This window comes from Streptomyces sp. NPDC021356, assembly GCF_040641015.1.
GTDB lineage: Bacteria > Actinomycetota > Actinomycetes > Streptomycetales > Streptomycetaceae > Streptomyces.
In genome coordinates this window covers 246,354-300,134 of the sequence record NZ_JBFACU010000007.1, presented here as the reverse complement: position 1 = coordinate 300,134, position 53,781 = coordinate 246,354, and the positions used below count along the sequence as shown (strand labels likewise).

Below are 53,781 nucleotides of genomic sequence, written 5' to 3'. Positions count from 1 at the left end.
CGCCGGCGAGCGGGTCCTCACCGCGCTTCGGCTTGCCCTTGGACCAGGACCGGTCGTCGTGCTTCGGCCGGTGCACCAGGCCGAGTTCGAGGCCGCCGCCGGCCGGCGAGCGGCGCCACAGGACGCAGCCCGCCGCCAGGACGACGGTGTCCTCGGGGACGTCGCCGGGCGCCACCGCCCTCTCAGCCGGCGGCCACGGTCTGTCTGAGCCAGCACTGCTGGAAGGCGAACCGGGCCGCCTCCACCTCGTGCCGCTGGTCGGCGTGGAGCACGCCGAGCGCGTACGCCGTCGCCGGGGCGATGCGCGGGGTGCGGGCCGCCGAGGACGCCGCGGCCGCCGCCTCCGAGGCGTCGCGGTGCCGGTCGAGCGCCCGGCCGGCCTCCGGCAGCCGTGCGTCGGCGGGGGCCCGGGTGGTGTCCGGGGCGCCGAGCAGGGCCTCCTGGGCGTAGCGGTGCAGGCGCAGCAGCAGGCGCACCTGGTGCCAGGGGGCGTCCTGCGGGTGCGGGGCCGGGTCCGGGGACAGGCCGTGGACCAGGGCCGCCGCGTTGTAGGGGCTGCCCGCGGTGACCAGCGGCAGGGCGGCGACCGCGTCCGCGAGGCGCTCCTCGGCGGCCGCGGCGAGAGGACGCAGGTCCGTGGCGTGCGCGGTGGGGGTGAGGGGGACGTCGCTGGCGAGGACGGCGACCTTGTCGGCGACGGCGTGGAAGCGGCTCGACCCCAGTGCCTGGAGGGCCGTGGAGTGGGCGCGGGTACGGGCCAGGGTGAGCTGACGGTCCAGCAGGGCGCCCGCCTTGGCGGCGCCCACGGCGAGGCTGCCGCGGTCCGGGGCGGGCGGCTGCGGCGGGTGGTTCACGGCGCGGCCGGCCGTCCCCGCGCGCGGGCCCGCCGCTGCTCCCGTGCCCGCCGCGCCCGCGCCCGCGCCCGCGGCCGCGGGAGTCGGGAAGCCCGCCGGTCCGGCGGGTCCGGCCGGCCTGGCGGGACCGGCGGGTCCCGAGAGCCTGTTCAGGGCGGTGAGGAGCCGGTCCAGGCGGGCCTGGCAGGCGTGTTCGCGGGCCAGGGTGCCCGAGAGCCAGGCCAGTTCCGGGCGCAGTTCCTCCGCCCAGGTCTCGTCCAGCACCCCCCGGAAGGTGTGCAGGCTGCCGCTGATGCGGCGGGCCGAGCGGCGCAGGGCGCGCGCCGCGTCGGCGGCCTCCTCGCCGGCGCCCGCCGCGGGGCCGGCCTCGCGGTGCAGGCGCAGCGCGCGGAGGAACTCCGTGGCCTGGGCCCGCAGATAGGCGGCGAGGCCGTCCGCGGTGGGTGCGCCGCCGGGCCCCTGGAGCGCGGGGGGCGGCACGGCGGCAGTGGGACGGTGCGTCGGGTCAAGGTGTTGCTGTGCCACGCCGGCGCCTCCGGGCGTCTATGAGCGTCTCCTGGATGTTGCGCAGGGGCTGGCCGTCCGCGTCGCTCGCGTGCCGGGTCCAGTCGCCGTCCGGGCCGAGGTGCCAGGAGGCGGTGGTGTCGGACATGCCCGTTTCCAGCAGCCGGTTGAGGGTGGCCCGGTGGGCGGGGTCGGTGACCCGGACCAGGGCCTCGATACGGCGGTCGAGGTTGCGGTGCATCATGTCGGCGCTGCCGATCCACACCTCGGGCTCCCCGCCGCTCCCGAAGGCGAAGACCCGGGAGTGTTCGAGGAAGCGGCCGAGGATCGAGCGGACGCGGATGTTCTGCGACAGACCCGGTACGCCGGGGCGCAGGGCGCAGATGCCGCGCACCCACACGTCGACGGGGACGCCCGCCTGGGAGGCGCTGTAGAGCGCGTCGACGACGGCCTCGTCCACCATGGAGTTGACCTTCACGCGGATGAAGGCGGGCCGGCCGGCGCGGTGGTGCTGGATCTCCTTGTGGATGCGGGAGACCAGACCGTCGCGCAGGGACTTGGGGGCGACGAGGAGGCGGCGGTAGGTCTCGCGGCGGGAGTAGCCGGAGAGCCGGTTGAACAGGTCGGAGAGGTCCGCGCCGACCTGCGGGTCGGCGGTGAGCAGTCCGAGGTCCTCGTACAGCCGGGCGGTCTTGGGGTGGTAGTTGCCGGTGCCGACGTGGCTGTAGCGGCGCAGTGTGTCGCCGCCTTCCTGGCGGACCACCAGGGACAGCTTGCAGTGGGTCTTCAGGCCGACCAGGCCGTAGACGACGTGGCAGCCGGCCTCTTCGAGCTTGCGCGCCCATTTGATGTTGGCGTGTTCGTCGAAGCGGGCCTTGATCTCGACCAGGACGAGGACCTGTTTGCCGGACTCGGCGGCGTCGATGAGCGCGTCGACTATGGGGGAGTCGCCCGAGGTCCGGTACAGGGTCTGCTTGATGGCGAGGACGTCGGGGTCGGCGGCGGCCTGCTCCAGGAAGGCCTGCACGGAGGTGGAGAACGAGTCGTAGGGGTGGTGCAGGAGCACGTCGCGGCTGCGCAGCGCGGCGAAGATGTCCGGCGGGGAGGCCGATTCGACCTCGGCGAGGTCGCGGTGGGTGCCGGCGACGAACTTGGGGTACTTCAGCTCGGGCCGGTCCAGGCTGTGGATGCGGAAGAGGCCGGTGAGGTCGAGCGGGCCGGGCAGCGGGTAGACCTCGGCCTCGCTGATCTTCAGCTCGCGCACCAGCAGGTCGAGCACCTCGCGGTCGATGGACTCCTCGACCTCCAGGCGCACCGGCGGCCCGAAGCGGCGCCGCATCAGTTCCTTCTCCAGGGCCTGGAGGAGGTTCTCGGTGTCGTCCTCCTCGACCTCCAGGTCCTCGTTGCGGGTGAGCCGGAAGGTGTGGTGCTCCAGGACCTCCATGCCCGGGAACAGCTCCTCCAGGTGGGCGGCGATGACGTCCTCCAGGGGGACGTAGCGGCCGGGGGAGCTTTCCAGGAAGCGGTTGAGCAGCGGCGGCACCTTGACGCGGGCGAAGTGGCGGTGGCCGGTGACCGGGTTGCGCACGACGACGGCCAGGTTGAGGGAGAGGCCGGAGATGTACGGGAAGGGGTGCGCGGGGTCGACGGCCAGCGGGGTCAGGACGGGGAAGATGCGCTGGCGGAAGAGGGTGAACAGGCGGGCCTGTTCCTTCTCGGTCAGCTCGCTCCAGCGGGCCAGCTCGATGCCCTCCTCCGCGAGGGCGGGGGCGACGTCCTCCTGGTAGCAGGCGGCGTGGCGGGCCATGAGTTCGCGGGAGCGGGCCCAGATCATCTCCAGCACCTCGCGGGGCTGGAGGCCGGAGGCGGAGCGGGTGGCGACGCCGGTGGCGATACGGCGTTTGAGGCCGGCGACGCGGACCATGAAGAACTCGTCCAGGTTGCTGGCGAAGATCGCGAGGAAGTTGGCCCGCTCCAGCAGGGGCGTGTCCGGGTCCTCGGCCAGTTCCAGGACGCGTTCGTTGAAGGCGAGCCAGCTGCGCTCCCGGTCGAGGAAGCGCCCCTGCGGGAGCTGGTCCTCGCCGTCCCGTGCCTCCTCGTAGACGTCGAGGTCGGCGTCGAGGTCGGGGTCCAGGTCGGAGACGGCCGCGGCCACGGTGTGCGGGCGGTGGGCCGCGAGAGAGCCCACGGAGGGCTGGTGATGCGGGACCTGCTGCGCTGCCTGGGTGTCTGGCTGGCTCATGAATCCATTCTTCCGCGCGGCGAGGGGGGCAGGCGCGTCGGAAGGCGCGGGCGGGAGCGCGGCTGCGGACCCCTCGGGGGGCGGCGGAGGCTCGGGCACGGCGGGTTTCATTGGGCGAGCGTCGCAAGCCTGTCTGAATCACCGGTTACGGAGACATGACGTGCGGGATAGCGGGGGGCGGCCCGCAGGGATCACGGGCGCCTGCGGGGATCTTGCGGGGCGGCTTCCTCTGCGGGCGTGCCGGGCTCCTCGGATCGCCGGCCAGGTGGTTCCAGGGGGGCGCCGGGTACGCTTCTCAGCCGTCGGCTGAGGGGGGCTGCCCAGTGGCTCGGTTACCCGGACCTGTTCTGCGCACTCCGAGGCTGGTGCTGGAGCCGATCCGTCGCGAGGACAGCGACGATCTCTTCGAGGCGGTGGTCAGCCAGGACAGCGTGATGCGGTGGCTGGCGACCGGGCGGGCGGACAGCCGGTCCGCGGCCGAGGCGATGTGCGGCGATCACGTCGCACACTGGGCCAGGCACGGCTACGGCGACTTCGCGGTCAGGGACGCGGCCACCCGTGCCTTCCTCGGGCGGGTGGGATTGCGCAACCGGGCCTGGTACGGGATCGACCTCGGCTTCGCCGTGCATCCGCGCGCGCAGGGCCGCGGCACCGCGGGAGAGGCGGGTCGTGCCTGCTTGGACTTGGCGTTCCGCCGACTCGCGCTTCCTGTCGTCTTCGCGTTCGTCCTGCCTGGCAACACGGCCTCGATCGCGGTCCTGCGCCGCCTGGGTGCTCAGGCGGCCGGGACAGTCCAGTCCAGCGGACTGCACTGTCTGCGGTATCGGTTCCGCCCCACCGCCATCCCGGCCGCAACGGAGCATGCCGTGGATGACGGTACTGACGGTGACGCAGGCCTCAGGCTGAGCTATGCGCCTGGCCCCGGGAACCGGGAGGACAACACCGCACTGCGCGGTGGTCTGCCCGACCCGATGGGAGTCGACGGGGTCGGTCTGGTCTGGGCGGACAAGGAACACACGCTCACGGCGGTCCGTGACGGCCGGCTGGTCGGTGCTACGGAGTGGCTGCTGCGGGAGATGCCATTCGACGGGGTACCGCGCCGTGTCGCCGGGCTGGGCAGTGTGCTGGTGCACCCCGCCGATCGGGGTCGGGGTATCGCAAGGACGATGATCAGTGTCGCGATCGAACACGCGCGGGCGGCCGGTGCCGAAACCGCCATGCTGCTCTGCCGCCAAGAGCACGTCCCGTTCTGCACGCAGCTCGGGTGGCGCCAGATCTCCGCGCCGGTCACCTTTCGGCAACCCTCCGGCACCCGGCTCTGCCCGCTGACCACCATGACCTACGACCTGGCCGAACTGCCCCGGCCCACCGTCGGCGTGGACCTGCGGGGCCTGCCTTTTTGACCGCAAGATCACTGGGGTGGGCCTGCGGGATGATCGCGTCATGAGTGAGATCGTGTTGATGTCGGACCCGAAGATCGCTGCCATACCCGTTGCGGAATGCGGTGAACGTCTCGTGGATGTCCGAGGTGGTGGCTCGTTCCTGGTCGACGTGCGGAAGCAGGACCCGGTCGGTGCCTTCGCCCACCTGCGGGAAGGTGTGCTGAAGCGGCTGCTCAAGGCCCAGTCGATGCTTCCGGCGGGCTTGCGCCTGCTGTTCGTCGAGGGCTACCGGCCTCCTGCCCTTCAGCGGAAGTACTTTGAGGAGTACGCCGGTCAGCTGCAAGCCATGCATCCTGAGTGGTCCGCCGGGCAGATCCACGCGGCGGCGAGCCGGTACGTGTCACCGCCCGAGATCGCTCCGCACAGCGCCGGTGCAGCCGTCGATCTCACCCTGGCCGGTGCCGACGGGCACGAGCTGGCCCTGGGCACGCGGATGAACGCGGACCCTGAGGAGAGCGAGGGCGCCTGCTACACCGATGCTGCCAACATCAGCGAGGAAGCCCGCGCCAACCGGAAACTGCTGAGCACCGTGCTCACGGCTGCGGGTCTGGTGAACTACCCCACGGAGTGGTGGCACTGGTCCTTCGGGGACCGCTATTGGGCCCTGACCAAAGGGAAGGCCGCTGCCCTGTACGGCCCTAAGGAGATCGACTCCTAAAACGCGTACGGATCCTCGGCCAGCGCCTCGTAGCATCCATGGAGCGCGTCACGGACCCCCATAGGTGCCCTGGGCAGTGACAGGCCTCGTTGGGCAGTGTCGCCGAGCAGCTTCAGGGCGCGGGCGGAGGCGGTCTCGCCGATGGTCGGGATGATCGACAGGGCCAGCTCTTCGGCTTCCGGCCATGCGCCCACTCCCAAAAGGCAGCCGAGGAGCCGGACGGCGGAGATGTTCCGATAGCCTACTTTGGCCCCACCGGGTTGGTGCAGAGCCCTCTGGAGGTAGGGGATTCCGTTTTTCCACTGCCCTGCCTCCTGCAGGGCGAATCCCTGATGCCCGTCGATCTCGTTCGCCGTGACCCACCACGTCCAGTGAGGATCACTGCCTTTTTTGCTCTCCTGGATGAGTGATCGTGCGCGGTCGAAGGATCGGGCGGCTTCGGAGCCTTGGCCCGCTCCGGCCAGCCCCTTTGCTTCACGGACCCTGAACATTGCTTCGGTGTGCGGGGAAATTCGCCCCTGCTCGATAATGGACCGGGCAATGGCCAACTCCTCGCGTGGACGCCCCACCCAGCCCGCCTGCATGGCCATGTTCTGCAGAACAAGCAGCTCGATCGAGCGATCACCTGCAAGCCTTGCCAGGTACAGAGCCTCTTGATTGAATCTGCGCGCAGCCTGGTGTTTCTCGGCATCGAAGAGTGCCCAGCCGGCGACCTCGGCCAGCTCCGCTGCCGCCGCCTGGATTTCGTGTTCTGCCTTGCGGTCGTGAATGCCTTCCCCCATCTGGCGATGTACTGACTTGTACGCGCGTGCGGCTGCATCCGCGACGGGTAAGCCGTTCATCTCATTGTCGAGGGCGACCAGACGTTGAGACATGTCACGGATGGCCCGCGTGAAACCCTCTCCCCCGCATGCGTCCGAGGCGGGGCTGTGTTCCAGGGCGTCCATTTCTGCTGAGCGGTCGGAACGAGCCGCAAGGGCGACCAACTCCCCATCGGTGCCGAGTAGTCCGTCCAGCCCTTCGGCCAGTTGCAGGGAAGGCGACTGCTTCCCGTTGAGGACGCGGCTCAGGTACGCAACGTCATAGTTGAGGGCGCGGGCAACGCCGCGCAAGCTCATGTGTCGTTCCCGAAGGGCTGCCCGGACGCGCGCTCGAAAGTCGTCCATCGCTGCTCCGGAGGGTGTTGACCGTTGACTGTCCAGTCTAGTCAACGCCGGTCAACTCCCGCAGGCACGCGCCAGATCGGTTGAGTGGTCAGCAAGCGCCCCCGCGCCGTGCGACCGGCCGGGGGCCAGCCACCGCTGACAGGAGCGATGACGTGACGGACCTTATCCGAACAGCCCTCGAATGGGTGAGAGCGATCCTGCTTGGACGGCGTACCCGAGGCAGGCATGCCCGTCTGTCTGGGTGTTCTGTAGTGCCCCGCGTGGCGCCGATCCCGTACGTGCGCGGAGCGAGACCGGTCGGGGCGCGCAGCCTGCGTCCCAGGATCACCGCACAGCCGCCTGCCCCCTGGGCGTCTCCGGGTGTCCTGGTGCGGCCCTACGTCGCCCAACTGGATGTCGTGCTGCGAACGGCCCGCACAGGCGCCGAGGTCGACCCGTGGGGAGCCGTCCAGTGGCAATGACCATTGCGGTCTACCGGGTCAACCCGGAAACCGGCGAGCGCACCCAGGTACGCGAGAAGCACACGGTGAAGCCGCTTGAAGTGCCCGAGGCGACTTCCGTACTTCCGCCCTGTTCCTGTCCGCGCTGCGTCGGCTATGCCATCCGGCTGCATGCCAAGGTGCGGGAAGCCAACCGGCGCAGTCAGGGGCGAACTGTGACCGGCACGACGACAGCGGACACGTCAACCATGTCCGCCGAGTGCGGGGTCGCGCAGCGTCCGGAATACAAGGGGCTGCACCGCGACTGCCGTCGAACCAAGGGCATTCCGCTTCCTGGCGGGGCGGGCCTCATGCTCATTGCGCGGTGTACCTGCCCCTGTCACCCGTACAACCAGGCCTGACGGCCGAACCAGCACCACACCCGATGGCTGCCGCTTCCGGCGCGCTGCGAGGCGCAAGGGCAGCAACACCTGAATCCCGTACCTGTGGGCGAGCGCCTGTGGGGACGGGCCGCAAGACGACGTGGGGACCGATTCCCCGCAACAGCACGACGAAGGGAAGCACGTGACACCAGGTCCGGAGTTCGCATTCCGCACGTCTACCGCGTGCACCTACAACAACAACGATCCTCGCTGCGTGCAGGTGGCCACGAACGTTCCCGGCACTGTGATTGTCCGCAACTCCGTGACCGGTGCGTCGGTCGAATTCACGGCGGACGAGTGGACCGACTTCCTGGCCGGTGCCAAGCTGGGCGAATTCGACGTCACGGTGTAGGGAGTCGTCATGGGGCGGTGTCCGCAGTGCGGCGGGAACGCAGAGCGGGACCCGGAACACCTCAGGGTGCTGCGGTGCCTGTCGTGCTGGCACGCCTGGGCGCTGCCCCGTGAACGCTCCTGTCCTGGTCGCTTGCCGACCCTGAGTGCGGCACTGCGAATGCTGGACGGGTACCGGGCCGCTCGCTGCTAGTCCTCACCCCGATGGCCGTCGACAGGGGCCGGCGATGCCTTCGACAGCACTGGCAGGGACTGAGTACCGCGCCATCCCGGAGACACGATGCGCGGGATAGCGGGGGGGGCGACCCCCGAAACTGCGGTCCATCGAGGGCATCAAGGCCATGAACGAGGGCCGGACCGGCCCCCGTCAACGGTGACCAGGGAGAAACGCGTGGGCAACGACCAGCAGGGAATCACCGAGGGCCAGCTGCGTCAGGCCAAGCTGATCTGGGAGTACCACCAGATGCAGCACGAGCTGCGGTCCGTCGACGTGGCGATCGGGCTGGGCAGCCACGACCTGGGCGTCGCGGCGCACTCCGCCGAGCTGTATCGCTCCGGACTCTTCCCGACCCTGGTCTTCACCGGTGGCAACAGTCCCACCACCGCCGAGGTCTTCCCCCGCGGCGAGGCCGTCCACTTCCGCGAGCACGCCATCGATCTCGGTGTTCCCGCCGAGGCGATCCTGCTGGAGCCGGACGCGACGAACACCGGCCAGAACATCAGCCTCTCGCGGGAGGTCCTCGCCGCAGCCGGCATCCACCCCACGACGGTGCTGCTGGTCTCCAAGCCGTACATGGAGAGGCGATCGTTCGCGACCGCCCGCGAACTGTGGCCCGACGTCGAGTTCCTCTGCGCGTCGGAGAGGCTGGAGTTGGACGACTACCTGAAGTCCATCGGGGACGACCAGCTCGTCCTTGACATGCTGGTCGGCGACCTCCAGCGGGTCATCGAGTATCCGAAGCTCGGCTTTGCCGTCGAGCAGCAGGTTCCCAAGGACGTGCACGCCGCGTACGAAACCCTCATCCGCGACGGCTTCACCAGCCGCCTCATCAACTGAGCTTCCCTGACCGGGCGAACTGTCGCTCCTTCCTGCCCCCGCCGTGCTGTGCCCGCCGCCGCCCGGGCGGTCACGCCGTGCCGCGGCGCAGCACCGTGAACGCGGCGGCGGTGACCGCGGCCGTGACGGTGAGGACGATGCCCGTCTCCAGCAGGTGCAGCGGCCAGAAGTGGGACTGCGGGTGGTACGTGGCGACGTACCGTTCGCCGTTGCCGCCGGCCCGGAGCAGGTAGGCGTCGCGGGGCAGTGCGACCGGGTGCGGCGAGGTGCGGGTGACGGCGGGCCACAGGTGGGGGCGGGCGGCCTCCAGGAGGAGGTGGAGCAGCCACATCGCGGCGAAGGAGACGCCGAGGGCGGGCAGGGTGCGGCCGACGAGCAGCGCGGTGAGCGCGCCGACCGACAGGGCGCACAGGGCGTAGGCCACGGTGGCGGGGCCGCGGGCCACGAAGACGTCGGCGTAGGACCACTTGTCGCGCATCAGGTCGCGGTGGGCCGCCCAGCCCCAGCGGTAGGCCAGGACGAGGGCGGTGCCGCCGAGGGTGAGGGCGGCGGCGGGCACGGCGAGCTTGGCCGTCAGCCAGCGGGTGGGGCTCACGCCCTGGGTCCAGGCGAGGCGGGCGGTGCCGGACTCCAGTTCGCGGCCGACGAGGGAGGCGCCGGCGAACGCGGCCACGGCGAGGAAGCTGTAGCAGACGAGCGCGGCGATCCAGCCGGTCGGGTCGCTGTAGTCGAGGGCGGCGAACGGCGAGGCGGAGGCGTGCGCCCGCTCGGCGGTGACCTCGTTCAGCCACACCAGCCAGCCGATCGTGCCGGCCACGAACGCGCCCCAGACGAGCAGGGCGGCGCGGTGCACGGTGAGGACGGTGCGGGGCAGGCCCTGGACGAGCGCGGTGCTCGTGCTCACGCGGTGGCCTCCTTGCGGGTGGTGGCCCCCTTGCCGGTGGTGGCCCCCTTGCCGGCCGGCGCCGTCGGACGGGTGGAGCGCCGCAGGACGGTGAACGCGGCCCAGGCGAGCAGGCAGGCGAGGACCAGGACGAGGGCGCTGGTGGCGAGTTGCAGCGGCCAGTAGTGGGAGAACGGCTGGCTCTCGGTGTAGAAGCCGGTGGCGTGCAGCTTCGCGTACGTCCCGGCGCACACGGCCGGGTCCGGGGAGTAGCAGCCGGGGTCGGGGATGTGCGCGCCGGTGGCGGTGACCAGGCCGCTGCCGAGCGGGAGTCCGCCGCCGCCGTAGCCCTCCTCCAGGGTGGTGACGCGGGTGACGGCGGGCCACATGTGGGGCAGGGCCAGGCCGGCGAGGCCGCGCAGGCCGGCGGCCACGCACAGGCCGGTGGCCAGCGCGGGCAGGGTGCGCCGCCACAGCAGGGCGGCCAGTGCGCCCGCGGCGAGGGCGGCCAGGGCGAGGGCGACGGTGGTGGGCCCGTTGGCGTGCAGGGTCCAGGTGTCGGTCCAGTCCTTGGCGGTGGTGACCCGGCCGCGCGCCGCCGACCAGGCCCTGTTGTGCAGCAGCACCAGCAGGCCGGTGCCCACGGCGACCAGGGCGGCCGGGAGGGCCAGGCGGGTCGCCAGCCAGCGGGTGGGGGTGACGCCCTGGGCCCAGGCGAGCCGTGCGGTGCCGCTCTCCAGCTCGCGCCCGAACAGGGAGCCGCCGGCCCAGGCGCCGACCAGGAGCGGGAGCGCGTTGAGGGCGAGGGTGGTGTAGTTGTAGACGTCCTTGTAGCGCAGGATGGCGTCCTGGTCGTACGAGCAGCGCGGGGACATGCCGCAGGCGTCGTACTGCCGCCAGGCGCTCGCGGCGGCGTCGGCGAGCGGGCCCCACAGCCACACCAGGCCGGCGGCGAGGACGACGACGAGCACGGCCCACGTGTACAGCGCCGGGCGGTGCAGGCGCAGCAGCCAGCGCACCAGGCGCGGCCGGCCGGCGCGGGATCCGGCGGCCGCGGGGGCCGGGCCGGTCGGGGCGGTCAGGGTGGTCATGCGCGGGTCTCCTGGGTCGTGTGGTTCTCCTGGGCCGGGTGGCTCTCGCCGGACCCGTCCAGGGCTGGGGCCGAGGGGTTGCGCAGGTGCGCGAGGACGAGTTCCTCCAGGCTGGGCGGGCCGGCGTGCCAGTCCTCGGGCAGCGGGCCACGGGGCCGGATCAGCGCGGTGACCCGGCGGCCGGCGGTGCGGGACTCGACGACGGTGTGCCGGGCCAGTTCGGCGGTGTCGGCGGGCGCGGTCACGCGGGTGTGCGCGGCCAGCAGGTCGTCGATCTCGCCGGCCAGCCGGACCCGGCCGCCGCCGACGAGCAGCAGGTGGTCGCAGGAGTCCTCCAACTCGGCGACGACGTGCGAGGACAGCATGATCGTGGTGCCGTGCTGGGCGGCCTCGCCCATCAGGACGCCCATGAGGTCGTGCCGGGCCAGCGGGTCCAGGTCGGCCATCGGCTCGTCGAGCAGCAGCAGTTCGGGCCGTTTGCCCAGGGCCAGCGCGAGCGCGACCCGGGTGCGCTGGCCGCCGGACAGGGTGCGGATGCGGGAGCGCGGGTCGAGGTCGCCGACGGCCACGATCCGTTCGGCGCCGGCCGCGTCCCAGCGCGCCGGGTTGAGGTCGGCGCCCATGCGCAGCGTCTCGGCGATGGTGAGCTGCGGGTAGAGCGGCTTGTCCTGGGCGACGTAGCCGACCCGGGGGCGGGCGCTCGCCGGGTCGGTGCCGAGGACGGTGATACGGCCCTCGCTGGGGGCGAGCAGGCCGGCGGCGAGGGTGAGCAGGGTGGACTTGCCCGCCCCGTTGGGGCCGACCAGGGCGCAGACGCGCCCGGCGGGCAGCCGGAAGGCGCACTCGCGCAGCGCCCAGCCCTTGGCGCGCCGGGCGTACCGCTTGCCCAGCGCGGCTGCCTCGAGTGCCGTGCCGGTGTCGGTCATGACGGGTCTCCCTGGGGATGTTCTTCGCGCGGGGCGAAGTGTCGGTCGAGTACGGCGGTGAAGAGCGCGGCCACGTCGTCGCGGTCCAGGCCGGCCGCGCGGGCCCGCCCGGCCCAGCCGTCCAGCTCCGCGCGGAGCGGGGAGTCGTCGGCGGGGGCGGTGCCGAGCGAGCGGCGTACGAAGGTGCCGAGGCCGCGGCGGGCCTCCACCAGCCCTTCGCGTTCCAGCTCGCGATAGGCCTTGAGCACGGTGTTGGGATTGATGGCGGTGGCCTCCACGACCTCGCGGGCCGTGGGCAGCCGGTCGCCGGGCCGCAGGGCGCCCAGGCGCAGGGCCTGCTTGGTCTGCTGGACGATCTGCATGTAGGTGGCCACGCCGCTGTGCCGGTCGATGCGGTATACGAGCACCCCCCTGCACCACCCTTTCACTAATTGAGTAGTGAAAGGGTGGTGCAAGATGATCGTAAAGTCAAACGCCCGCGGCGCCCGGCACGCCCGGCGTTCGTGGACCCGGCCCGCCGTGAACCGGATCGCGGGCTCCGTCCGAAGAGGGGACGTGAGCGGAACGAGAAGCGACGGGGAACTGCTGCGGGCCATCGCGGCGGACCGGGACCGGCGCGCCTTCGAGGAGCTGTACCGGCGGTACGCGCCGTGGCTGACCGCGCGGCTGCGCGGACGCTGCGCCGACCCCGCGATGGTCGACGACGTCGTCCAGGAGACCTTCCTCGCCGTCTGGCGCGGCAAGGCCCATTACCGGGAACAGGCCGCCGCGGCGGACGCGGCCGGATGGCTGTGGCGGATCGGCTCGCGCCGCCTGATCGACGCCCTGCGCGGCGACGGCGCGCGCGGCCGGCTGCGCCAGGCCCTGACCCGGCTGCGCCACCGCGACGAGGCCTCCGCCGAGGAACGCGTGCTCACGGGCGTCGAGCACGGCGACCTCGCCGGAGCCCTCACCCGGCTCTCGCCGGAACTGCGGGCCGTCCTCCAGGCCACCGTCATCGACGGACTCACCACCCGGGAGGCGGCCGTCCTGCTCGGCATCCCGCCCGGCACCGTCAAGACGCGGGCCATGCGCGCCCGCAAGCAACTGCGGGAGGCGCTGGCATGAGCGGCGGAACGACACCCCGGAAGACCTGGCACGTCGCCGACGAGCACCTGCGCGCCTACGACCGCGGCGAACTCGCCCCGCCGCTGCTGTGGTCCACCGACACCCACCTCGCCGGCTGCGCCGCGTGCCGGGCCCGGCTCGCCGCGCTCACCGACCCGGTGGCGCTGGAGGAGGGCTGGGCCCGGCTGGACGCCGAACTCGACGCGCCCCGCCCCGGGCCGCTCGAAGCGCTGCTGCTGCGCTGCGGCGTGGCCGACCACACCGCGCGGCTGCTGGCCGCCACCCCCGTGCTGCGCCGCTCATGGCTGATCGCCCTCACCGCGGTGCTGGTGATGACCGTCGCCGTGTCCGACACGCTGCGCTCGGCCGACTCGCCGGTCCTGTTCCTCGCGCTCGCACCGCTGCTGCCGCTCGCCGGGGTGGCGCTCGCCTACGGGCCCGCCCTTGACCCCGCGTACGAGACGGCGGTGGTCGCCCCGCTGCACGGGTTCCGGCTGGTGCTGCTGCGCACGGTCGCCGTACTGGCCACCGGGCTCGGCATCAACGGCCTGGCCACCCTCGCCCTGCCCGGCTACGGGCTGCGCGCCCTGGCCTGGCTGCTGCCCGCCCTCGCCCTCACCGCCACCGGCCTCGCCCTCACCCCCCGGCTCGGCCCGGTCCTCGCACCCGCCCTGACCGGCGGCGCCTGGACCGCCCTCCTGCTGGTGGCCCGGGCGACCCGGCACGGCGACACGCCCCTGCCGCAGTTCACGGCGGCCGGCCAGGGCACGGCCGCCGCGGTCGCCGTCCTCGCCACCGTCCTCCTCTTCCGCCTGCGGGACCGCTTCGACCTGACCACGCCCCGCACGCCCCACCCGGGCCAGCGGCATGGGGGACCGTCGTGACGTGCGCCCCGTCGCCCGCGCCCTCCCCCGCCCCCTCCCTCTCCCCTGCCCCGTCCCTCTCCCCCGCCCCGTCGCCTCACCCGAACCGCACCGATCCTCCGTACGGGAGTGCCTCGTGACCCACACCGTCTCCGCCTCCGGGCTCACCCTCCGCTACGGCGGCACCGCCGCTCTCGACGACGTGTCCCTGAGCCTGGGGGAGGGCATCACCGGGCTGCTCGGGCCCAACGGGGCCGGGAAGACCACCCTGCTGCGCGTGCTCGCCACCGCCGTCCCCGCCGACCGGGGCGCCTTCACCGTGCTCGGCCACGACCCCGGCACCACCGACGGCCGCCTGGCGGTGCGCCGCCGGCTCGGCTACCTGCCGCAGAACCCCGGCCTGCACCCCGACTTCACCGCTTTCGCGTTCGTCGACTACGTCGCGATCCTCAAGGAACTCACCGACCGCGGCGCCCGCCACCGCGAGGTGCGGCGCGTCCTTGCGGAGGTCGACCTCGGCGACGTGCGCGGACGGCGCATCAAGAAGCTCTCCGGCGGCATGCGACAGCGCGTCGCCCTCGCCGCCGCGCTCGTCGGGGACCCCCGCTTCCTCGTCCTGGACGAGCCCACCGTCGGTCTCGACCCCGAGCAGCGGATGCGCTTCAGGGACCTGGTCACCCGCACCGGCGAGGACCGCACCGTGCTGCTGTCCACCCACCAGACCGAGGACGTCTCCATGCTCTGCAACCGCGTGGTCGTCATGGCCGGCGGCCGCGTCCGCTTCGAGGGCACCCCCGCCGAACTGACCGCGCGGGCCGCGGGCCGGGTGTGGAGCAGCACCGAACGCGACCCGGCCGCACGCGCCGGCTGGCGCACCGGCACCGGCGACTTCCGCAACGTGGGCGACCCGCCCGACGGCGCCCGCCTGCTCGAACCCACCCTGGAGGACGGCTACCTGCTCACCCTCGACGCCTGCGGCACGAAGGCGGCGGCCCGATGACGACGACCACCGCGCCCCCCGAGCCCACCTCCGTGACCGGCGCCGACGGGGCACCCCGCGGCCCGCGCGTGCGGGCCGTGCTCGCCCTGGCCCGCGTCGAGAGCCGCGAACTGGCCCGCCAGGCCGTGGTCCTGCTCTTCTTCGCGGTGTACGCCGCCGCCACCGCCTGGCGCATGTACTCCGGCCACGCCGGCTGGCACGCCGGCCACGAGGGCATGGCCGACCACCCCGCCCTCCAGGACGCCGACCGGGCCACCCAGAGCGGCGCGCTGCTCCTGGGCGCCGCCCTGTTCGTCTGCGCCGACCGGGCCGTGCTGCGCTCCCGGCGCCGGGGCACCGAGGAGCAGTTGGGCGTCCTGGTCATGGAACCGTGGCGGCGCACCCTCGCCCACGCCCTGTCCGTCGTCCCGTTCGCGCTGTTCACCGCCCTCGTCGTCGCCGTCCGCTTCACCTCGGACGCGCTCAGGGCGGGCGCGGTCGGCCACGGCTCGGCCGCCGAACTCGCGGTGGCCCCGCTGACGGTGCTGCTCTGCGGGGTCGCGGGCGTACTCCTGGCCCGGCTGGTGCCCTCCTGGTTCGCCGCCCTGCTCGTCGTCGTCGCCGGATTCATGGTCCCCGCCTTCCTCGGCGTCGCGGCGGGCGGCGCCCACTGGGTCCGGTGGCTGGCCCCGGTCGTGACCGAGACCGGTTCCGATCCCGTGCCCTCCGGCCTGGTGGGCCGCCCGGCCGCCTGGCACGCGCTCTACCTGGCCGGTCTGACCGCCTTCCTGCTGGGCGCCGCGCTGCTGCGCTCGGGCGGCCGTAGCGTCCGCGTCAAGGCGTTCGCCGTCCTCGCGCTCGCCGCGACCGCCGCCGGGATCGCCGGGCAGTCCCCGGGCCCCTCCGCCGCGCTCCAGACGGCCCGCGCCCGGGTGTCCGAGCACCCGGAGGCCGTCGAGAGCTGCGCGGCGCGCGGGACGACGACGTACTGCGCGCTGCCCGAGTGGACCGGCCGCACCGACGCCTGGGCCAAGACCGCCGACCGCGTCCGCTCCCTGGCCGGCGGCATCGCCGCCACCCGGCCGCTGACCGTGCGCCAGCGCGTCGAGGCACGCTACGGACTGGACGGCGGCGGCGCCTACGACCCGCTCACCGCCCCCGGCACCGCCACGGTCGGCACCCGCTGGGGCGGCAACCGGGTCCCGGAGTTCTCCGTCGGCCTGGCCTCCGTGCTGGTCGCGGGCGACGAGCGGGCGGGCGCCGAGGTGTGCGACGGCCGTGTCGTCACCGTCATGTGGCTCGCCCTGGGCGCGGCGCCCGACCCGGTCACCGCCCTGCGCGACGTCCGGCTCGACGAAAACCTCGAAGGCGGAAGTTACGTGCTGACGCCCACCGGCGGCCTGAGGATGAGCGCCGAACAGACCAAGGTCGTGAGGGCGTTGTTCGACCGCCCGCGCCAGGAGGCCGCCTCGGCCGTGAAGTCCCACTGGGCCGAACTGACCGCGCCCGGCACGTCCACGGCCCGCGTCGCCGACCTGCTGGACGTGCCCGGCGTGAGCCACGCGAAGGGAGCCGGGGACGCGTGCGAGAAGTGAAGGACGGAAAAGGGAGCGGTACGCGGCGGGTGATCGGCGCGCTGCTGGGGCCGGTGTGGCGGTCCCTGCCGTGGCGGGTGCTCGGCGCGGCGGGCGCACTGGGACTGCCGGCCGCCGGGAGCGTGCGGCTGATGTCCGGCGCCGGCGGCCCGGACCCGGCTCTCGGGCTGGGGGCGCTGCGACTGGTCGCGCTGCTCGGCGGGTTCGGCCTGGCGTTCCTGTTCGACGACCCGGCCCGGGACACCACCTCGGCGGTCCCCGTACGGCGGGCGCTACGGGCCGCGGTGCGCCTGGCGCTCGTCGCCCCGCTCGCCGCGGCCTGGTGGACCGCCGCGCTGTTCCTCGTACCCGACGGGGCCCGCCCGCCGGCCGGTGCCCTCACCCTGGAGGCTGCGGCGGTCGCGGCGGCCGCCCTGGCGCTCGCGTCGGCCTCGGTACGTCTGCGTGCGGAGCCGGCACCGGGCGCCGCGACCGCGCTCGCCCTGCTCGCCCTCGCCGTCGCCGCGCTGCTGGCACCGGCCCGGTGGAACCCGCTGCCCGCCCCGGGCGACCCCGACTGGGCCGCGGCCCACCACTGGTGGACGGCCGCCCTGGGCGCCGCCGCGGTGATCTGCGCGGCGTGCCTGCCCGAGCCGCGGGCGCGGCGCCGCTGCGCCGCGCGCCCGAAGGCCGCCGGCGTCAGACCTCCGTCCGGTACATGAGGTCCGTCTCGTACGTCGTGAAGCCGAGCCGCTCGTAGACCGACACCGCCGCCTTGTTGTCGGCGTCGACGTAGAGCATCGCGGTCGGCAGGCCACGCTCCGCCAGGTGGCGCAGGCCGGTCACGGTGAGCGCCTTGCCGAGGCCGCCGCCCTGCGCACCGGGCCGCACCCCGAGGACGTACACCTCGCCCAGTCCCTCCTCGGCGTGCACCTTGGTCCAGTGGAAGCCGGCCAGCCGGCCCTCCCGCTCGGCCAGGAAGAACCCGCTCGGGTCGAACCACGGTTCGGCCTTGCGGGCGTCGAGGTCCCGCTGGGTGAGGGAGCCCTGCTCGGGGTGGTGGGCGAACGCCTCCGCGTTCACGGCGAGCCAGGCGGCGTCGTCCTGGCCGGGCACGAACGCCCGCACCGTGACGCCCTGCGGCAGTACCGGCTCGGGCAGCTCAAAGTCGGTGAGCGGGCGCCGCATCTGCCGCAGTTCGCGGAACAGGGTCAGCCCGAGCACCTGCGCCAGGTGCCGGGCGGCGGAGTGCCCGCCGTGCGCCCACACCCGCAGCCGCTTGCCGGAGGCGGCGAGCAGCGCCGAGCCGAGCGCCCGGCCGTGCCCGTGCCCGCGGTGCGCCGGGTGCACGACGAGTTCGGCGGCGGGCGCCTCCACCGGGTCGGTGTCCTCCAACTGCGCGTAGCCCACCAGTTCACCGTCGACCCGCAGCAGCAGATGCGACACGCCTTCGCGGGCGCCCCCGCGCAACTGGAGCCTGCCCTGTTCGGACACCGCCTGCTGTCCGTCGTCGCGGGCCGCCGCGGCCAGCAGAGCGAACACGGTGTCGGCCTGGTCCGCACTGAGCGCGGAAAGGGTCTCCAGTGAGCGGGCGATCGGTGCGGTCTCGTCGCTGGTCATGTTTTTGAGAGTACAGAGCGGGCGCCGGGTCACGTGGGTGTCGGCCCGGTCCGTTCACCCCGGCCCACGGCGACGCGCGGCACCCCGGCCCACGGCGACGCGCGGCACCTCGCCCGGCGGCCCCGTGGCCCGCGTGGGCGCGGACCGTACGGGCCGCTGACGGGTGCTCGCCCGCGGTCCGGGAGCACGGGCGGCGTTCGGTGACGCGCTCAAGGCAGTTCGGGGGGCGGGGTGGGCGCCCCCGGCAGGCGTACCGTCGCCACGGTGCCACCGTCCTGGGCGCGGGTCAGGGTGACCTCGCCGCCGGACTGCTGGACGGTGCGGGCGACGATGGACAGGCCGAGGCCCGAGCCGGGCAGGGCGCGGGCGCTGGGGGAGCGCCAGAAGCGGTCGAAGACGTGGGGGAGTTCGTCGGACGGGATGCCGGGGCCGTGGTCGCGGACCGTGAGGACGCCGGCTGTGAGCCGCACCTCGACGGTGCCGCCCTCGGGGCTGAACTTCACCGCGTTGTCCAGGATGTTGACGATCGCGCGTTCCATGGCCGCCGGCTCGGCCCGCACGAACCAGGGCTCGACGTCCGCCGTGATGGTCAGCTCCGGGCCGCGCAGCCGGGCGCGGCGCAGCGCCGCCTCCACGCTGTCCTGGAGCGCGATCACCTGGATCCGCTCGCCGCGCTGCCCCTCCGAACGGGACAGCTCCTGGAGGTCACCGATCAGGGCGGCCAGTTCCGTCATCTGCGCCTTCACGGAGGCCAGCAGCGCCTTGCGGTCCGCCTCCGGCAGCGGGCGGCCCGTCTCCTCGCTGCGGGTGAGCAGTTCGATGTTGGTGCGCAGGGAGGTGAGGGGCGTACGGAGTTCGTGGCCCGCGTCGGCGATCAGCTGCTGCTGGAGGTCGTGGGAGGACGCCAGGGACGCGGTCATCGAGTTGAAGGAGCGCGACAGCCGGGCGATCTCGTCCTCGCTGTCGTCCTCGACGGGGATGCGGATGGTCAGGTCCTCGGTGCGGGCCACGTGCTCGACGGCCTCGGTGAGCTTGTCCACGGGGCGCAGCCCGGCGCGGGCGACCGCGAGCCCGGCGGCCCCCGCGCCGACGACGCCTATGCCGGAGACGAGCAGGAGCAGCAGCGCCAGGTCGTCGAGGGTCTTGTCGGTGTCCTTCAGCGGCGTGGCGATCAGCAGCGCGTGCCCGGGGTACAGCTGGGGACCGGCGGGGGAGGCGATGAGCAGCGGGGAGGTCAGCACGCGCACGGGGTTGCCCTTGGTGTCCCTGCCGTCGTGCAGCCGCTCGATGCCCTGTCCGGCGTTCCGGGCGATCTCGGTGTCCGCGCCGGTGACCCTGACCGTGCCGACGGAGTTGCCGAAGACGCAGGTCCCGCCGGTGGCGCTGATCACCTGGACGTAGTAGTCGGTGGAGCCGGGGCCGCGGTCGTCCGTGGTGCTGGGTGTGGTGGTGCAGTTGGTCAGGAGGTTCTCCACGCTCTGCGAGCGCACCGGGCTGCTGGCCGCCTTGAGGTCCGCGTCGAGCTGCTGGATCAGCTTGCCCTGGACGATGAACCAGCAGGTCACCGACACCGCGGCCACGCCGAACGCCACCGCCGCCGCCACCAGCAGCGCGAGCCGGGAGCGGATCGGCAGGGACCGGAACCGGCGCACCGCCTTGTTCACTCCGCGCCGCCCTGCCGCAGGACGTACCCGACCCCGCGCACGGTGTGCACCAGGCGCGGCTCGCCGCCCGCCTCGGTCTTGCGCCGCAGGTACATCACGTAGACGTCGAGGGAGTTCGACGACGGTTCGAAGTCGAAGCCCCACACCGCCTTCAGGATCTGCTCCCGGGTGAGCACCTGGCGCGGGTGCGCCATGAACATCTCCAGGAGCGTGAACTCGGTCCGGGTCAGCTCCACCTGGCGCCCGGCGCGCGTCACCTCGCGGGTCGCGAGGTCCATGCGCAGGTCGGCGAAGGCCAGCACGTCACCCTCGTCGACGTCGTCGGCCACGGCCGCCGCGTACGAGCTGCGGCGCAGCAGCGCGCGGATCCGGGCGAACAGCTCGTCCAGTTCGAAGGGCTTGACCAGGTAGTCGTCCGCCCCGGCGTCCAGGCCGGTCACCCGGTCGCCGACGGTGTCGCGGGCCGTCAGCATGAGGATCGGGGTGGTGTCGCCGGCGCCGCGGATCCGGCGGGCGGCGGTCAGGCCGTCCATGCGGGGCATCTGGATGTCGAGGACGACCAGGTCCGGCTGGTAGGCGCCCGCCTTCTCCAGCGCGTCCGCGCCGTCCACGGCGACCTCCGTGTCGTAGCCCTCGAAGGCGAGGCTGCGCTGGAGGGCCTCGCGCACCGCGGGCTCGTCGTCGACGATCAGGATGCGCTGGGCGGCACGGTCGCGGTCGTCACGGTCGCGGTCGCCGTCGGCGGGGCTCATCGGTCGTGGTTCCTCGGGTTGTTCGGGGCCGGAGGGGCCCGGCGGTGCGACCGGTGGGTCGCTTCCGGGCCCGTGAGGGGATGCTCCCAGATTCGCATGTCCGGCACCCGTAGCGTGCGGCGCGCGGCCGCTCACGCCGCCAGGGCCGTCAGCCGCCGCAGGGGCACCTTGTGGCGGTGCGGGCGCGTGGCGGGCAGGCGCAGGCCCATCAGATGGGGGACGGCGAGGCAGGGGACGGTCTGCGGGGCGCGGCTCTCGGGGATGTCCGCGCGGGCGGTCGCGTCGGGGTTGCCGTTCTTCTGGTGCGCGAGCTGCTGGATCATGACGTGCTCCTTGTCGTGCGGTGGTGCCCGTTCTGGTCCTGCGGTGTCCTCTTTCGTCCGTGGTTCGGGGTACCGGGGTCCCGGTGCCGGCTCTGCTGTCAGTTCTGTGCGCCGGAGCGCAGCTTGGCCAGGTCGGCCTTGACGGTGTTGATCGGGATGGCGAAGCCGAGGCCGACGCTGCCGGCGCTGGAGGAGTCCGAGGCGGCCGCCGCCGAGTACATCGCCGAGTTGATGCCGATGATGTTGCCGTTGGCGTCGATCAGCGCTCCGCCGGAGTTGCCCGGGTTGAGGGACGCGTCGGTCTGGATCGCCTTGTAGGTGGTGGTCGAGGAGCCGGTGTCGCCGTTGAAGTGCCGGCCGCCGAACTCGAAGGGCCACTGGCCGTCGCCCTGGCCCTGCCCCTGCCCCTGCCCCTGGCTCTCGTCCGTGGACACGGTCACGTCCCGGTCGAGCGAGGAGACGATGCCGCTGGTGACGGTGCCGGTCAGGCCCTCGGGGGAGCCGATCGCGACGACCTGGTCGCCGACCGCCACGCCGTCGGAGTTGCCCAGTGCCGCGGGCTTCAGACCGGAGGCGCCCTCCAGTTTGACCAGGGCCAGGTCCTTGGAGCTGTCGGTGCCGACCACCTGCGCGGTGTACGTGTCGCCGTTGCTGGTCCGCGCCTTGACCGACGAGGCGCCCGCTATCACGTGGTTGTTGGTGACGACCTCGCCGCCGCTGCTGACGACGACGCCGGAGCCGGTGGAGGTCCCGTTGTCGAGCGTGGCGGTGATCTCGACGACGCTCGGGCTGACCGCCTTGGCGATCGCCGAGATGCTGCCGCGCTGGCTGGAGGGGACCACGTCGGTGCTGGTGCTGCTGGAGGCGACGGTGTCCGTGCCGGTCAGCTGCTGGAAGGCGTAGGCGGTGCCGCCGCCGACGGCCGCCGCGGCGATCGCCACCGCGGCGAGCAGCGCGAGCGGGCCCTTGGCGCGCTTCCTGGGGGCGGGCCCGGCCGGGACGGCGGGCAGGAGAGCGGTGCCGCCGTCGTACCCACCGCCGTGAGAGCCGTGGCCGCCGTGAGAGCCGTGAGCGGTCTGCGCTCCGTACGGCTCGTACGCGCCGTGAGCGCCGTGAGCGCCGTGCGCGCCGGGCTCGGCGGCGGCGAGCTGCGCCGGAGCGTGCGCCGGGGGGTACGCCGGCGGGGGCGGCCACTCCGGGTTCACGGGCGAGGCGGAGCCGGTCGGGGCCTGTCCGTCACCCTGGGGGTACTCGTACTCGCCGCTGCGGCGGATGCTCTCGGTCATGTCATTGAGAGTGACCCGCGATCATGAGAGCTTCCTGAGTCCTCGCTGAAAAGCCCGACAGAACCTCGTATGCCCGATATAAAGACGCGCCGCCATCGTGCCGCTGCAAGGAAACGCCGCGCGGGCGTCGTCTCACTCGCAGCCGCCGAAACCGCTCACTCGCGGCCGCAGGAAACGCTCACTCGCAGCCGCAGGAACCGCGTACCACCAGCCGTGACGGGAACACCTTCAGCCGCTCCCGCCGCGACCCGGCGACCCGCAACCCGTCGTCCAGCACCAGGTCCACGGCCGCGCGGGCCATCGCCGACCGGTCCGAGGCGACCGTGGTGAGCGGCGGGTCCGCCAGCGCCGCCTCCTTGATGTCGTCGAAACCGGCCACCGCCAGTTCGCCCGGCACGTCGATGCGCAGCTCACGCGCCGCCCGCAGCAGGCCGATCGCCTGGTCGTCGGTGGAGCAGAAGATCGCCGGCGGACGGTCGGGCCCGGCGAGGACCTCCAGACCGACCCGGTAGGCGTCGTAGCGGTTGTACGGCGCTTCGAACAGGCGTCCCTCGGTCGGGAGCCCCGCCTCCGCCATCGCGCGGCGCCAGCCCTCGACGTGGTCGGAGACCGGGTCGCCCACGGCGGGCGTGTCCGCGGTGCCGCCCATGCAGGCCACGTAGTCGTGGCCGTGCTCCAGCAGGTGCCGTACGGCGAGCTGGGCGCCGCCCAGGTCGTCGGTGACGACGGCGACGTCGTCGATGGCCTCGGGCCGCTCGTGCAGCAGCACCACCCGGGCGTCCCACGCCTCGATCTCGGCCGCCGCCAGGTCGTTCAGCGCGTGGGAGACCAGGATCAGCCCGGAGACCCGCATCCCGAGGAAGGCCCGCAGGTAGTGGACCTCGCGCTCGGCGACGTAGTCGGAGTTGCCGACGAGGACCATCTTGCCGCGCTCGGCCGCCGCCCACTCGACCGCGTGCGCCATCTCCCCGAAGAAGGGCTGGCGGGCGTCCGGGACGATCAGGCCTATCAGGTCCGTGCGCCGCGACGCCATGGCCTGGGCCACCCGGTCGGGCCGGTACCCCAGTTCCTTGATCGCGGCGAGGACACGCTCGCGCGTGGCCGGGGCGACCGGCCGGGGTCCGTTGTTGATGACATAGCTGACCACGGCGGTGGAAGTCCCCGCCAGTCTCGCCACGTCGTCCCGAGTCACCTTGGCCACGCGCGGAGTCTACGCGGATGGACACGCCCCGGGCAGGGAGTACCGGTGCGTGGATGCGGGGCCGCGACGCCGTGCGCCGACGGGCGGTGGATCATCCACGGGCGGGCGGTGGGTCACCCACGGGCGGGCGGTGGATCATCCACGGGCGTCCCGATCACCGGTACGGCATCCGGACCACCGGCCTCCCCGCCCGGTCGCTCACGTCTCCGCGTGGACCGGCGCGCCCGTGGGGGAGTCGTCCGTGGTGCCGCGCCCGGCCGCCCCGGCCCTGCCCTTGGCCCCGTCCGCGGCGCGGTCCGTCTTCTCGGGCTTCTCAGGGGTGACGAACCGGTACCCGACGTTGCGGACGGTGCCGATCAGCGACTCGTGCTCGGGGCCGAGCTTGGCCCGCAGCCGCCGTACGTGGACGTCGACGGTCCGGGTGCCGCCGAAGTAGTCGTAGCCCCAGACCTCCTGGAGCAGCTGGGCGCGGGTGAAGACGCGGCCCGGGTGCTGTGCGAGGTACTTCAGCAGCTCGAACTCCTTGAAGGTGAGGTCGAGCACCCGGCCCTTGAGCTTGGCGCTGTAGGTGGCCTCGTCCACGGACAGGTCGCCGTTGCGGATCTCCATGGGCGAGTCGTCGTTGACGATCTGCCGCCGGCCCATCGCCAGCCGGATCCTCGCCTCCACCTCGGCGGGTCCCGCGGTGTCGAGGAGTACGTCGTCGACGCCCCAGTCGGCGGTGACCGCCGCGAGGCCGCCCTCCGTGACGACGAGGAGCAGCGGGCAGCCCGGCCCGGTGGAGCGCAGCAGCTGGCACAGGCTGCGCACCTGCGGCAGGTCGCGCCGCCCGTCGATCAGGATGACGTCGGCGCCCGGGGTGTCCACGAGCGCGGGCCCCTCGGCCGGGGCCACCCGCACGTTGTGCAGCAGCAGCCCGAGGGCGGGGAGCACTTCCGCCGACGGCTGGAGTGCGTTGGTCAGGAGCAGCAGAGAACTCATCGAGACCCCCCTGTCAGGGTCGTCGTATGGTCGTGCACGGTTCGCTCGTCCATGGCGTCTGGTTCCTCCTCGGGTCCCTGCGAGGACGTTTCGCGGCACTGTTCGTCGCTTCGTCTGGGTGCGGACCCCGCGCCCCCGGGACCCGCCGCGGATCCCGGGCCGGTGAAGGAACCCAAGAGCCACTGCGCTCCCGGCGGCCCCCGTACACCCGCGGTTTCCCGCGTCGTATACAACGCCCGCCGAAAGCACAAAAGGACCCGGGGGCGTCGCTGCCCGAGTCCTCTTCGCAGCAGAATAGCCGACATGAGCTCGCAGTCGGCAGGTCATGTGGCGCGTTCGACGATCGTCCCGGAGTCCGAGACGCCGCCGCGTACACGTGTCAGGAGGTTTCTGCGCACGGCGGACGGGGTGGCGATCGACGCGCGGCACGAGCCGGGAGCGGCCGCGCGCGCGGGATCCGCGACCGCTGCCGTCGTGTTCGTGCTCGCGCACGGTTTCACGGGTGACCTGGACCGGCCGCACGTGCGCCGGGTGGCGGAGGCGTTCGCCCGCCACGGCGCCGTGGTCACCTTCTCCTTCCGGGGCCACGGCGCCTCCGGCGGGCGGTCCACGGTCGGCGACCGGGAGGTGCTCGACCTGGCCGCGGCGGTGGAGTGGGCGCGCAGCCTCGGGTACGGACGGGTGGTGACCGTCGGCTTCTCCATGGGCGGCTCGGTGGTGCTGCGGCACGCGGCGCTGTACGGCCCCCGGCAGAGCGGCACCGGCACCGGCGCTGACACCGGGGCGGAGGCCGGCGCTGACATGGGGGCGGAGGCCGGCGCTGAGAGGCGTACAAGAGCGCACGAGACGGCGCACGGGACGGCGCGCATGCCGGCACACACTGACACGGTGGTGTCCGTGAGCGCCCCGGCGCGCTGGTACTACCGGGGCACGGCCCCCATGCGCCGGTTGCACTGGCTGGTCATGCGCCCCGAGGGCCGCCTGGTGGGCCGGTACGGCTTCCGCACCCGGATCCACCACCGCGACTGGGACCCCGTCCCGCTCTCCCCGGTGGAGGCAGCGTCGCGCGTCGCGCCCGTCCCGCTGCTGATCGTGCACGGCGACCGGGACGCCTACTTCCCCCTCGACCACCCCCGGATGCTGGCCGCGGCAGCCGGTGACCAGGGCGAACTCTGGCTGGAGCCCGGCATGGGCCACGCCGAGAACGCCGCCCCCGAGGACCTCCTGCACCGCATCGCGCGCTGGGCCATCTCCCGGGAGGGCCTAACCTGACCATGTTCATTACCGGGGTCCAGCACAGAGTGAGTCGAGGAACGGCATGGCAAAGGTCACGGTGCGCTACTGGGCGGCGGCGAAGTCCGCGGCCGGCGTCGCCGAGGAGCCGTACGAGGCGGTGACGCTCGCCGAGGCGCTCGACGCGGTGCGCGAGCGGCACCCCGGCGAACTCGTCCGCGTCCTGCTGCGCTGCTCGTTCCTCATCGACGGTGACCCGGTGGGAACGCGCGACCACGAGACGGTACGGCTGACCGAGGGCGGCACGGTCGAGGTGCTTCCCCCGTTCGCAGGAGGGTGAGCGATGACCGACCGGCCGTATGAGGGCTCCGGGTACGACGGCTCCCAGCAGGGCGCGTACGAGGGCTACGACCCGTACGCCCAGCAGCAGCACCAGCAGTACCAGCAGCAACAGCAGTACGAAGAGCAGCACCAGCAGCAGTACCAGCAGCAACAGCAGTACGGGCAACCGGCCCCGCAGCCGTACCCGTACGCCCAGCCGCAGCCGCAGCCGCAGCCGCAGCCGCAGGCCTGGCCCGGCCGGCAGCAGGCGTACGACGATCCCCACGCCTCCCAGCAGTACACGCAGCACTGGCAGGGGCAGACCTGGGACACCCAGACCCACGGCCAGCCCGTCGTGGCCGCGCCGGAACCCGCGTCGGCCCGGACGGCGTACCTGCCCCCGCTGCCCCACCCCGAGCCCCAGCCCCAGCCGCAGCCGCATCCCCAGGCGCAGCCGGCCGTCCCCGCGGCGCCGAGCGCGGGCACCGGCACCCCCCCTCCCACGGCGCCCGCCGCCCCCACCGCCTCCGACGACCCCGCCTACGGCCCCGCCACCCTCGCCGGCAACACCCGCGTCACCGACGCGCAGCGGGCCCGCGCCGAGGGTCGCTCGCCGATCATCGACCCGGGGATGCAGCCCGCCGCGCTCACGGCACTGCTCGGACTGCTGCTGGCCGGTGCGGCGGAGGTCGGCACGTACGCGCTGCTCGTGCCGCTGGTGGTGCTCCAGGCGGTGACGGCGGCCGGCTGGTTCCGGCTGAACGGCATGTGGCCCGCCCGGCAGGGCATCGCCCTCGGTTTCGCGGGCGCGCTCGCCTCCGACGTGGCGGTGCTCGGCGCGGGCCGCGAGCACGCGCCCGCCGCGATCCTGGGCACCCTCGGCGTCTGGGTGCTGCTCTCCCTCGTCCTCCAGCTGCGCTCGCACGCCGACCCGGACGAGCGCATGTACGGCCTGATGGCGACCGTCGCCTCGGCGGCGCTGTCGATCCTGGCGACCGGCTACCTGGCGGGTGGCGCGGACGCGGTCGCGGTCGGCGCGGTGTCGGTCGCGGTGGCCGTCCTGGCGCGTGCGCTGCCGCTGCCCGCGGCGGCCTCGGTGGTCGTCGCGCTGCTCGCGGCGGCGGGCGCGGGCATCGCGGTCGGCGGCATGACGGGCCTGGGCGCCAAGGGCGCGCTGCTCGGCGCCGGCGCGGCGGTGTGCGCCCTGGTCGGGCACCGCGTGGCCGCCTACGACTACCCCTCGCGGTTCGTGCACTTCACGGCCGGGGTCGCCCTGCCGCTGTCGGCGGCGGCGCCGGTGGTGTGGGTGCTGGGGCGCGCGCTGGGCTGAGACCGGCGGATCGTACCGGTGCGTAACAGCTGATCGACAAAGTCCGGGCCGCGCTGTGCGGCGGGGTTACGCTCGCGCAGGACGGCCGCCCGGTCGTCGTCGATCCGCTCAGGTGGGGGGAGCACCGCATGCGCGCGCTGCGAGTACTGCTGATCGTCGTCGTGGTCCTCGGCGTGCTGTTCGTGGTGGCCGACCGGGTCGCGGTGCACTTCGCCGAGGGCCGGGCCGCCGACGAGGTGCGGTCCGCGGAGCACCTGGCGAGCACCCCTGACGTGTCCATCAACGGCTTCCCGTTCCTCACCCAGCTGGCGGGCGACGAACTGGACGACGTCGAGGTCGGCATCAAGAACTACGAGGCGGACACCGGCGACGGCGGCGGGAAGATCCGTATCGACGACCTGAAGGCCGACCTGAAGGGCGTGGAGTTCTCCGGGGACTACAGCTCGGCCACCGCCGCAGGCGCCACGGGCACCGCGCTCATCTCCTACGACGAGTTGCTGAAGACCGCCAAGTCCACGCCGACCGACATCGGCTTCGGCCTCAAGGCGCAGGTGGTGGGCCTCTCGGACGGGGGGAACGGCAAGATCAGGCTGGCCGTCAAGGTCGCGTCGTTCCCGGTGATCCACGTGCTGAGTTCGGTCGACGTCCGGGGCGACAAGGTGCGCGTCACGGCCGACGGCATGCCCAAGCTCGCCGGGCTCGCGCTCGCCGAGGGCCGGATGCGGACCATCACCGACTTCCAGCAGGCCATCGACCGGCTGCCGGGCGGCATCAAGCTCGACTCGGTGCGGGCGGCGAAGGACGGTGTCGAGATCACGGTGAAGGGTTCGCACGTCAGGCTCGCCGGGTAGCAACCGGTCGGCACGTCCGGTCCGCCGCCCGCCGGGCGCTCCGGTCCGCCGTCCGGCCGGTGCTCCGGTCCGCCGTCCGGCCGGTGCTCCGGTCCGCCGTCCGCCCGGCACGTCCGGTCGGCAGTCTTTCCGGTGCCTGCGGTCGGCAGCCTGACCGGCGCCCGCGGTCCGCCGTCCGCCGGGCGCGTCCGTCTGACGAGACGACCGCGTCCGCAGGGCAGATGCGGAGGAGGGAAGCGGCAGCGCCGGGCACGCGCCCGCGCACCCGAATCCTGCCGTTGTCCCACATCGCGGACGATCCCGTCTCATGATGCGACACGCCGGTGACATGTCCGCCTGTCCCTCCCTACGATCGACGGCATGAGGCGACAGGCGGATCTCACGAAGCGGCGGGCAGTGGACCTGTGCCGCGTTGCCGCCATGCTCTGTCGCCCCTTCTGAGCGGAAGCCCCCCGAGGTTCCGCGTCCCTCAGCCGCCCTGCCCGAAGGGCATCCGTGCGCCGCTCGCACCCCGAGCGCGCAGTCATGCACCCGCACGCCCCGCCGTAACTGCCCCGGAGGAGATTGAGCATGAGCCGTAGTGACGTCCTGGTCGACGCCGACTGGGTCCAGGAGCACCTGGACGACCCGAGCATCGCGATCGTCGAGGTGGACGAGGACACGTCCGCGTACGACAAGAACCACATCAAGAACGCCATCCGCATCGACTGGACCGACGACCTCCAGGACCCGGTGCGCCGCGACTTCGTCGACCAGGCGGGCTTCGAGAAGCTGCTGTCGGAGAAGGGCATCGCCAACGACCACACGGTGATCCTCTACGGCGGCAACAACAACTGGTTCGCCTCCTACGCGTACTGGTACTTCAAGCTCTACGGCCACGACAACGTCAAGCTCCTCGACGGCGGCCGCAAGAAGTGGGAGCTGGACGCCCGCGAGCTGGTCGACGGCACCGACGTGCCCGAGCGCGCGAAGACCGAGTACCAGGCCAAGCCGCAGGACACCTCCATCCGCGCCTTCCGCGACGACGTGGTCAAGGCCATCGGCGCGCAGAATCTGGTCGACGTGCGCTCGCCCGACGAGTTCTCCGGCAAGCTGCTCGCCCCGGCCCACCTGCCACAGGAGCAGTCGCAGCGCCCGGGCCACGTGCCGTCCGCCAAGAACATCCCGTGGTCGAAGAACGCCAACGACGACGGCACCTTCAAGTCGGACGAGGAGCTGAAGGCCCTCTACGCCGACGAGGACGTCGACCTGGGCAAGGACACCATCGCCTACTGCCGCATCGGTGAGCGCTCGGCCCTGACCTGGTTCGTGCTGCACGAGCTGCTGGGCGTGGAGAACGTCAAGAACTACGACGGCTCCTGGACCGAGTACGGCTCCCTGGTGGGCGTGCCGATCGAGCTGGGTTCCGGCAAGTGAGCCGGTAAGCGGAGCAAAACGAAGCAAGCAAGCGAAGCAAGCAAGCAAGCGAAGCAAGCAAGCAAGCAAGACGGAACCGACCGTACCGACCTCTCTTCAGGAGTACGCCATGTGTGGAGCGAAGGCCGGCGGCCCCGACGCCTCGACGATCAAGCCCGGTGAGACGACGATCCAGGGCCAGGTGACCCGCGACGGCGAGCCGGTGACGGGCTACGTCCGCCTGCTGGACTCGACCGGCGAGTTCACCGCGGAGGTCCCGACCTCCGCCACCGGCCAGTTCCGGTTCTACGCGGCCGAGGGCACCTGGACGGTCCGGGCCCTGGTCCCCGGCGGCAGCAGCGCGGACCGCACGGTCGTGGCCCGGCAGGGCGGCCTCGCGGAGGTCGCGATCGCGGTCTGAGACCGCCGAGCACGCGGAGGGCCGTACCCGGGGTTGGACGCCAGGGTACGGCCCTCCGGCATGCCCGGGCGGCCGTGGCGGCAAGGCGCCGCGGAACTACCCTGGAGGTATGTACGCACGGCGCCGCCACGCCTACTTCGCCATGATGGGCACCTGTATCACCCTGTTCGTCCTGGCGTGGGGGGTCGTGCGCATCTGGTCGGTCCCGGCCGCCGTCGGCATGTGCCTGTTCGCCATGGTCATCCCGCCGGTCGCGGCCATGGTGGCCAACCGGCGCGGCCCCGACGACCGCTGGTGGGACGACCCGTCCGGCGACCCGAAGTCCGACGAGTGGTGGGACGAACTCGACGGCAAGAAACGCCACTGACGGGCCACCGGAGGGCGGTACGCCTCGTTATCCGCAGGGCGCGGTGCGCCTCAGTAGACGAGCGCCTGCGTCCCGTCCCCCAGCGCCTCCTGCACGAAGACCTGCGCCCCCGCGATCCGCACGCCCTCGATCACGTCCTCCTCGGTGATCTCCCGGCGGGCCGCGCACTGGGTGCACAGCGTGATACGGCCGGCCGCGAGGACCGAGTCGATCAGGTCGGGCAGCGGGGCAGCGTGCGGAAGCTCGAACTCGGCCGCCCGCCCCGGCAGCGCGAACCAGGACGACTCCCCGGTCAGCCACAGGGACACGTCCACCCCGCTGGCCACGGCGACCGCCGCGACCGTGAACGCCTGCGAGCACCGCTCGGGGGCGTCCGCCCCCGCCGTCACCTTGATCACGAGCTTCTTCGCCATGCCCGAATCGTAATCAACTCCGCTACAACCACGGCCTCCACCTGTGGGTCTCCAGTGCAGCGCGCATACGGAAGGTGCGCTTCATGTTCTGTGGGGGCACGTCTTGGAAGTACCGGAAAGACCGAGTTCCGCACCCGAGGGGGTTCCGGAGGCTCCGCCGGAAGCACCACCCCGCCGGTTCAGGCGTACCGCGCTGCTCGTCGCCGCCGCGGCCGTGCTCGGCGTGGTCGCCGGCACCTGCACGGGCTACGTCGTCCAGGCGGGCCGTGAGCCCACCTCGCTCCCGCCGCTCTCCCAGCCGGTGGTCGAGCAGGCCAAGGGCGAGGCGGAACCGCTGCCGGCCGCGCAGGACCGCCGCGTGAAGAGGGACGGCGACCTGCGCAAGCTGCTGGTCGACCGGCCGAAGGGGGCCCGGGACGACCCGTACGGCGCGAACGGCGACGGCTGGATGAGCCTCACGGAGTACGCGCACGAGTTCACCAAACCGGACAAGGCGTTCGGCAACGACCTCTCGGACGACTTCCGGCGGGCGGTCGGCACCAGGTGGGAGACGGGCGGCACCCATGAGGTCGAGATCCGTCTCGCGCAGTACCGCCAGGAAGAGGAACTGACCGCCGCGGGCCAGGCCGACGGCGCGATGTACTGGGCGGAGCGGGAGGTCCGCGGTCACCGCTGGCCGATCCCGGGCACCGGCTCCGGCATGGCGTACACGGCCACCGAGCCCGACCGGAAGCCGGGATACCTGCCGGTGTACCAGGCTCGGGCCCACGCCTGGCGCGGCGACGTCGTGATGGAGATCTACATCTACGACACCAAGCCGATCACGAAGAAGGAGATCATGAGTCTGGCCCAGCGGCAGATGGGACGGCTGTGAACGAGAACCAGCCCAACCAGTCGGACCAGTCGTCTGTGCCGGCTCCCGCTCCCGCCCCCGATTCCGCCTCCGACCCCGCCCCCGCGCCCACACCGCGCCGCCGTCGTGCGGGCGTCATCGCCGGGTGTGTCGTGCTGCTCGCCGCGCTCGTCGGCGGCACCGGTTACACCGTCAGCACCGTGCGCGCCGCCGACCGCGCCCCCGGCGCTCCGGTCTGGCGCCTGCCGAAGTCCGCCGCCGGGCAGCGCCCGGCCCCGGCCACCGGTCTGAAGGCGATGCTGCTGCCTTACGGGACCCAGGAGTTCGTTCGCGGCCCCGACATGGGTGAGTTCGGGAACGATGCCGAGCTGAGCGGCGCGCAAGCCACCCAGCTGCGCAAGGACGCGCTGCGCAACCTGCCCCGCTCCCAGCGGCGGCAGCTGTCGAAGGAGATCGACAAGCAGCACGTCAAGGGCATGGTGATGCGCAGCTACATCAACGACGGCGCCGCGGTCGGCGGCAACTCCTACGCGGAAAAGGCCTACACCGTCCAGATCGTGCTTTCCCGGATGGGCAGCAGCAGGACCGTGCGTTCCATCGCGGGCTACCAGCAGCAGTTCTTCGAGACCCTGAGGATCTTCCGCGCAGGTCCGAAGATCGAGGGGCACAAGAACGCCCGGTGCTTCCTGCCGCCCGCGGATTCCAAGGAGAAGCTCGACGCCATGATCTGCTCCGGGTACGAGGGTGACGTCCTGGTCAGCGCGACCATGCAGGCGGTCAAGCCGCTCGACACCGAGGACGCGGCCCGGATGTTCAGCAAGCAACTCGACCGCATCAAGGTATCGGGGCAGGCGGTATGACCGAGCAGACCACCGAAGCGGCCGCCGGGCAGACCGCGCTCCGGAGCACCGAGCAGAGCGCGAGCGGCACTCTTCCCGAACCACCGACTGCGCCCCCGCCGCCGGCCACGGACCCCGCGCTCACCGCACCGCCCCCGCCCGCCCGGCGGGACCGCCCCCGGCTGCGGGCCCTGCTGCGGTGGACCGCCGCCGTCGCGGTGTTCGCGGTGGCCGGTGCCGGGACGGCGTACGGCATCACCTCACTGGACCGCACGGACGTCCCCGGCCTCGCCACCGCCTCCGACGGCCGCTGGGACTACCCGCCGGTCGTCAAGCCGCCGCTGCCGCCCGGCCGCCCCGCCGTGGACGACACGACCAACACCGCCGGCGCGCACTACGCCGACCTGCGCGCCCTGGTGCTGCCCGCGCCGCACGGCGTCCGCGAGGACACGGCGCTGCGGGGCACCGGCGGCTGGCTGGCGACGAAGGACTTCCTCGCCGTGTACGCGCGCCCGCAGGACCGCGGGAAGTTCGGGCAGCAGCTGACCGACCACGGGCTGCGGCACGTCGCCGCCCGCGGCTGGAGGGCCGCGGACGGTACGCGTACGCGGATCTACCTGCTGCAGTTCGACACCGCGGCCGTCGTGCAGCACCTGTACGACAGCGGGCTCTCCCAGTCCGGCGGCCCCGGCTACGAGCTGGCCGGCGTCGACCGGTCCGTCTTCGACAACGCGTTCCCGACCGCGTCCCGGGTGGACGGCGTCGACCGCGTCGCCTACACCGAGGCCAAGCCCTACGGCGCCGAGCAGGTCCGGCAGGCATACCTCCGCGCGGGTGACGTCCTCGCCCTGGTCGTCCAGTCCCGCAAGGGCTCCGCGCCCGCCGTGCCGTTCCAGCAGACGGTGACGCTGCAGAGCGAACTGCTCGGCTGAGCGGGTGAGGGAGTACCTCACCAAGAGGGCCGGGCCCGAGCCTACTAAGCTGGGGCCCGGCCCTGTGTACGTACGTACCGCACCGCGCTCGACAAGGAGCACCCCGTGGAGATCTTCTTCGAAACCCTGCTGGTCCTGGTCTGCGTCGGCGTCCTCGCCTTCGCCTACCTGACCGTGAAGAAGCTGTACCAGGGCCAGCGCTGACGACGTCCAGGAGCCGCCGCTCATGATCGAGATCCCGTCCGACCTCCACAAGGACCTGGTCCCCCTCGCCTTCCTGCTCGGCGACTGGGCCGGTGCCGGTGTGCACGACTTCCCCGGGTCCCAGAAGTGCAACTTCGGCCAGGAGGTCACCTTCAGCCACGACGGCCGGGACTTCCTGGAGTACCACTCGCACACCTGGGTGCTGGACAACGACGGCAACAAGGTACGGCCGCTGGAGTCCGAGTCCGGTTTCTGGCGGATCGACGCCGACCGCAAGGTCGAGGTCACGATGGTCCGCGACGACGGCGTCGTCGAGGTCTGGTACGGCGAGCTGGCCGACAAGAAGCCCCAGATCGACCTGGCCACGGACGCCGTGGCCCGCACCGCGGCCTCCGCCCCCTACACCGGCGGCAAGCGGCTGTACGGCTACGTCAAGAGCGACCTGATGTGGGTCGGCGAGAAGCAGACCCCCGAGGTCGAGCTGCGCCCCTACATGTCGGCCCACCTGAAGAAGGTCGTCACCCCCGAGGACGTCGAGCGCTGGGCCAAGGCCCTCCCGGACGACCTGCCGGACGACGGGATCGCCTTCTTCAAGTAGCCCCGAGTCCCCTCGGGCGGCCTAGACTCTCCGGTGTGGTGAGCACCGACTGGAAGAGCGACCTCAGGCAGCGCGGCTACCGGCTGACGCCGCAGCGTCAGCTCGTCCTCGAAGCCGTGGACACCCTGGAGCACGCGACCCCCGACGACATCCTCGGCGAGGTGAGGAAGACGGCGTCGGGGGTCAACATCTCCACCGTCTACCGGACGCTGGAGCTGCTGGAGGAGCTGGGCCTGGTCAGCCACGCCCACCTCGGCCACGGCGCCCCCACCTACCACCTGGCCGACCGCCACCACCACCTGCACCTCGTCTGCCGCGACTGCGACAACGTCATCGAGGCCGACGTCGAGGTGGCCGCCGAGTTCACGGACAAGCTGCGCCGGCAGTTCGGGTTCGACACCGACATGAAGCACTTCGCCATCTTCGGCCGCTGCCAGGACTGTTCCCGGAAGGGGCCGGCGGGCACGTCGTAGGCTTGCCCGTATGAAGAGCCCCCTGCTGTCGCTGCCCGGCGCCGTTGCCGCCGAGGGCGTGGACGAAGGCGTCGCCGCACACTACGGCGACCTGTTCCGTGAGCAGCGCGCGCTCGCGGACGGCGCCGGCTTCGTCGACCTGTCGCACCGAGGCGTCGTCACCGTGTCCGGCGAGGACCGGCTGAGCTGGCTGCACCTGCTGCTCACCCAGCACGTCAGCGACCTGCCGGCCGGCCGGGCCACCGAGGCGCTGATCCTCTCCGCGAACGGTCACATCGAACACGCGCTCTACCTGGTCGACGACGGTGAGACGGTCTGGGCCCACGTGGAGCCGGGCACCCGGGAAGCGCTGATCGCCTACCTGGAGTCGATGAAGTTCTTCTACCGGGTCGAGGTCGCCGACCGCACCGCCGACTTCGCGGTGGTGCACCTGCCGGCGGGTTCGATCGCCGAGGCGCCCGAGGAGGCCGTCGTCCGCGAGACGGCGTACGGCCGTGATCTGTTCCTGCCCCGCGCCGACCTGGAGTCGTACGCGGCGAAGAGCGGGCCGCCCGCCGGGATCCTCGCCCACGAGGCACTGCGCGTCGAGCAGCACCGGCCCCGGCTCGGTTTCGAGACCGACCACCGCACCATCCCGCACGAGCTGGGCTGGATCGGCACGGCCGTGCACCTCCAGAAGGGCTGCTACCGCGGGCAGGAGACCGTGGCCCGGGTGCAGAACCTGGGCAAGCCGCCGCGCCGCCTGGTCTTCCTGCACCTGGACGGCAGCGAGGTGCACCTGCCGGTGCACGGTACGGAGATCCGCCTCGCCGACGAGGGCCCGGACGGCCGCCGGATCGGCGTGATCACCACGTCCGTACGCCACCACGAACTGGGCCCGGTCGCCCTCGCCCTGGTCAAGCGGAACGTACCGCTGGACGCCCGGCTGATGGCGGGGGACACGGCGGCGGCGCAGGAGGTCGTCGTCCAGCCGTGACCCTGCCGGGCGGGGATCGCGCTCAGATCTCCAGCAGGACGGTGAACGGGCCGTCGTTCGTCAGGGACACCCGCATCTGCGCCCCGAACCGGCCCGTGGCCACCGTCGCGCCCAGCGAGCGGAGCCGGGCGACCACCTCGGCCACGAGCGGTTCGGCGACCTCGCCCGGGGCCGCGGCGCTCCAGGTCGGGCGGCGGCCCTTGCGGGCGTCGCCGTAGAGCGTGAACTGGCTGATCACCAGCAGCGGGGCGTCCGTGTCGCTGCACGACCTCTCGTCCTGCAGCATGCGGATCGACCACAGCTTGCGGGCGAGCTGTGCCGCCTTCTCCTTCGTGTCCTCGTGGGTGACCCCGACCAGGACGCACAGCCCCTCGCCCTCGATGGCCCCCACCGTCTCGCCGTCCACGACGACGCTCGCGCCGTCCACTCTCTGCACCACTGCACGCATGCCGACCATGATGCCGGGCGCCGGCCCGACGTCCATATCGTGCTTCTTTATGCTTCGTAACCCCCCATCCGGGGCTGATCGGGGGCACTCGGTCACATACCGGCCACTCCGGGTGGCACGATGCTTCCGTACGCGCCGGTCGAGGGGACGGTTGAGGCGCATGAGCACATCGAGTACCGAGCCGCAGCCGCAGCCCGGGGCGGTTCCGCCCCTCCGGGTGGCGGTCGCGGAGACCATCGCCCACCGGCCGCCGGTGCAGCGCACCGACAGCCCGCCGTTGCCGTCGGGTCCGCAGCCCGCCGCGGACCGGCCCGTGAGCACGGAGGGGGTACCGGTGGTACCTGTGGTGGACCCACTGCTGGCGATGGAGCCGGCGGAGCCCGAGCTGACGCCGCTGAGCCTGCCGGAACTGCGCGCCCTGCGCCGCCGGGCCCAACGGGACGAGGCCGATCTGAGTTACGTACGGCGCCTGCTCCAGGGGCGGATCGACATCCTGCGCGCGGAGCTGACCCGGCGGGGCGGCGGGGCGCGGACGGCATGCGGCGGGGACGATGCCGGGCCCGCGCCCGCCGTGGAGGACGGCGGGGCGTCCGTCGTCGAACGGCTCGCGGAGATCCTCCGGGACGCGCCCGCCCGGCAGCGTTCCTCGGCCCGCCACGTGACCCTGGGCACCCCGCACGGCGAGGAGTACCGGCGGCTGTCCGCGGAGATGCTCGCCGAGGTCGAACTGTCGGACCTCGACGCCCGCACCGACCTCGAACTGGGCGCGGCGATGGGCCGGCTCGTACGGTTCGAGCAGCAGGTGTCCCGTCGCCGCCACCAGCTCCAGCGCACGGCCGACGGCTGCAGCGCGGAAATCGCCCGCCGCTACCGCGACGGCGAGGCCCAGGTGGACGACCTGCTCCTGTGACCCGACGAGAACGACCGGCAGCGGGGCCGGGCAGGAGGCCACCGGGCGGACGGGCGGGTGACCGCAGGCGGCCGGGCGGCCGGGCGGACGGCCCGCGGGCTCGGTGACGAGTCGGCGGTGCGGCCGGCCGCACCTCGGCCGGGTCCGGGAAGAACGAGCGGGCGCCGCCGAGGTGGCCGACGCCCTGCTGCGTACGTCCAGGCGACCGTGGTGCCCGGACCTGTTCTGAACGCTCCTTCCTGCCGGTGACCGTGCCAGGGGTGACGCATCCGTAGCGTCCTGTTCCGTTCCGTGCTGTCTGCTCAGACCGCTCTGTCTGCTCAGACTGTTCTGTTGTGGCTGTGCGGTGGGGACGGTCTTCAGTTGTGGCGGTGCTGCGAGACGTTGTTCTGTTGTGGCTGTGCGGTGTCGCTGACCGTGCTCCTGGCTCCCCTCCGGAGGGAAGCGCGGTCCGGCGTACCCCCTGTGTCACCGTGGAGCCAACCGGCCAAAGGTTCAACCATGTCAGGCAAGTTGGCCACCAACTTCTCTTTTCTTATCTCCACTTGGAAGCGGCTCATAACCACCTTTCCTGGAACTGCCCAAAGATGGCGAGAAGTTGTACCGTTCACGCGTGGACCCGGAACACGCCTTGGCCAATGGGCGGAAGAGGACACAGCGGCCACAGAGGTCACACCGCGAGGTGGCCGACGAACTGCGGCAGCGGATCAGGACCGGCGCGCTGCGCCCGGGTGCGCGCATGCCCACGCAGGCGGTGCTGGCGGCCGAGTTCGGGGTCGAGCGCGGGACCGTGCGGGAGGCGCTGCGCATCCTGCGGTCGGAGCACCTGCTCACGAACGTGACCAAAGGGAGCCCGGCGACCGTCACGGCCCACCCGGAACGGGCCCTCACCGGCCCCGCCGCCCTGCCGCTGCCCACCTTGGCCGCGCTCGCACCCCGGGTCGCCGCCGCCTTCGCCGGCTCCCGCGTGGAGATCGACGCGGTGTGCCTGACCTCCGTCTCGCTGACCCTGGCCCTCGGTGAGCCGCTGCGTCAGATCCACGCCGGGCGCCTGGATCCGGCCAAGGTCGACGTACGGGTGCTGCTGCCCAGCCGGAACATCGAGCTTGCGTTCCCCGCACCGGTGGACCCCTCAGCGCCCGGCCACCGGCTGCGCACCCGCTGGCTGGCCGTGCGCAACGCGCAGGGGCAGGTGCTGCGGCACAACCTGCTCTCGCTGCGCGCCACCCACGGCATCGACGTGCGCGTCACCTTCCGCGCGCTGCCCTTCACCCCGCCGGTCAAGCTCTACCTGCTGAACGGCGAGGAGGCGCTGTTCGCGTACTACACCGTGCGGCGCCGGGAGGAGGAGATCGACCACGAACCGTTCCAGCTCTACGACGCGCAGGGCACCCGTTCGACGCTGTTCTCCTTCGCGCGGGGTGCCGGCCCGCGCGACACGGCGTTCGTCGAGCAGGCCAGGGCGTGGTTCGACGCCCTGTGGGGGACGATCAGTTCGGAGCTGGTGCTCACGAGCTGACCTCCCCTCGGCCGGGCCCCGGCCCGGGTCACAGCGCGGGGCCGGTGACCAGCATCGCGAGGAGCACCGCACCGGCGGAGCTGAGGGCCGGGCTCTTGGCCTTGATGCCGACGGTGAGCAGCAGCAGGCCGACCATGCCCGTCGCGCCGTACTTCCACTGGACGATCTGCTCGAAGCCGACGACGAAGATGGCGGACACAAGGGCGAGTACGGGCACGGCGATTCCCCCTTCGGTCGCCAACTCTTTAAAGTTGGCAGCCAACTTGTTCTTAGTAGTCCCCACTTGGTGAGTGTTCGAAACAGATCTAGAACAACTCCCGCCAGCTGAATCGAAGTTGTACCGTTTGGTCGTGACCCCTGAGAACCTGGCCGTGGACGGCAGCCGGAGGAACTCCCCGCAGGAGATCGCCGACACCTTGCGCGAGCGGATCCGCGCGGGCGAGCTGAAGCCCGGCGACCGCCTGCCCACCCAGGCCGAACTCGCCGAGGAGTTCGGCGTGGAGCGCGGCACCGTGCGCCAGGCCCTGCGGGCACTCCAGGACGACGGCCTGCTCAGCAACGTCAGCAAGGGCAGCCCGCCGAGGATCGCCGACGCCGCCCCCGCCCGGGAGGAGCCGCAGCCGACCATGGTCTCCCTCGCCCCCCGCCTGACGGAGGCGTTCTCGGGCCGCCGGGTGCGCATCGACGTCGTCTGCCACACCGCGGAGACGCTGATGCTGGCCATGGGCGAACCGCTCCGGCTGATCCACGAGGGCCGCATGCGCCCCGAGGCCATCGACGTCCGCGTCCTGGTGCCGTCCAGGGACATCACCCTGGCCTTCCCCGTGGCGGTGGAGGGCCCCGGCGGGGCCGACGTGGTCCACGAGCGCTGGCTGGCCATGCGCAACGCCCAGGGGCAGGTGCTGCGGCACAACCTGCTCTCGCTGCGCGCCACCCACGGCATCGACGTACGCGTCACCTTCCGCGCGCTGCCCTTCACCCCGCCGGTCAAGCTCTACCTGCTGAACGGCGAGGAGGCCCTGATGGGCTACTACACGCTCACCCGGCGCGAGGAGGACTGGGGCGACGAGACCCTGGACATGTACGACGCGCTGGGCTCCAAGTCCCTGCTGTTCTCCTTCGTCCAGCGGGGCGGCCGGCGCGACGCCGCCTTCGTGACGGAATCCCAGAAGTGGTTCGACGCCCTCTGGGAAACCATCACCACGGACCTGACACTCTCCTAATGACCTCTGATACGACGCAGACGGAGATCCGGACGCTGCGGGAACTGGTCTCCCGCGCGCACGTGGTCCTGTGGGACTTCGACGGTCCGATCTGCCGCCTCTTCGCGGGGCACTCCGCGGAGCGGGTGGCGCGCGGCCTGCTGGACTGGCTCGGCCGGCAGGGCCTGCACGGGCTGCTGAGCGAGGACGAGCGGGAACCGCTGGACCCGCACGCCCTGCTGCGCGCGGTCGACCGCCGGCGCCCGCGCAGCGACCTGGTGACGGACCTGGAGGAGCGCCTCACCCAGGAGGAGCTGAAGGCGGCGGCCACCGCGATGCCGACCCCGTACGCCGACCCGCTGATCCGCACCTGGACCGCGGTCGGCGCCCGGCTGGCCGTCACCAGCAACAACTCACCGGCGGTGGTGCGCGCCTACCTCCAGGGCCGCGGCCTGCTGCCCTGCTTCGCCCCGCACCTGTACGGCCGGACCGGCGAACTGGGCCACCTCAAGCCCGACCCGCACTGCCTGCACCGCGCGCTCAGCGCCATGGGGGCGGCCCCCTCGGCCGCCCTGATGATCGGCGACACGCCCACCGACCTGGAGGCGGCCCGGCGGGCGGGCGTGCACTTCCTCGGCTACGCCCGCAACGAGCACAAGGCGCGGCTCCTGGAGACGGCCGGGGCGAAGGCGGTCGTACGCTCCCTGGGGGACCTGCTGGCGGCCCTGCGCCCGGCCTGAGCGCGCCCCGGCGCCGCTCCGGTCCCCCTCAGGCGCGACGCGCGGTGCGGCGTGGGAGGTTCGGGTCACACTCCGTGGCGAGGTGGGGGTAGCGTGTTCCCACTTCCGCACCCTTCGGCGGGGTTCGCCCCCCTCGCAGGGTGCGACCCTTGCGGGGGGATCCAGGCGAAAGAAACGGGCAATGCCGCTCGAACCGGCTTCACGCGAACTGGCTTCAAGCGCCCGGCTGCACGCGGTCGAGGCGAGTGGTGATCCGGGCAGGGTCGAGGGACCCCTCCAGGGGTACCACCACGAGACGTACGTGTTCCCGCTGGCCGGTGAGTCGGGCGCGCTACGTCCCGGACGGTGGAAGTGCCGGGAGCCGCGCAGCGACCTCCTCTGGTTCGACCGCCGCTGCTTCGTCTCGGAGGAGCAGCTGCTGGCGGCCCTGCACGGCCGGATCGGCCGGATCCCGGACCTCGTCCAGGTCGGCGGCATCGGTCTGCAGCGGTTCATCGAGGGCCGCACCCTCGGGGCGCTGTGCGCGTCGGGGAGCGCCGTGCCGGGCGGCCTGTTCCGGCAGATCGTCGGCCTGTTCGGGCAGCTGATCGAGGTGACGCCCGGCATGCTCACCGTCGAGCGTCGCTGCGAGAGCGCGGACCGGCCGGCGGACGGGGACACCGCCGCGTTCCTGGAGCGGCTCGTCCACTTCGCGGAGGAACGGGTCTACGCCCGCAACCTCCCCGACTTCGGGGGGCTCTTCGCCGACCTGCGGATCGACGGCGAGGCGTTCAAGCGGCTGCGCAAGCACCTGAAGGGGCTGCGCGAGCGCCCGTTCTGCCTGCTGCACGCCGATCTGCACCGGGAGAACTTCATCGTCGACGCGGAACGCCGGCTGTGGACCATCGACTGGGAACTGGCCATGTTCGGCGATCCGCTGTACGACCTCGCCACCCACCTCTACCTGATGCGCTACCCGCGCGGGCAGGCGCGCCGGATGACCGAGGCCTGGCGCCGCACGGCGGAGGCCGTCCGCCCGGGCAGCTCCCGGGGCTGGGAGCACGACCTGCCTCTGCTCGTCGATTTCAAGAAGGCGCAGTCGGTCTTCACGGACGTGATCCGCACGGCGCTGTCGCTGGCCGCGGACGCGGGCGCCGGCCCCGATCCCGACTGGCAGCGGCTCGCCGAGCTGGGCGGGAAGCTGCACCGGGTCCTCGTGGCCGCCGCGTTCCCGCTGGCCCTGGAGTCCGTGCCCGCCCCCGCCACCGTCGTGGCCGCCCTCGCCCGCTGGCACCGCGCCCACGGCGCCCGGCAGGGCCGGCCGGCACCCTGACCCGCTCGCGGTCCGGCCGCCGGGCGCGCTGCGTAGGCTCGACCCATGAGCGAGACGGGCAGGACCGGTGGCGTGGGCGGGGCCGATACGGCCGGTGACGGCATGGGGCTGCGGGAGCGCAAGAGGCGGCGCACGTACCAGGCGGTCTCGGACACCGCCGTCCGGCTCTTCCTGGAGAAGGGGTTCGACGCGGTGTCGGTGGCGGAGGTGGCGGCCGCGGCCGAGATCTCCAAGCCGACCCTCTTCCGGTACTTCCCGGCCAAGGAGGACCTGGTCCTGCACCGGATCGCCGACCACGAGGACGAGGCCGCGCGCGTGGCCGCCGCCGCGCCCGCCGCGCCGGTGGATGCCCTGCGCCGGCACTTCCTCGACGGGCTGCGCCGCAACGACCCGGTGACCGGCCTCAACGACCACCCCCAGGTGCTCGCCTTCCACTCGCTGCTCTACGGCACCCCCTCCCTGGTCGCCCGCGCGTACACGCACCTGGAGCGCTCGGAGGCGGCGCTGGCGCGGGCCCTCGGCGGCGGTCTCGACGCGCGGCTGGCCGCCGGGCAGATCATCGCCGTCCAGCGCGTCCTCGCCCAGGACAACTGGCGGCGGATCGCGGCGGGGGAGCCGCTGGAGGACGTACGGCCGGACGCGGTGGCGGCGGCCGAGCGGGCCTTCGCGCGGCTCACGGCCTGCCTGCCGGGACCCGGCGCGACGCCCCCGCCCGCCACTGGGACCACGGAGGCGGCGGGCGCGGGAGAATCTGCGACAGGGTAAATAATATAACTCGGTTACGTCATTCCGCCGGGGACCGGCGCGGCGTCGAGCAGGGGGATCAACCGCTCCTCCTCGTAGGCGAGGTGGGCCTCCAGCTCCCGCGTGAGCCGTACGACCTCCTCGCGCGCCGCGTCGGTGGGCCCGTCACCCGAGACCGCCCGGCGCAGGTTCTCGACGAGGCCGGCGATCCGCTCGTGCTCCTCGCCCAGCCGGTCCAGGACCGCGGCGGATTCGGGGTGGCGCTCGGCGAGGAACGGGAACAGCGCCGTGTCCTCCCCGGTGTGGTGGTTGTGCAGGCCCTGGCAGAAGGTGAGGCAGTTGACCCGCAACTGCGCGCCGAGCGTGCTGCCGCCGCTCGCGGCCATCTCCTGCCGGATCAGCGCGAGTTCGCGGCGGAACGCGTCGTGGACCACCTTGATCGCCTCGCCGGGGGAGGCGGCGCTGACCTGCGGCGGGCCGCCGCGCTCGATCGCGTACAGGGCGACCACGGGAATGATCCGCTCCGTCTTCTCCTGGTAGGCCGCCCAGCCCGGGTCGGCCTCCACCGCCCGCGCGAAGGCCCGGTCGCGTTCCTCGCCGGTCAGCACGACCGCCCGCGCCTCGTACGTGAACGCGCCGCCCTCCACGGTCGCGCGCGGACGGGCGAGCAGGTTGCGGAACCAGTCCGGGTGCCGGGGCGAGCCGCCCGCCGACGCGATGACCAGGACACGGTCGCCGCCGTCGGGGAGGTAGCCCACGGGCGTGGTGTGCGGGGCGCCGGTACGTGCGCCGGTGGTGGTCAGGAGGAGCAGGCGGGCGTTCTCGAAGTACCCGCTGAGACGGCCCCGGTTGGCGCGGAACTCGTCGATGACACGTTGGTTGAAGTCATTGGGCATGCGCTGCTGTGTCTGCTTTCTCTGGGCGTGCTGCCGGCTTCTGGCGCGCGGCGATGTGCTGCGCGGCGGTGCGCTGCGCTGCAATGCGCGCGGTGCGCTGTGATGTGTGTGCTGTGCAGAAGACGCAGAGAAAGCGGCGGGCTCCTCGCCCGCGCGGACCTCACTCGGAGGCCGGGCACCCAACTCGCTCACGGCCCGAGGCCGACCCGGCAGTCATACGGCAGACCGTAGCGGTGCGGCACGGCCCGGGGCAACGGACTTGCGGCCCACTAGGGTCGTTTGCATGGCCGATTCAGAGACCGCCGCCGCGGACTTCAGGGACATCCCCACGACCACGCTCGCCGACCTCCTGGGCCGCGAGCACGTCATGGACATCGGCATCCGGCCGCTGTGGCAGCCGGTGCCGCGCGTGGCCGGGCCCGCCTTCACGGTGCGGTGCCCGCCCGGCGACAACCTCATGCTGCACGCCGCCGTCCACCGGGCCGCGCCCGGCGCGGTGATCGTCGTGGAGTCCGGGGACCTCGAGTACGCGCTCGCCGGCGGCAACGTGTGCGCCGTGGCGCAGCGCCGGGGTGTCGCCGCGTTCGTCGCCGACGGCCTGATCCGCGACCTGGCCGAGGTCCGCGAGCTGGGCTTCCGGTCTTCGCCCGGGGCGTCATCCCGATCCCCGGCGGCAAGTCGGCCCTGCGCCCGCTGAACGAGCGGGTGCTCTGCGGCGGCGTCCGCGTCGACGCGGGTGACGTGGTCGTGGCCGACGAGGAGGGCGTGGTGACGGTCCCGGCCGCGCGCGCCGCCCGGATCCTGGCGGCGGCCCGCGCGCGCCTCGCGAAGGAGGCCGCCCAGACCCTGGACGACTGGGAGACGGCCCACCGCGCCCGCATCGACGCGATCCTGAAGGAGCAGGGCTACGGGGAGCAGGCCCCGGCGCGCTGAGGGCGACCCGGCAGGCGCACTCTTGCAAGCAGTGTGCTTGCAATTGTTAGCGAGGGTGGTGCATGGTGGAGACATGGCATCGCTCAACGTCGGCAATCTCGGTGAGTACCTGCGCGAGCAGCGGCGCAACGCGCAGTTGTCGCTCAGGCAGCTCGCCGATGCCGCCGGGGTGTCCAATCCCTACCTGAGCCAGATCGAGCGCGGGCTGCGCAAGCCGAGCGCGGAGGTCCTGCAGCAGGTCGCCAAGGCGCTGCGGATCTCCGCCGAGACGTTGTACGTGCGGGCCGGCATCCTCGACGCCGAGCGGGACCGGGACGAAGTGGAGACCCGCGCCGTCATCCTGGCCGACCCCACACTCGACGAGCGGCAGAAGCAGGTGCTGCTCCAGGTCTACGAGTCCTTCCGCAAGGAGAACGGGTTCGGGGCCGGCAGAGCCGGCGGCCGGGACGGGACCGGCGGGCCGGCCGGCCGCGCGGACGACGGCGTCGGCGACGCTGCCGACGGCGAAGGCGACGGCACCATACGATCCGCCGCCGCCCCAGCGCGGGACGGCGGCGGCCCCGACCCCGCCGAGCGGCCCACCACCGCGTCCGGCGGCAGCGACACCGCCCCGCGCGAGACGGCCGGCTGACCCCGCGGCCCACCAGGGTCCGGCGGCCGGCGGACGCGGCGCACACCACCACCCTCAGCCGAAAGCGATCCGGGAGGATCATCACCATGGCCATCGCCGACGACCTGCGCAAGACCCTCAGCGACCCCACCCCGCTCTACTTCGCCGCCGGCACCGCGGACCTGGCCCTGCGTCAGGCCAGGAAGGTGCCCGCCCTGGTGGAGCAGCTGGCCGCCGAGGCCCCGGCCCGTATCGACGCCGTGCGCAACACCGACCCCAAGGCCGTCCAGGAGCGGGCCGCGGCCCGCGCGAAGGAGGCAGGCGCCCGCGTCAAGGAGACGCAGGCGACCGTCCAGTCCAGGGTCACCGAGTTCCTGAACTCCCTGGACTCCGACCTCAAGAAGCTCAGCACGAACTTCGACGCCGACCTGAAGAAGCTCGGCGAGAACGCCCAGGACCTCGCCCTGCGCGGGGTCGGGGTCGCCGCCGAGTACGCCGTCAAGGCCCGTGAGACCTACGAGAAGGTCGCCGAGCACGGCGAGCAGGCCGTGCGGACCTGGCGCGGCCAGGCCGCCGAGGGCATCGAGGACATCGCCGAGGACGTCGAGGAGCTCGCCGTCGCCGTCGAGCCCAAGGCCCCGCGCAAGCCGCAGCCCAGGACCGAGCCGGTCGTCGTGAAGGAGGAGAAGCCCGCCGGGGTCAAGGCCGTGCCCACGGCGAAGGAGACCCCCGCGAAGAAGGCGCCCGCGAAGAAGGCCCCGGCCGCGCGCCGGACCACGCCCTCCACCACGACCTCCACCCCCACCGCCAACGCCAGGAAGACCACGCCGCCCGCGAAGTAGGGCGGGGGAGACGAGCGGCCGGGCACCCTTGGGGTGCCCGGCCCGTTCTACGGGTACGGTGGCGGCGTAGGAGTCGGCGAGAACGGGCGGTGGACGACATGCTGATGCTGGGCTTCGCGGGGTTCCTGGGGATCCTGAAGATCCTCCTCATGGTCCTGGCAGCGTTCGGGCTGTGCGACGCCGCGATCCGGCGCGAGGACGCGTTCCGCGCGGCCGACAAGCAGAACAAGGTGTTCTGGCTGATCATCCTCGGCCTGGCGCTCGTGGTGAGCTACCTGTTCTCGATCCTGTCGTTCCTGCCGATCATCGGCGTCATCGCGAGCATCGTCTACATCGTGGACGTACGCCCCGCGCTCAAGCAGGTCTCCGGCGGCAGCGGCTGGGGCCGCCGCCGCGGCGGCAGCAGCAGCGACGGCCCGTACGGACCGTACAACGGCGGCCGGTAGACGACCGGCGGGCGCGACCGGCGGGCGCCCCACCGGCGACGCCGTGACCGGCACCGGGAGGCAGGCTCCTACGGCTCCCGGTCCAGCAGGACCACGGCCACGTCGTCGGTGAGTTCGCCGCCGTTGAGTGCGCGGACCTCGTTGACCGCCTCCCGCAGCAGGTCCTCGCCGCGCAGGCCCTGGCCCAGCTGCCGGCGGACCATCTCCAGCATGCCGTCCTGGCCGAGCCGCTCGCCGTCCTGGCCGATGCGGCCCTCGATCAGGCCGTCGGTGTAGAGCATCAGGCTCCACTCGGCGCCCAGCTCCACCTGCGTCCGGGGCCAGCGGGCTCCCGGCAGCAGCCCGAGCGCCGGCCCGTTGTTGTCGTACGGCAGCAGCCTGGCGGGCAGGCCGGGTGCGATGACCAGCGGCGAGGGGTGGCCGGCCAGGCACAGGCCCGCGCGGCGCCCGTCCGGTGCGATGTCCACCGTGCACAGCGTCGCGAAGATCTCGTCGTCGGCCCGCTCGTGCTCCAGCACCTGCTGGAGCGTGTTCAGCAGCTCGTCGCCGCACAGCCCGGCCAGCGTCAGCGCCCGCCAGGCGATGCGCAGCTCCACGCCGAGCGCCGCCTCGTCGGGGCCGTGCCCGCAGACGTCGCCGATCATGGCGTGCACGGTGCCGTCGGGGGTGCGCACGGCATCGTAGAAGTCGCCGCCGAGCAGGGCGCGCGAGCGGCCGGGCCGGTAGCGGGCGGCGAAGCGCAGCGTCGAACCGTCCAGCAGGGGCGTCGGCAGCAGGCCGCGCTCCAGGCGGCGGTTCTCCTGCGCGCGCAGCCGGCCCTCGGCGAGCCGCCGCTCGGCCGTGTCGGAGCGCTTGCGCTCCACCGCGTACCGGATCGCGCGGCTCAGCAGAGGCCCGTCCAGCTCGTCGCGGAGCAGGTAGTCCTGGGCGCCGACCCGCACGGCCTGGGCGCCGCGCTCGGCGTCGCCGGACGCGGTGAGCGCGAGCACGGCGTGCCGGGGCGCGAGCTCCAGCACGTGCTTGAGCACGGCCAGCTCGTCGTCGTCCCCGCCGCCCGCGCCGGTTCCCGCGCCGGACCGGCCGGGGGCCGGCAGCGCGAGGTCCAGCAGGATGCAGTGGACGTCGTCGGTGAGCAGCCGCCCGGCCTCGGTCAGGTTGCGGGCGGTGCGGACGCGGATCGGCTTGCCGGACGCGTCGAGCAGCTCGGGCACGATCGGTGAGCCGCCGGGATCGTCCTCGATCAGCAGCAGCGTGAGGTTCGTGCCGTGGGCGTGGTGGCCGGCGGTGCGGTTGTCCTTCTCGACCGTGGTTTCCTTCGCGTTTTCCTTCGTGGCTTCGCCGTGCGGGGCCTGTGCTGCGGAGGGGCCGCCGCCGTGGGGCGCGGTCTGGACCGGGCCGTTCTCCAGGGCCGGGATCTCTCGCTGCCGCGGTACGGGCACGGGCATCGTTTCGGGTTCCTTCCCTCCCCCCGAGGGCATGGCGGGACGAGGGACCTCGTTCCACCGACGGGGACCATAGCGGTAGTCGGCGCCGCGGGGGAATGGTGTGAGACGCGTCGCTCACGCTTCGGCCGTTGTCATATGCCGCGATCCGTAACGGAGTTGGGCAGCGCGCCCCGCGGACCCGGATGACGAAGGTCACGTCGGACCAGGTTTGGGACCGACTGGGCGTGCGCTGGATCACATGGCCCAGGTCACCGGGGGTGGAGCGGGGCGGAAGGAGAGGACCCGGTCCTCCGTGCGGCGCCCGTGGCCACGGGCGGGGCGGGGTGGCCGGTCCTCCGTGCGGCGCCCGGGCCGGGGACGGCCGCCCTGCGCGCCCCTCAGTCCGCGTCGGGGCGTACGACGCCCAGGATGGGCATCGTGCCCGCGCCCGCCAGGGTCACCGTGCGGCCGGGGCGCGGGGCGTGCACGATCCTGCCGTCGCCGACGTACATCGCGACATGGCTGGCGTCCCCGAAGTAGATGATCAGGTCGCCGGGACGCATGTCCTTCACGGACACGTGCTTGAGCTGCTTCCACTGCTCCTGCGAGGTCCGGGGCACCGGGTGGCCGGCGGCCGCCCAGGCCTGCGAGGTGAGCCCGGAGCAGTCGTACGTCTTCGGGCCCTCCGCGCCCCATTCGTACGGCTTGCCGATCTGGGCCGTGGCGTACGCCACGGCCTTCTTGTCCGCCTCGGTCGCGCTGCCGCCGATCTCCTTGAGGATGCCGGTGTCCAGCCAGGCCGCCTGCGCCTGCTGCGCGGCCTGCCGCTCCAGCTGCGCCAGCCGCTCCCGCTGCCGCTTCTCCAGCCTGGCCTGAAGCTGTTCCGCCTCCTTGATCCGCTGCTGGATACGCTTCTGCGCCGTGGCCTTGGCCTTGCGGTTGGCCTCCAGCTCCTGGAGGCGGTCGGCGGCGTCGGAGGCGTACTGCTGGAGGTCCTGCTGGGCGTGGGTCATGTCCTGGAGCAGGCCGCTGGTCGCCCGCTCGCCCTCCAGTACCCGCCCCGCCCCGTCGAGGAACTGCTGCGGGTCGTTGCTGAGCAGCAGCTGGGCCTGGGGCGGCAGGCCGCCCGTGCGGTACTGGGCGCGGGCCGCGGCGCCGGCGCGGTCCTTCAGGTCGTCCAGCTTCCGCTGCTGCTCGACGATCTTCTGGGACAGGCCGACGACCTCGGCGGACTGCTGCTGGGCCTTCTCCTCGGCGGCGTTGTACGCGTCCGTGGCGACGGCGGCGTCGTGGTAGAGCTGGTCCAGCTTGGTGCGGACGGCCTCCAGGTCCTTGTCCGGCGGGGCCGTGACGGAGGACGCGGAGGGCGAGGGAGAGGAGGAGGACGAAGGAGTCGGGGAAGAGGAGGGGAGGGTGAGGGATGTCGTGGCGGGCTGTGTCGGCGCGCGGTCGGGTCCCGCGCTCGCGAACGCCGTGCCGGACGCCCCCAGCACGGTGACCGCGCAGACCACGGTCACGGCCACCGCGAGCACACTGCGCCTGCCCCGCCCCATATCCCAGCCCCCAAGCTGATTTACCGTCAGTAACATGTCCCGTCCGGGGGATACTGCCACGACTGCGCCCGGAACGACAGGGGCCGGCACCCGATGTCCCACCCGTACCGGTCTCCCGCCTGTGTGACGTACGGCTCGCGGAGATCGTTCCCGCCCTCCGCTCCCGTCAGCGGCGCGGCGCCAACGCCTCCCACGCCACCGTCACTTCGCCCTGCCGCCAGCGCGCCGGACCGTCCGTCAGCGGCCAGTCGGCCGCCAGGTCGCGCACCGCGCGGATCCAGCGCTGCCGGGCCCCGTAGGAGGCGTAGGGCGCGGCGGCGGCCCAGGCGCGGTCGAAGTCGCGCAGGAAGGCGTGCACCGGCTCGCCCGGCACGTTGCGGTGGATGAGCGCCTTGGGGAGGCGTTCGGCGAGGTCCGAGGGGCGGTGCAGGGAGCCGAGCCGGGTGGCGAAGGTGACGGTCCGGGGCCCCTCCGGGCCGAGCGCCACCCACACGTGCCGACGGCCGATCTCGTCGCAGGTGCCCTCCACGAGCAGCCCCCCGCGCGTGTGCCCGTCCGCGGGGGCGAGCCGCGCGCACAGCCGCTCCCAGACGGCGGCGACCTCGGCCTCGTCGTACTGCCGCAGCACGTTCGCCGCGCGGATGAGCAGCGGGCGCTGCGCCACGGGCACCTCGAAGCCGCCGTGCCGGAAGACGAGGCCCTCGCGCTCGTAGGGGTGCGCGGCGGCGACCCGGGCCGGTTCGATCTCGACGCCGACCACGCGCGCGCGGGGAGCCGCGGTGCGCAGCCGCTGGAGCAGTTCGACGGCCGTCCAGGGCGCGGCCCCGTAGCCCAGGTCGACGGCCACCGGATCGGCGGCGCGCCGCAGCTCGCGGCCGTGCACGGCCGCGATCCAGCGGTCCATGCGGCGCAGCCGGTTGGGGTTGGTCGTCCCGCGCGTCACCGTTCCCACCACGGGGCTCTTCCCGCTCGACCGGGACCGGGAGCGGGGGAGGGTCGCTGCGCGGGATGTCATGGATACGAGGGTATGGGGGCACCCGGTTCCGGACGCACACCGCGTGCCACCGGGCGGGGCAGGGCGGGAGCGGGGCAGGGTGCCCACGCGGCACGCGCTCCGCCATCGAACGGTTGAGCGAGATCAGGTAATGATTGAGCAAAGAGCCCGGCGGCGGAAATGGCGGGGCCCCTTGTGGCGTTGCCCTCTGAAGGGCGCGCCGCGCCCCGGGTACGGCATGCCCGCAGCAAGGAGGAACGCCACGTGAGCCAGTACGTCGGCAGGCTCGGGCGCCGCTCTTCGCAGGCTCCCGCGCGGCTGCGGCTCTCCCGCAGGCCCCGGCGCGTCGCCATGCTCTCCGTGCACACCTCACCGCTCCACCAGCCCGGCACCGGCGACGCGGGCGGCATGAACGTCTACATCGTCGAGCTGGCCCAGCGCCTGGCCGACCAGGGCATCGAGGTGGAGATCTTCACCCGGGCCACGGCCGGCGGCCTGCCGCCCCGCGTCGACCTCGCGCCCGGCGTCCTCGTCCGCCACGTCGACGCCGGCCCGTACGAGGGCCTGGCCAAGGAGGAACTCCCGGCCCAGCTGTGCGCCTTCACGCACGGCGTGATGCAGGCCTGGGCCGGCCACCGCCCCGGCTACTACGACCTCGTGCACTCGCACTACTGGCTCTCCGGGCACGTCGGCTGGCTCGCCGCCCAGCGCTGGGGCGTGCCCCTGGTGCACGCCATGCACACCATGGCCAAGGTCAAGAACGCCAACCTGGCCGCGGGCGACACGCCCGAACCCGCCGCCCGCGTCATCGGCGAGACGCAGATCGTCGCGGCCTCCGACCGGCTGATCGCCAACACGGACGACGAGGCCGAGGAACTGGTACGGCACTACACGGCCGACCCGGCCAGGGTCGCCGTGGTCCACCCCGGCGTGAACCTCGACCGCTTCCGCCCCGGCGACGGCCGCGCCGCGGCCCGCGCCCGCCTCGGGCTCCCGCAGGACGCCCTGATCCCGCTCTTCGCCGGGCGCATCCAGCCCCTCAAGGCCCCCGACGTGCTGCTCAGGGCCGTGGGCGTCCTGCTCGGCGAGCGACCCGACCTGCGCTCCCGCATCGTCGTCCCGATAGTCGGCGGCCCCAGCGGCAGCGGCCTCGCCAAGCCCGAGGGCCTGCAGAAACTGGCCGCGCGGCTGGGCATCGCGGACGTCGTACGGTTCCGCCCGCCCGTCGGGCAGGAGCAGCTCGCCGACTGGTTCCGGGCCGCCTCCGTACTGGTCATGCCCTCCTACAGCGAGTCCTTCGGTCTGGTCGCGATAGAGGCCCAGGCGGCCGGCACGCCGGTCCTCGCGGCGGCCGTCGGCGGCCTGCCGGTGGCCGTCCGCGACGGTGAGACCGGGTTCCTCGTGAACGGCCACGACCCGGCGGCCTACGCGCGCGTGCTGGGCGACTTCGCCGACCACCCCCACCTCGCCGACCGGATGGGCGCCGCCGCGGCTCGCCACGCGCGCTCCTTCGGCTGGGACGCCTCGGCGGCGGCGACCGCCGAGGTGTACACGGCGGCGCTGCAGTCCCACCGCCGTCGCGTACGCTCCCACCACGGGTGACGTACGCTCCCACCATGGGTGACACAGACAGGGCAGGGCAGGCCCGGCAGGTCCTCGAAGCCGTCTTCGAGGACGCCGAGCTGGAGTGGGAGAGCCCCGAGCCCGGCACCTACGTCGTCAAGCTCCCCGGCACCCGCAAGCTCTCCACCACGGTCTCCTTCCTGGTGGGCCGTCACTCCCTCTCCCTGAACGCCTTCGTCGTCCGTCACCCCGACGAGAACGAGGCGGGCGTCCACCGCTGGCTCCTGGAACGCAACCTCAAGATGTACGGCGTGAGTTACGCCGTCGACCGCCTCGGCGACGTCTACGCCACCGCCCGCCTCTCCCTCGCCTCCGTCACCGCCGACGAGATCGACCGCCTGCTCGGCCAGGTCCTGGAGGCGGCCGACGGCGCCTTCAACACCCTCCTGGAGCTGGGCTTCGCCTCCGCGATCCGCAAGGAGTACGCGTGGCGGGTGTCGCGCGGCGAGTCGACGCGGAACCTGGAAGCGTTCACGCACCTGATCCAGCGCCCGGCGGACTGAACGGGCCGGCCCGGCGAGGCTCAGCGCGCGCCGCGGCCCCGGAAGCGCCCCGGGGTGACCCCCACCAGCTTCTTGAAGTGCCGGGTGAGGTGCGCCTGGTCGCAGAACCCGGTCTCCGACGCCACCTCGCCCGGTGGCAGCCCGTCCAGCAGCAGCCGGCGCGCCCGGCCGACCCGGCGTGACATCAGGTACTGGTGCGGGGCGATGCCGTACGCCCCGCTGAACGCCCGTACGAGGTGCGCGGGGTGGGCGTGCAGCAGCCGCGCGGCCTCCTCCAGCGGGACCCCGTCCACCACCCGCGCGTCGAGCAGGTCCCGCAGCCGCCGGGCGAGCACCGGGTCCCGCCGTGGCGGCTCCGGGTCCGCCACCCGGTGCCGCAGATGATCCCGCAGCCGCTCCCCGACCAGCGCCAGCCTGCTCTCGGCCTCCAGTTCGTCACCGCGGCGGCCGAGCGCGGAGTGCAGCTGGCCGACGCGCCGCCGCAGCACCGGGTCACGCAGGTCCGGCCCGTCCACGGCCGCCCCGATCAGTTCCTCGCCCAGCCGGCTGCTGTCGAGGTACACCACCCGCTTGCGGAAGCCGCCGGGGAGCGCCGGGGAACCGTTGTGCGGCACGTGCGGCGGCAGCAGGGACACCGTGTCGTGCGGGGTGCCGTGCTCGTGCCGGTCCAGGTCGTACCGTACGGCGCCGTCGTCGACGATCAGCAGCGTCCAGGCCTCGTGGACGTGCATCGGGTACGCGTACTCGGTGAAGTGGGCGTGGAAGACCTCCACGACGCCCGGGACACGAGGGCGCCACGCGGAGACTTCGGCCTGCCCGGCCTGTTCGGCGGCCACGCAAAGAACGTACAAGACCCGGTGCCCGCGTGCCCGGCAGTCTCACTCCATGAACTCTGAGCCGAACTCCGGACCGAACTCCGGACCGAACTCCGGGCCGAACTCCAGGCCCACCTCCCAGCCGGAGCCGAACGCACCGATCCGCTTCGACACCAAGATCGCCGTCCTGCTGCGCGAGGACCTGGAGACCTGGCAGCGCCTGAACGTGACCGCCTTCCTGGTCAGCGGCCTCGGCACGACCGTCCCGGAAGTGGTCGGGGAGCCGTACGAGGACGCCGACGACGTGTCCTACCTGCCGATGTTCCGTCAGCCGGTGCTGGTCTTCGAGGGCACGAAGGAGACGCTGACGGCGGCCCACGCCAAGGCCCTGTCCCGGGCCCTGCCGCGCGCGGTGTTCACCTCGGACCTGTTCACCACGGGCAACGACCGCGACAACCGCGCGGCGGTCCGGGCGGTGGGGACCGCCGGCCTGGACCTGGTGGGACTCGCGGTGTACGGCCCGCGGAACGCGGTGGACAAGGTACTGAAGGGCACGCGGATGCATCCGTGAGGCGGGCGCGGAACGGCGGGGCGAGGCGACCCCGAGGCCCCGCTCCGGACGTCGGGCCGCACTGACCTCGGAGGCCCGCTCGGGGCGTCAGGCGGCACTGACCT

58 protein-coding genes and 3 pseudogenes are annotated in these 53,781 nt (G+C 73.0%); 38 read left to right on the top strand and 23 right to left on the bottom strand.

Annotated features, from left to right (window positions below; translation table 11 throughout):
- Window positions 1–4: 4 nt before the first annotated feature.
- From AB0G56_RS12265 to AB0G56_RS12255, 3 genes and pseudogenes are all read right to left on the bottom strand, one after another.
- Window positions 5–76 (bottom strand): annotated as a pseudogene (locus AB0G56_RS12265) (DNA mismatch repair protein MutT); the annotation flags it as partial.
- A gap of 106 nt (window positions 77–182) precedes the next feature.
- Window positions 183–1,379 carry a CHAD domain-containing protein gene (locus AB0G56_RS12260; protein WP_360967570.1) on the bottom strand — a complete coding sequence of 399 codons (1,197 nt, stop codon included), beginning with the start codon at window positions 1,377–1,379 and terminating at the stop codon, window positions 183–185.
- The gene (locus tag AB0G56_RS12255) at window positions 1,360–3,600 is read right to left on the bottom strand and encodes an RNA degradosome polyphosphate kinase (RefSeq protein ID WP_360967567.1); all 2,241 of its coding nucleotides are present in this window, start codon (window positions 3,598–3,600) and stop codon (window positions 1,360–1,362) included. Before AB0G56_RS12255 ends, AB0G56_RS12260 begins: the two co-directional genes overlap by 20 nt.
- A gap of 365 nt (window positions 3,601–3,965) precedes the next feature.
- On the opposite strand from AB0G56_RS12255, the gene AB0G56_RS12250 reads away from it, so the two are divergent.
- Window positions 3,966–5,003 carry a GNAT family N-acetyltransferase gene (locus AB0G56_RS12250; protein WP_360967564.1) on the top strand — a complete coding sequence of 346 codons (1,038 nt, stop codon included), beginning with the start codon at window positions 3,966–3,968 and terminating at the stop codon, window positions 5,001–5,003.
- Between the two features lie 40 nt (window positions 5,004–5,043).
- The gene (locus AB0G56_RS12245) at window positions 5,044–5,700 is read left to right on the top strand and encodes a M15 family metallopeptidase (RefSeq protein ID WP_360967561.1); all 657 of its coding nucleotides are present in this window, start codon (window positions 5,044–5,046) and stop codon (window positions 5,698–5,700) included.
- Here AB0G56_RS12245 and AB0G56_RS12240 read toward each other — a convergent pair.
- Window positions 5,697–6,866, bottom strand: coding sequence for a helix-turn-helix transcriptional regulator (locus AB0G56_RS12240; protein ID WP_360967558.1), 1,170 nt, complete (start codon window positions 6,864–6,866; stop codon window positions 5,697–5,699). The two genes, AB0G56_RS12245 and AB0G56_RS12240, sit on opposite strands and share 4 nt — an antisense overlap.
- 451 nt (window positions 6,867–7,317) lie before the next feature.
- On the opposite strand from AB0G56_RS12240, the gene AB0G56_RS12235 reads away from it, so the two are divergent.
- The 3 genes from AB0G56_RS12235 to AB0G56_RS12225 all read left to right on the top strand — a co-directional run bounded on the left by AB0G56_RS12235 (window position 7,318) and on the right by AB0G56_RS12225 (window position 9,136).
- Window positions 7,318–7,707 carry a hypothetical protein gene (locus tag AB0G56_RS12235; protein WP_360967555.1) on the top strand — a complete coding sequence of 130 codons (390 nt, stop codon included), beginning with the start codon at window positions 7,318–7,320 and terminating at the stop codon, window positions 7,705–7,707.
- A gap of 121 nt (window positions 7,708–7,828) precedes the next feature.
- A complete protein-coding gene (locus tag AB0G56_RS12230) occupies window positions 7,829–8,080 on the top strand; it encodes a DUF397 domain-containing protein (RefSeq protein ID WP_360967552.1) in 252 nt (83 codons plus the stop codon).
- 390 nt (window positions 8,081–8,470) lie between these two features.
- Window positions 8,471–9,136 carry a YdcF family protein gene (locus AB0G56_RS12225; RefSeq protein ID WP_360967550.1) on the top strand — a complete coding sequence of 222 codons (666 nt, stop codon included), beginning with the start codon at window positions 8,471–8,473 and terminating at the stop codon, window positions 9,134–9,136.
- Between the two features lie 70 nt (window positions 9,137–9,206).
- Here the strand turns inward: AB0G56_RS12225 and AB0G56_RS12220 are convergent, their stop codons facing one another.
- From AB0G56_RS12220 to AB0G56_RS12205, 4 genes are read right to left on the bottom strand one after another with little or no spacing between them, the layout of a single operon-like run.
- Window positions 9,207–10,040, bottom strand: coding sequence for a hypothetical protein (locus AB0G56_RS12220; protein WP_360967547.1), 834 nt, complete (start codon window positions 10,038–10,040; stop codon window positions 9,207–9,209).
- Window positions 10,037–11,110: an ABC transporter permease gene (locus tag AB0G56_RS12215; protein ID WP_360967544.1), complete on the bottom strand. Its 1,074-nt coding sequence runs from the start codon at window positions 11,108–11,110 to the stop codon at window positions 10,037–10,039. The genes AB0G56_RS12220 and AB0G56_RS12215 overlap by 4 nt, the downstream gene beginning before the upstream one ends.
- Window positions 11,107–12,036, bottom strand: a complete 930-nt coding sequence (locus tag AB0G56_RS12210; protein ID WP_360967541.1) for an ABC transporter ATP-binding protein — start codon at window positions 12,034–12,036, stop codon at window positions 11,107–11,109. Before AB0G56_RS12210 ends, AB0G56_RS12215 begins: the two co-directional genes overlap by 4 nt.
- Window positions 12,033–12,443: a GntR family transcriptional regulator gene (locus AB0G56_RS12205; protein ID WP_360967538.1), complete on the bottom strand. Its 411-nt coding sequence runs from the start codon at window positions 12,441–12,443 to the stop codon at window positions 12,033–12,035. The genes AB0G56_RS12210 and AB0G56_RS12205 overlap by 4 nt, the downstream gene beginning before the upstream one ends.
- 148 nt (window positions 12,444–12,591) lie before the next feature.
- On the opposite strand from AB0G56_RS12205, the gene AB0G56_RS12200 reads away from it, so the two are divergent.
- The 5 genes from AB0G56_RS12200 to AB0G56_RS12180 all read left to right on the top strand — a co-directional run bounded on the left by AB0G56_RS12200 (window position 12,592) and on the right by AB0G56_RS12180 (window position 17,281).
- Window positions 12,592–13,143 (top strand): RNA polymerase sigma factor, encoded by a 552-nt coding sequence (locus tag AB0G56_RS12200; RefSeq protein WP_360967536.1) that lies wholly within the window; start codon window positions 12,592–12,594, stop codon window positions 13,141–13,143.
- Window positions 13,140–14,027: a zf-HC2 domain-containing protein gene (locus tag AB0G56_RS12195; protein WP_360967533.1), complete on the top strand. Its 888-nt coding sequence runs from the start codon at window positions 13,140–13,142 to the stop codon at window positions 14,025–14,027. The genes AB0G56_RS12200 and AB0G56_RS12195 overlap by 4 nt, the downstream gene beginning before the upstream one ends.
- 115 nt (window positions 14,028–14,142) lie before the next feature.
- Window positions 14,143–15,006 carry an ABC transporter ATP-binding protein gene (locus AB0G56_RS12190; RefSeq protein ID WP_360967530.1) on the top strand — a complete coding sequence of 288 codons (864 nt, stop codon included), beginning with the start codon at window positions 14,143–14,145 and terminating at the stop codon, window positions 15,004–15,006.
- A complete protein-coding gene (locus tag AB0G56_RS12185) occupies window positions 15,003–16,580 on the top strand; it encodes an ABC transporter permease (protein WP_360967527.1) in 1,578 nt (525 codons plus the stop codon). Before AB0G56_RS12190 ends, AB0G56_RS12185 begins: the two co-directional genes overlap by 4 nt.
- Window positions 16,568–17,281, top strand: a complete 714-nt coding sequence (locus AB0G56_RS12180; RefSeq protein WP_360967524.1) for an ABC transporter — start codon at window positions 16,568–16,570, stop codon at window positions 17,279–17,281. The genes AB0G56_RS12185 and AB0G56_RS12180 overlap by 13 nt, the downstream gene beginning before the upstream one ends.
- Here the strand turns inward: AB0G56_RS12180 and mshD are convergent.
- The 7 genes from mshD to AB0G56_RS12145 form a co-directional block, all read right to left on the bottom strand.
- A complete protein-coding gene (gene mshD, locus AB0G56_RS12175) occupies window positions 17,259–18,179 on the bottom strand; it encodes a mycothiol synthase (RefSeq protein WP_360967521.1) in 921 nt (306 codons plus the stop codon). The two genes, AB0G56_RS12180 and mshD, sit on opposite strands and share 23 nt — an antisense overlap.
- Window positions 18,180–18,388: 209 nt before the next feature.
- The gene (locus AB0G56_RS12170; RefSeq protein WP_360967518.1) at window positions 18,389–19,843 is read right to left on the bottom strand and encodes a HAMP domain-containing sensor histidine kinase; all 1,455 of its coding nucleotides are present in this window, start codon (window positions 19,841–19,843) and stop codon (window positions 18,389–18,391) included.
- Window positions 19,840–20,595, bottom strand: coding sequence for a response regulator transcription factor (locus AB0G56_RS12165; protein WP_360967516.1), 756 nt, complete (start codon window positions 20,593–20,595; stop codon window positions 19,840–19,842). Before AB0G56_RS12165 ends, AB0G56_RS12170 begins: the two co-directional genes overlap by 4 nt.
- A 131-nt stretch (window positions 20,596–20,726) precedes the next feature.
- Complete coding sequence (locus AB0G56_RS12160; protein WP_360967514.1) at window positions 20,727–20,918, bottom strand: hypothetical protein; 192 nt, start codon at window positions 20,916–20,918, stop codon at window positions 20,727–20,729.
- A 98-nt stretch (window positions 20,919–21,016) separates the two neighbouring features.
- Entirely contained in the window at window positions 21,017–22,204 is a 1,188-nt protein-coding gene (locus tag AB0G56_RS12155) for a trypsin-like peptidase domain-containing protein (protein ID WP_360967511.1), read from the bottom strand.
- A 178-nt stretch (window positions 22,205–22,382) separates the two neighbouring features.
- Window positions 22,383–23,405 (bottom strand): LacI family DNA-binding transcriptional regulator, encoded by a 1,023-nt coding sequence (locus AB0G56_RS12150; protein WP_360967508.1) that lies wholly within the window; start codon window positions 23,403–23,405, stop codon window positions 22,383–22,385.
- Window positions 23,406–23,603: 198 nt separating this feature from the next.
- Entirely contained in the window at window positions 23,604–24,386 is a 783-nt protein-coding gene (locus AB0G56_RS12145; protein ID WP_360967505.1) for a response regulator transcription factor, read from the bottom strand.
- A 303-nt stretch (window positions 24,387–24,689) separates the two neighbouring features.
- On the opposite strand from AB0G56_RS12145, the gene AB0G56_RS12140 reads away from it, so the two are divergent.
- The 8 genes from AB0G56_RS12140 to AB0G56_RS12105 all read left to right on the top strand — a co-directional run bounded on the left by AB0G56_RS12140 (window position 24,690) and on the right by AB0G56_RS12105 (window position 30,304).
- Complete coding sequence (locus AB0G56_RS12140) at window positions 24,690–25,658, top strand: alpha/beta fold hydrolase (RefSeq protein WP_360967502.1); 969 nt, start codon at window positions 24,690–24,692, stop codon at window positions 25,656–25,658.
- A gap of 46 nt (window positions 25,659–25,704) precedes the next feature.
- Window positions 25,705–25,959, top strand: a complete 255-nt coding sequence (locus AB0G56_RS12135) for a MoaD/ThiS family protein (protein ID WP_360967499.1) — start codon at window positions 25,705–25,707, stop codon at window positions 25,957–25,959.
- A 3-nt stretch (window positions 25,960–25,962) separates the two neighbouring features.
- Window positions 25,963–27,270 carry a hypothetical protein gene (locus tag AB0G56_RS12130; protein ID WP_360967496.1) on the top strand — a complete coding sequence of 436 codons (1,308 nt, stop codon included), beginning with the start codon at window positions 25,963–25,965 and terminating at the stop codon, window positions 27,268–27,270.
- 128 nt (window positions 27,271–27,398) lie between these two features.
- Window positions 27,399–28,121: a DUF2993 domain-containing protein gene (locus AB0G56_RS12125; RefSeq protein ID WP_360967494.1), complete on the top strand. Its 723-nt coding sequence runs from the start codon at window positions 27,399–27,401 to the stop codon at window positions 28,119–28,121.
- Between the two features lie 360 nt (window positions 28,122–28,481).
- Window positions 28,482–28,562 (top strand): Ms5788A family Cys-rich leader peptide, encoded by an 81-nt coding sequence (locus tag AB0G56_RS12120; protein WP_351055874.1) that lies wholly within the window; start codon window positions 28,482–28,484, stop codon window positions 28,560–28,562.
- Window positions 28,563–28,691: 129 nt separating this feature from the next.
- Window positions 28,692–29,537 carry a sulfurtransferase gene (locus tag AB0G56_RS12115; protein WP_360967491.1) on the top strand — a complete coding sequence of 282 codons (846 nt, stop codon included), beginning with the start codon at window positions 28,692–28,694 and terminating at the stop codon, window positions 29,535–29,537.
- A 109-nt stretch (window positions 29,538–29,646) separates the two neighbouring features.
- The gene (locus AB0G56_RS12110) at window positions 29,647–29,937 is read left to right on the top strand and encodes a DUF1416 domain-containing protein (protein ID WP_360967488.1); all 291 of its coding nucleotides are present in this window, start codon (window positions 29,647–29,649) and stop codon (window positions 29,935–29,937) included.
- Between the two features lie 109 nt (window positions 29,938–30,046).
- Window positions 30,047–30,304, top strand: coding sequence for a DUF3099 domain-containing protein (locus tag AB0G56_RS12105; protein WP_360967486.1), 258 nt, complete (start codon window positions 30,047–30,049; stop codon window positions 30,302–30,304).
- A 50-nt stretch (window positions 30,305–30,354) separates the two neighbouring features.
- Here the strand turns inward: AB0G56_RS12105 and AB0G56_RS12100 are convergent, their stop codons facing one another.
- A complete protein-coding gene (locus AB0G56_RS12100; RefSeq protein WP_360967483.1) occupies window positions 30,355–30,717 on the bottom strand; it encodes a DsrE family protein in 363 nt (120 codons plus the stop codon).
- Between the two features lie 103 nt (window positions 30,718–30,820).
- Here AB0G56_RS12100 and AB0G56_RS12095 point away from each other — a divergent pair, with 103 nt between their 5' ends.
- The 6 genes from AB0G56_RS12095 (at window position 30,821) to AB0G56_RS12070 (ending at window position 35,592) form a co-directional block, all read left to right on the top strand.
- Complete coding sequence (locus tag AB0G56_RS12095; protein WP_360967481.1) at window positions 30,821–31,591, top strand: hypothetical protein; 771 nt, start codon at window positions 30,821–30,823, stop codon at window positions 31,589–31,591.
- A complete protein-coding gene (locus tag AB0G56_RS12090; RefSeq protein ID WP_360967478.1) occupies window positions 31,588–32,430 on the top strand; it encodes a hypothetical protein in 843 nt (280 codons plus the stop codon). The genes AB0G56_RS12095 and AB0G56_RS12090 overlap by 4 nt, the downstream gene beginning before the upstream one ends.
- Window positions 32,427–33,341 carry a hypothetical protein gene (locus AB0G56_RS12085; RefSeq protein ID WP_360967475.1) on the top strand — a complete coding sequence of 305 codons (915 nt, stop codon included), beginning with the start codon at window positions 32,427–32,429 and terminating at the stop codon, window positions 33,339–33,341. Before AB0G56_RS12090 ends, AB0G56_RS12085 begins: the two co-directional genes overlap by 4 nt.
- A gap of 226 nt (window positions 33,342–33,567) precedes the next feature.
- The gene (locus AB0G56_RS12080) at window positions 33,568–34,143 is read left to right on the top strand and encodes an FABP family protein (RefSeq protein WP_360967472.1); all 576 of its coding nucleotides are present in this window, start codon (window positions 33,568–33,570) and stop codon (window positions 34,141–34,143) included.
- A gap of 35 nt (window positions 34,144–34,178) precedes the next feature.
- Entirely contained in the window at window positions 34,179–34,616 is a 438-nt protein-coding gene (locus tag AB0G56_RS12075; protein WP_360967469.1) for a Fur family transcriptional regulator, read from the top strand.
- A 10-nt stretch (window positions 34,617–34,626) separates the two neighbouring features.
- On the top strand, window positions 34,627–35,592 hold the full coding sequence (locus AB0G56_RS12070) for a folate-binding protein (RefSeq protein ID WP_360967466.1): 966 nt from the start codon (window positions 34,627–34,629) through the stop codon (window positions 35,590–35,592).
- Between the two features lie 22 nt (window positions 35,593–35,614).
- On the opposite strand, the gene dtd is transcribed toward AB0G56_RS12070, so the two are convergent.
- A complete protein-coding gene (gene dtd, locus AB0G56_RS12065) occupies window positions 35,615–36,040 on the bottom strand; it encodes a D-aminoacyl-tRNA deacylase (RefSeq protein ID WP_360967676.1) in 426 nt (141 codons plus the stop codon).
- Between the two features lie 160 nt (window positions 36,041–36,200).
- On the opposite strand from dtd, the gene AB0G56_RS12060 reads away from it, so the two are divergent.
- From AB0G56_RS12060 to AB0G56_RS12050, 3 genes and pseudogenes are all read left to right on the top strand, one after another.
- Window positions 36,201–36,950, top strand: a complete 750-nt coding sequence (locus AB0G56_RS12060; RefSeq protein ID WP_360967463.1) for a hypothetical protein — start codon at window positions 36,201–36,203, stop codon at window positions 36,948–36,950.
- Between the two features lie 99 nt (window positions 36,951–37,049).
- A pseudogene (locus tag AB0G56_RS12055) lies at window positions 37,050–37,179 on the top strand (GNAT family N-acetyltransferase); the annotation flags it as partial.
- 369 nt (window positions 37,180–37,548) lie between these two features.
- Entirely contained in the window at window positions 37,549–38,469 is a 921-nt protein-coding gene (locus AB0G56_RS12050; RefSeq protein WP_360967460.1) for a GntR family transcriptional regulator, read from the top strand.
- A gap of 28 nt (window positions 38,470–38,497) precedes the next feature.
- Here AB0G56_RS12050 and AB0G56_RS12045 read toward each other — a convergent pair whose 3' ends face one another.
- On the bottom strand, window positions 38,498–38,686 hold the full coding sequence (locus AB0G56_RS12045) for a hypothetical protein (RefSeq protein ID WP_360967673.1): 189 nt from the start codon (window positions 38,684–38,686) through the stop codon (window positions 38,498–38,500).
- Between the two features lie 127 nt (window positions 38,687–38,813).
- Between AB0G56_RS12045 and AB0G56_RS12040 the strand changes: the two genes are divergently transcribed.
- The 4 genes from AB0G56_RS12040 (at window position 38,814) to AB0G56_RS12025 (ending at window position 42,488) form a co-directional block, all read left to right on the top strand.
- Window positions 38,814–39,692, top strand: a complete 879-nt coding sequence (locus AB0G56_RS12040) for a GntR family transcriptional regulator (RefSeq protein WP_360967458.1) — start codon at window positions 38,814–38,816, stop codon at window positions 39,690–39,692.
- Window positions 39,692–40,411 (top strand): HAD-IA family hydrolase, encoded by a 720-nt coding sequence (locus tag AB0G56_RS12035; RefSeq protein WP_360967455.1) that lies wholly within the window; start codon window positions 39,692–39,694, stop codon window positions 40,409–40,411. Before AB0G56_RS12040 ends, AB0G56_RS12035 begins: the two co-directional genes overlap by 1 nt.
- Window positions 40,412–40,592: 181 nt before the next feature.
- Window positions 40,593–41,723, top strand: a complete 1,131-nt coding sequence (locus AB0G56_RS12030; RefSeq protein WP_360967453.1) for a phosphotransferase — start codon at window positions 40,593–40,595, stop codon at window positions 41,721–41,723.
- A 45-nt stretch (window positions 41,724–41,768) separates the two neighbouring features.
- Window positions 41,769–42,488 (top strand): TetR/AcrR family transcriptional regulator, encoded by a 720-nt coding sequence (locus tag AB0G56_RS12025; protein WP_360967450.1) that lies wholly within the window; start codon window positions 41,769–41,771, stop codon window positions 42,486–42,488.
- A gap of 14 nt (window positions 42,489–42,502) precedes the next feature.
- Here the strand turns inward: AB0G56_RS12025 and AB0G56_RS12020 are convergent, their stop codons facing one another.
- A complete protein-coding gene (locus AB0G56_RS12020; RefSeq protein WP_360967447.1) occupies window positions 42,503–43,363 on the bottom strand; it encodes a nitroreductase/quinone reductase family protein in 861 nt (286 codons plus the stop codon).
- Between the two features lie 283 nt (window positions 43,364–43,646).
- Between AB0G56_RS12020 and AB0G56_RS12015 the strand changes: the two are divergent.
- The 4 genes and pseudogenes from AB0G56_RS12015 to AB0G56_RS12000 all read left to right on the top strand — a co-directional run bounded on the left by AB0G56_RS12015 (window position 43,647) and on the right by AB0G56_RS12000 (window position 46,194).
- Window positions 43,647–44,296 (top strand): annotated as a pseudogene (locus AB0G56_RS12015) (RraA family protein).
- Between the two features lie 73 nt (window positions 44,297–44,369).
- Complete coding sequence (locus AB0G56_RS12010) at window positions 44,370–44,927, top strand: helix-turn-helix transcriptional regulator (protein ID WP_360967444.1); 558 nt, start codon at window positions 44,370–44,372, stop codon at window positions 44,925–44,927.
- Window positions 44,928–45,013: 86 nt separating this feature from the next.
- Complete coding sequence (locus AB0G56_RS12005; protein WP_360967441.1) at window positions 45,014–45,748, top strand: hypothetical protein; 735 nt, start codon at window positions 45,014–45,016, stop codon at window positions 45,746–45,748.
- A 98-nt stretch (window positions 45,749–45,846) separates the two neighbouring features.
- A complete protein-coding gene (locus AB0G56_RS12000) occupies window positions 45,847–46,194 on the top strand; it encodes a DUF2516 family protein (RefSeq protein ID WP_360967670.1) in 348 nt (115 codons plus the stop codon).
- 68 nt (window positions 46,195–46,262) lie between these two features.
- Here the strand turns inward: AB0G56_RS12000 and AB0G56_RS11995 are convergent, their stop codons facing one another.
- The 3 genes from AB0G56_RS11995 to AB0G56_RS11985 all read right to left on the bottom strand — a co-directional run bounded on the left by AB0G56_RS11995 (window position 46,263) and on the right by AB0G56_RS11985 (window position 50,123).
- Window positions 46,263–47,639 (bottom strand): SpoIIE family protein phosphatase, encoded by a 1,377-nt coding sequence (locus AB0G56_RS11995; RefSeq protein WP_360967438.1) that lies wholly within the window; start codon window positions 47,637–47,639, stop codon window positions 46,263–46,265.
- A 377-nt stretch (window positions 47,640–48,016) separates the two neighbouring features.
- Complete coding sequence (locus tag AB0G56_RS11990) at window positions 48,017–49,171, bottom strand: NlpC/P60 family protein (protein ID WP_360967436.1); 1,155 nt, start codon at window positions 49,169–49,171, stop codon at window positions 48,017–48,019.
- Between the two features lie 166 nt (window positions 49,172–49,337).
- Window positions 49,338–50,123, bottom strand: coding sequence for a class I SAM-dependent methyltransferase (locus tag AB0G56_RS11985; RefSeq protein ID WP_360967668.1), 786 nt, complete (start codon window positions 50,121–50,123; stop codon window positions 49,338–49,340).
- 306 nt (window positions 50,124–50,429) lie between these two features.
- Here AB0G56_RS11985 and mshA point away from each other — a divergent pair, with 306 nt between their 5' ends.
- Window positions 50,430–51,767, top strand: a complete 1,338-nt coding sequence (mshA, locus tag AB0G56_RS11980; protein WP_360967433.1) for a D-inositol-3-phosphate glycosyltransferase — start codon at window positions 50,430–50,432, stop codon at window positions 51,765–51,767.
- Between the two features lie 14 nt (window positions 51,768–51,781).
- Entirely contained in the window at window positions 51,782–52,291 is a 510-nt protein-coding gene (locus AB0G56_RS11975) for a YbjN domain-containing protein (RefSeq protein ID WP_360967430.1), read from the top strand.
- A 20-nt stretch (window positions 52,292–52,311) separates the two neighbouring features.
- Here the strand turns inward: AB0G56_RS11975 and AB0G56_RS11970 are convergent, their stop codons facing one another.
- Window positions 52,312–53,127, bottom strand: coding sequence for an AraC family transcriptional regulator (locus tag AB0G56_RS11970; protein WP_360967427.1), 816 nt, complete (start codon window positions 53,125–53,127; stop codon window positions 52,312–52,314).
- A 49-nt stretch (window positions 53,128–53,176) separates the two neighbouring features.
- Between AB0G56_RS11970 and AB0G56_RS11965 the strand changes: the two genes are divergently transcribed.
- Window positions 53,177–53,677, top strand: coding sequence for a DUF2000 domain-containing protein (locus AB0G56_RS11965; RefSeq protein WP_360967424.1), 501 nt, complete (start codon window positions 53,177–53,179; stop codon window positions 53,675–53,677).
- The last annotated feature ends 104 nt before the right edge of the window (window positions 53,678–53,781 follow it).

Bases quoted from the DNA above. Each gene is read 5' to 3' on its own strand.
- AB0G56_RS12080 (WP_360967472.1), top strand. From the start codon at position 33,568: ATGATCGAGATCCCGTCCGACCTCCACAAGGACCTGGTCCCCCTCGCC.
- AB0G56_RS12025 (WP_360967450.1), top strand. From the start codon at position 41,769: ATGAGCGAGACGGGCAGGACCGGTGGCGTGGGCGGGGCCGATACGGCC.
- AB0G56_RS12005 (WP_360967441.1), top strand. From the start codon at position 45,014: ATGGCCATCGCCGACGACCTGCGCAAGACCCTCAGCGACCCCACCCCG.
- AB0G56_RS12060 (WP_360967463.1), top strand. From the start codon at position 36,201: ATGAGCACATCGAGTACCGAGCCGCAGCCGCAGCCCGGGGCGGTTCCG.
- AB0G56_RS12035 (WP_360967455.1), top strand. From the start codon at position 39,692: ATGACCTCTGATACGACGCAGACGGAGATCCGGACGCTGCGGGAACTG.
- AB0G56_RS11975 (WP_360967430.1), top strand. From the start codon at position 51,782: ATGGGTGACACAGACAGGGCAGGGCAGGCCCGGCAGGTCCTCGAAGCC.
- AB0G56_RS11965 (WP_360967424.1), top strand. From the start codon at position 53,177: ATGAACTCTGAGCCGAACTCCGGACCGAACTCCGGACCGAACTCCGGG.
- AB0G56_RS12215 (WP_360967544.1), bottom strand. From the start codon at position 11,110: ATGACCACCCTGACCGCCCCGACCGGCCCGGCCCCCGCGGCCGCCGGA.
- AB0G56_RS12020 (WP_360967447.1), bottom strand. From the start codon at position 43,363: ATGCCCAATGACTTCAACCAACGTGTCATCGACGAGTTCCGCGCCAAC.
- AB0G56_RS12165 (WP_360967516.1), bottom strand. From the start codon at position 20,595: ATGAGCCCCGCCGACGGCGACCGCGACCGTGACGACCGCGACCGTGCC.
- dtd (WP_360967676.1), bottom strand. From the start codon at position 36,040: ATGCGTGCAGTGGTGCAGAGAGTGGACGGCGCGAGCGTCGTCGTGGAC.
- AB0G56_RS11990 (WP_360967436.1), bottom strand. From the start codon at position 49,171: ATGGGGCGGGGCAGGCGCAGTGTGCTCGCGGTGGCCGTGACCGTGGTC.
- AB0G56_RS12115 (WP_360967491.1), top strand. From the start codon at position 28,692: ATGAGCCGTAGTGACGTCCTGGTCGACGCCGACTGGGTCCAGGAGCAC.
- AB0G56_RS12185 (WP_360967527.1), top strand. From the start codon at position 15,003: ATGACGACGACCACCGCGCCCCCCGAGCCCACCTCCGTGACCGGCGCC.
- AB0G56_RS12030 (WP_360967453.1), top strand. From the start codon at position 40,593: ATGCCGCTCGAACCGGCTTCACGCGAACTGGCTTCAAGCGCCCGGCTG.
- AB0G56_RS12110 (WP_360967488.1), top strand. From the start codon at position 29,647: ATGTGTGGAGCGAAGGCCGGCGGCCCCGACGCCTCGACGATCAAGCCC.
- AB0G56_RS12085 (WP_360967475.1), top strand. From the start codon at position 32,427: ATGACCGAGCAGACCACCGAAGCGGCCGCCGGGCAGACCGCGCTCCGG.
- AB0G56_RS12070 (WP_360967466.1), top strand. From the start codon at position 34,627: ATGAAGAGCCCCCTGCTGTCGCTGCCCGGCGCCGTTGCCGCCGAGGGC.
- AB0G56_RS12155 (WP_360967511.1), bottom strand. From the start codon at position 22,204: ATGACCGAGAGCATCCGCCGCAGCGGCGAGTACGAGTACCCCCAGGGT.
- AB0G56_RS12125 (WP_360967494.1), top strand. From the start codon at position 27,399: ATGCGCGCGCTGCGAGTACTGCTGATCGTCGTCGTGGTCCTCGGCGTG.
- AB0G56_RS12010 (WP_360967444.1), top strand. From the start codon at position 44,370: ATGGCATCGCTCAACGTCGGCAATCTCGGTGAGTACCTGCGCGAGCAG.
- AB0G56_RS12255 (WP_360967567.1), bottom strand. From the start codon at position 3,600: ATGAGCCAGCCAGACACCCAGGCAGCGCAGCAGGTCCCGCATCACCAG.
- AB0G56_RS12000 (WP_360967670.1), top strand. From the start codon at position 45,847: ATGCTGATGCTGGGCTTCGCGGGGTTCCTGGGGATCCTGAAGATCCTC.
- AB0G56_RS12105 (WP_360967486.1), top strand. From the start codon at position 30,047: ATGTACGCACGGCGCCGCCACGCCTACTTCGCCATGATGGGCACCTGT.
- AB0G56_RS12100 (WP_360967483.1), bottom strand. From the start codon at position 30,717: ATGGCGAAGAAGCTCGTGATCAAGGTGACGGCGGGGGCGGACGCCCCC.
- AB0G56_RS12145 (WP_360967505.1), bottom strand. From the start codon at position 24,386: ATGAGTTCTCTGCTGCTCCTGACCAACGCACTCCAGCCGTCGGCGGAA.
- AB0G56_RS12130 (WP_360967496.1), top strand. From the start codon at position 25,963: ATGACCGACCGGCCGTATGAGGGCTCCGGGTACGACGGCTCCCAGCAG.
- AB0G56_RS11995 (WP_360967438.1), bottom strand. From the start codon at position 47,639: ATGCCCGTGCCCGTACCGCGGCAGCGAGAGATCCCGGCCCTGGAGAAC.
- AB0G56_RS12240 (WP_360967558.1), bottom strand. From the start codon at position 6,866: ATGGACGACTTTCGAGCGCGCGTCCGGGCAGCCCTTCGGGAACGACAC.
- AB0G56_RS12140 (WP_360967502.1), top strand. From the start codon at position 24,690: ATGAGCTCGCAGTCGGCAGGTCATGTGGCGCGTTCGACGATCGTCCCG.
- AB0G56_RS12195 (WP_360967533.1), top strand. From the start codon at position 13,140: ATGAGCGGCGGAACGACACCCCGGAAGACCTGGCACGTCGCCGACGAG.
- AB0G56_RS12245 (WP_360967561.1), top strand. From the start codon at position 5,044: ATGAGTGAGATCGTGTTGATGTCGGACCCGAAGATCGCTGCCATACCC.
- AB0G56_RS12135 (WP_360967499.1), top strand. From the start codon at position 25,705: ATGGCAAAGGTCACGGTGCGCTACTGGGCGGCGGCGAAGTCCGCGGCC.
- AB0G56_RS12120 (WP_351055874.1), top strand. From the start codon at position 28,482: ATGAGGCGACAGGCGGATCTCACGAAGCGGCGGGCAGTGGACCTGTGC.
- AB0G56_RS12210 (WP_360967541.1), bottom strand. From the start codon at position 12,036: ATGACCGACACCGGCACGGCACTCGAGGCAGCCGCGCTGGGCAAGCGG.
- mshD (WP_360967521.1), bottom strand. From the start codon at position 18,179: ATGACCAGCGACGAGACCGCACCGATCGCCCGCTCACTGGAGACCCTT.
- AB0G56_RS12160 (WP_360967514.1), bottom strand. From the start codon at position 20,918: ATGATCCAGCAGCTCGCGCACCAGAAGAACGGCAACCCCGACGCGACC.